Origin of the sequence: Enterococcus sp. AZ095a, assembly GCF_050546735.1 — a bacterium.
Taxonomy (GTDB): domain Bacteria; phylum Bacillota; class Bacilli; order Lactobacillales; family Enterococcaceae; genus Enterococcus_D; species Enterococcus_D entomosocium.
Genome location: NZ_CP172953.1, coordinates 2,053,701 through 2,111,371, shown reverse-complemented (window position 1 = coordinate 2,111,371; position 57,671 = coordinate 2,053,701). Strand labels below are relative to the sequence as shown.

Sequence of the window (57,671 nt, the reverse complement as noted above, 5' to 3'; positions counted from 1 at the left end):
ATCCATCCATGGCCAGGCGATAAACTCCATCGACATTGAATGGATCTCGCAAGATTCATAATTGGGAAAGAGAATTTCCGGTTCTTTGATCCAACGAGAGCGAAAGGCTTGAAAGGCGTGGCCAGCTTCGTGGGTCAAAACATCGACATCGCCCGAAGTACCGTTAAAGTTGGCAAAGATAAATGGCGCTTGATAGTCTTGGATAAAGGTACAGTAGCCGCCAGATTGTTTGCCTTTTTTGCTTAGTAGATCAAGTAGGTCATGCTCGACCATAAAATCAAAAAATTCGCCAGTTTCAGGGGATAGTTCCTGATACATCACACGGGCTTTTTCTACTAGTTCTTCAGGAGTTCCTTTAGGCTCTGCGTTACCACTAGGATAAACAAGTGGCAAGTCGGTAAAGGTTGCCTGAGTCAATTGATTACGCTGCGCCTGTCTTTGGTACAGCTTTTGGGTAATTGGGACGACTTTTTCTAAAATTTCCCGACGATAGGTCTCGATCATTGAACGATCATAGTCCCAACGATTCATTTGGGTATCCGCAAAGGCGACGTAATTTTCAAAGCCGAGCTTGTGGGCGATCTCGGTACGAACCTTGACCATCTCGTCATAAATTTGATCAAAACGGTCTTCATTTTCCGTGAAGAAAGCCGTTTGCTTTTCAAACGCTTCTTTACGAACGCTGCGATCTTTATTTTCGGTAAATGGTCGCAGTTGTGCGAGGGTATAGGTTTCTCCTTGGAAGTCGATTTGGGCAGAAGCGACCAATTTGCTGTAATCGGAAGCCAATTGGTTTTCTTTTTGAAACAATTCGATCAAGGCATCATCAAAAAGCTTCACGCGGCTTTCGGCAAACAAGAAAAGTGTTTCTGGATATTCGGCTTTTAATTCATCTAAGACCGGTGAAGCCAAGAGTGCTTGATAGAATTGAAAATCCAGAGCTTCAAAATGAGGCTGGTATTCATTCCAGAAAGTGTCTTCTGTTTCATAAAAGGCATCGTTGGTATCGATCGAATAACGGATCGAAGCCAAGTTCATTGCGGTATCGATCGTTCCTCTTAGTTCGTTCAAAGCATCAAGAGCTTGCTTCGCCTCCGAGAAGGTATCGGCTGACTGAAGGTTTGCTAATGCTTTTTTGAATGTTTCTTGATAGACTGGAAAATCAGGGCGTTGATACGTGTATGCTGAAAATTTCATTAAAAATCCCTCCTTAGTAAAATAATAACACAAACGAAAAAGAATGAGGACTTCTATTGGCGAAGGTAGTAACTTTACTGATAGAATGATAAAATAGAACCAGAGTGTCGTTTACAAGAAGCAGCGGCAAGAATCATTGAGAAAAGAGGGAAAACCTATGGCAGAAACCGTCAAAGTCAGCGAGCTGGCGGAGGCTTTAAATTTAGAGATAGTTGAAGGAACTGAAAACAGTTTAGAAAGAGAAATCATTACCGGCGATATTTCCCGACCTGGTTTGGAATTGACGGGTTATTTTAATTACTATTCCCATGATCGTCTGCAATTATTCGGCAGCAAAGAGATCACCTTTGCGGAACGAATGATGCCAGAAGAACGCTTGATGGTGATGCGCAAAATGTGTGCCGATGATACACCGGGATTTATTGTTTCTCGCGGCTTGGAAGTACCAGCAGAAATGCTTCAAGCCTGCAAAGAACATGAGATTACGATTCTACGTTCGCCCATCTCAACGTCACGTCTGCAAGGAGAGCTTTCTAGTTTTCTCGATGGGCGTTTAGCAACAAGAACCAGTGTCCATGGGGTATTAGTGGATGTCTATGGCTTGGGCGTTTTGATCCAAGGCGATAGCGGAATTGGTAAAAGCGAAACAGCATTAGAGTTGATCAAACGTGGGCATCGGTTGATCGCTGACGACCGTGTGGATGTGTATAAGCAAGATGAATTGACTTTGGTGGGGGAACCGCCGAAAATCTTGCAACACTTGATCGAGATCCGGGGAATCGGGATCATCGATGTCATGAATCTTTTTGGTGCCAGTGCCGTACGAGGGTATATGCAGGTTCAAGTAGCGGTGTATTTAGAAGCTTGGGCGAAAGACAAAAAGTATGATCGACTAGGAACCGATGATACGACGGTTGAAATTGGTGGCGTTGATGTACCACAAATCAAAATCCCCGTAAAAACTGGTCGAAATGTTGCGATCATTATCGAAGTTGCTGCCATGAATTTCCGGGCGAAAACGATGGGTTATGATGCAACGAAGACCTTTGAAAATCGATTGACGCAATTGATCGAAGAAAATTCTGGAAACTAGAGAGGATAAGATAGATGTTAGGTTTAGTAAATCGAGTCGCATTTGAACTATTTGGTTTGCCGATTTATTGGTATGCGATCATTATCGTATCAGGCGTGATCATTGCTATGTGGTTAAGCACGAGAGAGGCGGTTCGTGTCGGGCTCAAGCCAGATGATGTGACTGATTTTATGTTGATTGGATTGCCAGTATCGATCATTGGTGCACGGCTTTATTATATTCTATTTGACTTGCAATACTATATTGATGACCCAAGTCAAATTTTCAATATTCGGTCTGGTGGGATCGCTATCTATGGTGCATTGATCGCCGGGGGGATTTGGCTGTACTTTTTCTGCCAACGAAATTTTATTTCTCCCTGGACCTTTTTAGATATCGCCGCACCAAGTGTCCTATTGGCACAAGGCATCGGGCGTTGGGGCAACTTTATGAACCATGAAGCATTTGGAGCAGAAGTCAGCCGCTCCTTCTTAGAAAGTTTGTATATACCGAAATTTATTATCGATAATATGTATATCGACGAAGCGTATCGGCAGCCGACGTTTCTTTATGAATCGGTTTGGAATGTGATCGGATTTATCGTTTTGATTTTCTTGCGCAAGAAAACTGGGTTATTAAAAGAAGGCGAAGTTTTCTTGAGCTACTTAATTTGGTATGGGTTCGGACGCTTCTTTATTGAAGGAATGCGCACCGATAGTTTATACTTATTTGGGGATATCCGTGTGTCACAAGCACTTTCCGCTTTATTATTCTTTGGAGCGATTGGGCTATTGATCTGGCGTCGGAAAAACCAAACTTTAAAAGACTACAATCGCAGCTTTGGCAAAAACCAAACGATTATCTAAACAGTTATTTTATCGAAATTATGGTAAAATGATAAAGTGCATGAATTTGCGAAAAGGATAGAGGAGGTTTCCATAGTGAAACAGAAAATCGCCGTTTTAGGTCCCGGATCATGGGGGACTGCTTTGGCACAAGTCTTGTCTGAAAACGGACATGAAGTGACTATTTGGGGCAACAATCCCGCCCAAATCGATGAAATCAATACGTATCATACCAATCGGCATTATTTGCCTGATTTGAAATTACCTGAAAATATTTTAGGCTGCAAAAATCTAGAAGAGGCGATCCAAGGGGCAGATGCTGTCTTGTTTGTAGTACCAACCAAAGCGATTCGTGCCGTGGCACAAGAATTCACTAAGAAGACAACCGGTAAACCAGTCATCATCCATGCCTCAAAAGGATTAGAACAAGGCAGTCATAAACGAATCTCAGAAGTACTTGCCGAAGAGATCCCAGCCGATAAACGGCAAGAAATCGTTGTCCTGTCAGGACCATCACATGCCGAAGAAGTCGCTGTCCATGATATTACCACGATCACGGCAGCTTCAGAAAATGAATCGGCTGCTAAATATGTACAAGAGCTATTTATGAATGATTACTTTAGAATCTACACCAATAACGATGTGATCGGTGTCGAAACTGGCGCCGCGCTGAAAAACATCATCGCTATTGGTGCCGGAGCGATTGCTGGACTGGGCTTTGGGGATGATGCGAAGGCTGCGATCATGACCCGTGGGTTAGCAGAAATCAGTCGTCTCGGTGTGGCAATGGGTGCAAATCCATTAACCTTTATCGGATTGAGTGGTGTTGGCGATTTGATCGTCACGTGTACCAGTGTCCATTCGCGGAATTGGCGTGCCGGAAACCTATTAGGAAAAGGCCATAGCTTAGACGAAGTGTTAGACAATATGGGCATGATCGTTGAAGGAGTTTCAACCACCAAAGCTGCCCGCGAATTAGCAGAAGCTTTGTCAGTGGAAATGCCAATCACAGAAACGATTTATTCGGTCTTGTATGAAGGCAAAGACATCAAGCAAGCAGCTAAAGATATTATGCTGCGAGACGGCAAAGAAGAAAACGAATTTACGGTAGATCAATCATTATGATTAAAGGAGCGAGTCACATGAATGTCAAAAAAGCAGTTATCCCAGCAGCCGGTCTAGGTACCCGATTTTTACCAGCTACAAAGGCAATGGCAAAGGAAATGTTGCCGATCGTTGACAAACCAACGATCCAATTTATTGTGGAAGAAGCTTTACAATCAGGGATCGAAGATATTTTGATCGTAACAGGAAAAGCAAAGCGTCCGATCGAAGACCATTTCGATGCCAATTTAGAATTAGAGATGAATCTAAAAGAAAAAGGCAAGACAGAGCTTTTGAAATTAGTGGAAGAAACAACTGACGTAAATCTGCATTTCATTCGCCAATCTCATCCGAAAGGATTAGGCCATGCCGTATTACAGGCTCGGGCATTTGTCGGAAATGAACCGTTTGTAGTCATGCTAGGTGATGACTTGATGGAAGATCAAGTGCCATTGACGAAACAGCTGATCGATAATTATGAAAAAACGCATGCATCAACGATCGCTGTCATGGATGTTCCTCATGAAGATACATCAAAATACGGAATCATTGATCCTGGTATGGAAGTTGAAAAAGGTTTGTTCAATGTCAAAAACTTTGTTGAAAAACCAGCGCCAGAAAATGCGCCAAGTGATTTAGCAATTATTGGTCGCTACTTGCTGACCCCTGAAATTTTTGATATTTTAGCCAATCAGGAACCTGGTGCTGGCGGCGAGATCCAATTGACGGATGCCATCGACACATTAAACAAAACCCAACGCGTGTTTGCTCATCAATTTACCGGCAAGCGTTACGATGTAGGAGACAAATTTGGTTTCTTAAAAACAAGTATTGAGTATGGTTTAGTACACCCTGAAGTCAAGGACAACTTGAAAGAGTATTTGATCGAGTTAGGAAAAGAACTAGCTCCGGCTCAAAAAGAAGTCAAAGAAGCACCGAAAGAGTCAAAAAAATAACAAAAACTCCTAAACAAGGCAATTTCTGATGAAATTGCTTTGTTTTTTTATTATTTCCTGTTGAAAGCGGATAATTTTCTTAAAAATGCAGTCTTTTATTTGTAGAAAGTGCAGTGAAATGCTATTCTTAATATAAGTAAATGGGGAAAGGAGCCATTCTATGTCAGGAGGAGAACTAGCTGCATTGATTGCTGCGATCGCATTTGTCGTATTGGTCATTTTCGTCGTTCGTTTGTTGATGCAAGTCAGCAAGACAATGACCAAAGTAGACAAAACGGTCGAAGAAGCAAACACAACCATCCGTGTCATTACCAAAGACGTTGATATTCTTTCAAAAGAGGTTGAAGGTCTTTTGGTAAAAACGAATGAGCTTTTACAAGATGTGAACGGAAAAGTCGCAACCATCGATCCTTTGTTCACAGCAGTTGCAGATCTAAGTACCAGTGTTTCAGAACTAAATGTTTCTGGAAAAAATTTAATTACGCGCGTGGGTAGTCTTGGCCGGACCACTGCCAAAGCAACGGTAGCTGGAAAAGTCGGTCAAACAGCCATGAAATTTTTCAAAGACAAAAATAACCAAAAATAAAAGGAGGACTTTCAATGAGTAAAAAAGGCGGATTTTTATTAGGAGCAATCATCGGAGGAACAGCGGCAGCAGCAGCAGCACTTTTGTTGGCGCCAGAATCTGGTAAAACATTAAGAAATAAATTAGCAAAACAAGCAGACGATTTATTAGATAAAGCATCTGATTATGGTGATTTAGCCAAAGAAAGAAGTACGGATCTTGTCGATATCGCTAAAGATAAAGCAGCAAAATTAAGCGAGCAAGCATCTGACTTTACCGGTTCTTTAACAGCGAAAGTCGATGACTTAAAAGAAACAGCAGCTGGTTCATCAGAAGAAACCGTTGAAGAGTTAAAGAAACAAGCAGGTGACCTATCAGAACGCTTCAAAAAATCAGCAAGCGATGTGAAAGAAACAGCGAAAGATGCCAAAGAAGATGCAGATGATACAGTCCAAGATATCATCATTGATGCAAAATCTTCTGCAGCGGATATGAAACAAACCATCAAAGAAGGGGCACAAGAAGCAAAACCTGTAGTTGAAGAAGCCAAAAAAGACGGTCAAGCAGCCGCAGCTGATTTGAAAAAAGAAGCTGGAAAAGCAGCGGATGATGCAAAAAAAACAGCGAAAGCAGAAACAAAAGAAGCTAAAGCTGACTTGGAAGATGCCAAAGAAGAATTAAAAGATACATTAGAAAAAAACAATCCTGAAGCATAAGCAAGGGTACAAAATTTGATTGCTTTAAAAGATAAAAACGTTCGCCAGTTAAATCGGCGAACGTTTTTTGTGACTTCAGTAGCTATTCGTTTGATGCTTGGGTGATTTCCCAATCGCAAAGTTGATAGATCCAATCCCGCAGTTGACTGAATGGAAACCCAATTCCCTCAGCGAGAGCAACATTGATCGAATAAACAGGTGTACCATTGTAAGGGCCTTGATCACCTGTTTCTGAAAAGAGCGGGGAAAGACCGGTTTTTTCCGTTACGTATTGCAGCACTTCTTCTAAAGAAATCGTGCCTTTTGACGCACCGTTGATGGGTCCGGTGAAAGAGCTGGTACCTAAAAACGCTAAAAATTGGCCAGCTTCTTCAGCATCGACAAAGCCCATTTGATGCGTTAGATTATCGACAGCCATTGGCTTTTGCTTTATCAGATGGTCGATGTAAAAGGCAAAACGTTTTGTATAATCATCTGCACCGATCACGTAAGGAAAGCGGACAAAAACGGACGGAATCTGACTGTAGTTTTGGGTAAGAATCTCTTCAACGGTTCGTTTGCCTTCAGCATAATTGACTTCCTCAGAGTAGACAATTTTGACCGCTTCTTTGGCAGGGTCAAAATCCGTTTCTTTCAAATCGAAGTGCAGTTCATGATAGGCAGACATCGAACTAGTGACAATGTAGCGTTTGGGTGTGACATGACGCAGTAGAATCTCAATGTCGTTGGAAGTATAAGCAATATTGTCGTAAATAACATCATAGGTTTCTTGTGTCAACGTCGTTTTGATACTTTCTTCATCCGTGCGATCAAAGACAAGTCGGTTGACTTGATCGCCAAAAGAATCAGTCGTCTTCCCTCTGGTAGCGATCGTGACATCACAGCCTTGATCCACTAAAGATTGGACCAAATATTTACCGAAAAAACGCGTGCCGCCTAAAACTAACACTTTTTTACTCATAAGAACACTCCTTTTCATGTAATTCCAACATATTGCGCCGTTTCATTAAAAGAATCAAGATAAAATCAACAATTCTTTTGCAGTTTTGGTAAATGGTACACAGCCATCTGCAGTGACATAGATGCAATCTTCAATACGAACACCGACTTGATCTGGCAAATAAATCCCTGGTTCGATAGAGAAGCACATGCCTTCTTCAATCACTAAATCATTGCCAGTGATCAAAGAGGGGAACTCATGAACCGTGGTCCCGATGCCATGACCTAAACGATGGTTGAAGTAGTCGCCATAGCCATAACCCGTAATCACATCACGAGCGATCTTATCTAATTCTCCTGCAGTGATCCCAGGTTTAACTGCTGCTTGAGCGGCCAATTCCGCCTCTAAGACGATGTCATAAATTTTTCTTTGTAATGCAGTCGGTTCTTTATAGGCAACCGTTCTGGTTGCATCGCTGCAATACCCTTTCCAGATGACTCCTAAATCAAATAAGACGAGTTCATTAGCAGTCACTTTGCGATCCCCAGGTACGCCATGAGGACTTGCTGCATTGGCACCAGCTAATACGGTCGTATCGAAGGACATATGGGAAACCCCACGTTTTTTCAACTCGTACTCAATTTCTGCCACGATTTCCATTTCACTAACGCCTTCTTTGATGGCAGCAAACCCAACCTCAAAAGCAACATCTGCCCAGTTGCCGGCTTCTAGCAAGGTGTCAATCTCAGACGCGGTTTTTGTTAATTGCATTTTTTGAATCACCGGGGTCACATCTAAAGAAAAATCGGTTTTTGGCAAGAACCGTTTCAATGCTTCATAGCGCTCGACGGAAAGGTCATTTTTTTCTAGTGCCAAGGATGAAACCTCGTAACGAGAGTTCAATTCCTGACAGATTTTCGCCCAAGGGTCTTCACTATCGAGATAGCCGATAATGTCAAAGGGCCAACCGCTATTTTTTGCTTCTTCTACTTCCAGAGCTGGTGTGAAAAGAAAGGGATCTTTTCCAGGTGCGACAAACAAAGCAAGAACCCGTTCATGAGGTTCACTTTTAAAACCGGAAAAATAAGCGATCGTTGCTGGATTAGAAATATAGGCAACATCGGCGCCAGTGGTTTTCAGCCAGCCATTTAACTCATTGATTTTTTTATCATTCATTTGAAAAAACCTTCTTTCAAGTATTATTTTTCTATTTTATCATGCTTTCGAAGAGAATAGGGGTGGGGAAAGTAGGAAATTGCTAAGTTTTCATGAAAACAAAATTAAAACGGTTGCAAATACGGAAAAAATTTGCTATCCTAACAAAGAAATGTAAATAAGATTTTCTGAAAATAGAATAAGGGAGATATATCATGGAAAAACAAACAATTACGATTTATGATGTTGCACGGGAAGCGAATGTATCGATGGCAACTGTTTCACGGGTAGTCAACGGAAATCCAAATGTAAAACCAGCAACTCGTAAGAAAGTGCTGGAAGTGATCGACCGCTTGGATTATCGTCCAAACGCAGTTGCTCGAGGGTTGGCAAGTAAAAAGACCACAACTGTTGGTGTTATCATTCCTGATGTCAGCAATATGTTCTTCTCATCACTTGCTCGTGGGATCGATGATGTAGCGACCATGTATAAATACAATATCATCTTAGCCAACTCTGATGGCGATACGATGAAAGAAGTCAACGTATTGAACAACTTGTTAGCAAAACAAGTAGACGGCGTTATCTTCATGGGTCATCGCATCACGGATGAAATTCGCGGGGAATTCTCTCGCTCAAAAACTCCAGTCGTTTTAGCTGGTTCGATTGATCCTGATGAACAAGTAGGAAGTGTCAATATCGATTACACAGCAGCTGCCAAAGATGCTGTTTCGTTATTGGCGAAAAACAATCAAAAAATCGCTTTTGTCAGCGGTGCTTTGATCGATCCAATCAATGGCCAAAACCGCTTGAAAGGCTATAAAGAAGCCTTGAAAGAAAACAACCTTGACTATTCTGAAGGGTTGATCTTTGAATCACCATACAGCTTTAAAGAAGGCTTAGCATTAGTTGATCGCATCATCAACAGTGGTGCAACAGCAGCTTATGTTACAGACGATGAGTTAGCCATCGGCGTCTTAGATGGTTTGTTAGACAAAGGCGTTAAAGTTCCTGAGGATTTCGAGATCATCACCAGCAACAACTCATTATTGGCTGAAGCAGCTCGTCCACGCTTATCAAGTGTGACGCAGCCATTGTATGATATGGGTGCCGTTGCGATGCGTCTATTAACTAAAATGATGAACAAAGAAGATGTAGAACAAAAAACGATCGTCTTGCCTTACGGTATTTCAGAAAAAAGCTCTACGAAATAAGCAGCGATTTAATAAAAAGACTAGTGGAGCAACGCTTTGTTGTTCCACTTTTTGCTTCAACGATCGTTCGCGTGGGTAGAAAATCTATGGATTTTCTACCCACACTTTTTTTGTATAAAAAAACTGATCAGCACAAGGCTGATCAGTCATCATCATCATTTGTATTAGGTTGGTTATTTTCTTGCTCGTCATCGTCGTCATCATTTGCAGTAGGTGTAACATTGTTGGATGCGTTATTCGATGATGTATTCGACGAACGATTTGTTGAACGGCTAGAAGATGCTTTTTTCCAATAGTCAGCATAGTTTGCATCTGAACCACCGAGTCCAAATTTGAAATCGACCGTATCTGGTCCGCCAGTTGCCCAATAAGAAGTAACGGTACTACTTGGATTCGTATAGGTTCGATTATCGACTCGCACGGTTCCTCCTGGTTGGGTACCAGTAAACTTGGAAACTTGAGCTTTTTTGACATCACTAGAAAGTTCAAACTTCTGATTTACACCAAAGACTTCTTGGTTTGTTTGATAGATACGATTGATCAAGTAAGCCATGTAATTGGCTGTCCGAGTTCCTGCTGCACTATCGGTAGCTTTATTGTCATCCCGCCCTGACCAGCTGCTGATTGTGATCGATGGGGTGGAAACGACTAGCCAAGAGTCAGACCAATTATTGGTAGACCCAGTTTTACCGACCCAATCGGCATTCCCGAGGTTCCAATCTAATCCGCTGATAACCGATTTAAAGGAACTGGTTTTTTGCTCATCGATAACACTACGCATCATGTCGGTCATAATGGAAGCTGTCGCTTCAGAAAAGACTTGGACCGGTTTGGCTTCATGCTGATAAAGCACTTCGCCTTCATTATCCTTGATTGATTCGATGATGTAGCCTTGCTGATAGACACCGTTATTGGCAAATGTTTGGAAGCCATTTGTTTGATTCAACACTGTGACATCGGTAACCCCTAATGGCGCTGATTCATATGCCCAGCTGTTATCTTCAGGATAGCCCATTTTGCTCAAATAATTTGAATAGGCATAAAAATGATCGCCTTCTTTTTCCCACAGATCTTGGAAAATATTTGTCGCTGCGATATTACTGGAAACTTCCAATGATTCGCGAATCGACATAAAAGTATTGGTTCCACGATTTGTGGCATTGACGATCGGCTCACCGGCGTTTTCTCCTGTCCGCCATTTTGCGGCATAATCAGAAACCATTGATTCAGAGCCCATCAAGCCACTTTCGATCGCCGGTCCGTAAACCAGCATTGGTTTGATACTTGAACCTGCTTGGCGTTTAGCATCAAAGGCATGGTTGAATTGATTGTCAGCATAGTTACGACCACCAATAAAGCCTAATACTTTCCCGGTGGCATTGTCCATCATGACGTTGCCGACTTCGATGGTGGAGTCGCCCCAGTTGTCTAACATATAGCCGTATTTATCGACGGCATCTTGCATTGCATTATAAATATCTTTATCGATCGTTGATGTGACGGTATAGCCACCATTAACCAGTTTTTGCTGCGCCAATTCGAAGTATTTTTGGTAGGTTTCGTCTTTGGCATATTCTTCGTCACTGACATCATCTTCATCTGCCAGCTGTTTGGCAATAATGTCTTTTGCTTCATTTAACACAGTGTAATAAAGGAAGCTTTGATCCGTTTGTTCAATGGCTTCTTGTTTTTTGAAGTCTTGCTTCAAGTCATAATTAAGCGCCTCTTCGTATTCTTCTTTCGTAATATCGTGGTTACGATACATACTGAAGAGCACGAAGTCTTTCCGCTCTAAGCCAGCGGTCAAGTTTTCCTTGATCTCGCCCGTATTTGTATAAGGGCTGTAGACGATCGGGCTTTGTGGCAGACCCGCAATAAAGGCTGCTTGCGGTAAAGACAGGTCAGCTGCGTTAACGCCAAAAATTCCTTGCGCCGCTTCTTGCACACCTGCGATATTTTGCCCTTTATTGTTCCGGCCAAAAGGGGAGATGTTTAGATACATGGTGACGATCTCATCTTTATCGAAAAATTTCTCCACTTCCATGGCTAATAAAATCTCATTGGCTTTGCGTTTGAAGGTCGTTTCACTGGAAAGGATTTGTTGTTTCACCAGCTGCTGGGTCAAAGTGGAACCCCCGCTGCCGCCAAAGCCTGTCGCTTCGGATAATAACGCCCGCACGACTGCTTTTGGTACGACCCCATTATGAATATTAAAATATTCGTCCTCTGTTGCGATGATCGCTTTTTTCAAGTAGTCTGAAATTTGATCGGAATTAACCGACGTTCGCATCAGATCTGAGCGAATCGTTGCGATTTTACTGCCATCAGCGTATGCGAGTTGAGAAGTCTCTGTGATGTCGGTCAGTTCTTTCTGCAACTCATCTTTAGAAGGAGCTGCGGTATCTTCCACAAGAAAAGCAAAGTAGCCGGCACCGATCCCTAAAGCTAAAGAACCGCCTAGCACCAGTAAAGAAATAGCCACTAAGAACAAGGCATGTAAAACCCTAAGACTGATATTGAAATAGAACCAGCCTCTATTTTTGTTTTCTGTATTCTTTTGATTTTTCGTTTTCTGGGACAAAAAGAGTCACCTCAATAAATTAGAATAGATTCCGTGTAATTATAGCAAAAAACAAGGCGCTTGGGTAGCACCCTATCTGTTATCGAAAGAAGTGTGCGAGAAAATGCCAGTTGGTATTTGTATTGAACCAGCGATAATAAGGGAAAACGAACAGATTTGCCTAAAAGTTTCTTTTTTGGTAAAGGACTTTGAGAGAAAGACTTTTCATTGCCCTCTTTTTCAGTTAAGATGAACAATGAAGCAATTATTAGGAGGAGAAAGAATGAGTACAGACTTTTTTGAAGAACTAAAGCAACGCGGATTAGTTCATCAGACCACAGACGAAGCAGCCTTGACCAAACAATTAAATGAAGAGTCTGTGAAACTATATATCGGCTTTGATCCTACCGCAGATAGCCTGCATATTGGTCATTTATTGCCTATTTTGATGTTGCGCCGTTTCCAACAAAACGGACATGTGCCGATCGCATTAGTTGGTGGCGGTACAGGAATGATCGGTGACCCATCCTTTAAAGATCAAGAACGTCAATTAAACACATTAGATACCGTTTTGGAATGGTCACAAAGTATCAAAAGCCAATTATCTCGCTTTATTGATTTTGATGACCAAGAAAATCCTGCCATCATTGCCAATAACTATGAATGGTTAGGGGAATTGAAACTGATTGATTTCTTACGGGACACGGGGAAAAACTTTACCATCAACTACATGATGAGCAAAGAAAGTGTCAAACGTCGGATCGAAACAGGAATTTCCTACACGGAATTTGCATACCAGCTTTTACAAGCCTATGACTTTTTGAACCTTTACGACAACCACGGTTGCTTGTTGCAATTAGGTGGTAGCGATCAATGGGGGAATATCACTTCTGGAATCGAATTATTGCGTCGTGAGCGTGAAGTCCAAGGGTTCGGTTTGACTATGCCATTGATCACAAAAGCAGATGGAACGAAATTTGGGAAAACAGAAGGCAATGCGGTTTGGCTAGATGCCAAGAAAACAACGCCTTACGAGTTCTACCAATTCTGGATCAATACGGATGATCGTGATGCAGTCAAATTCTTGAAATATTTCACCTTCTTATCATTAGAAGAAATCGCTGCGATCGAAGCTGAATTTAACGCTGCACCAGAATCTCGAGCAGCACAAAAAGCTTTGGCAAAAGAAGTCACTACTTTGGTTCATGGGGCAGAGGCTTATGAACAAGCCGTACGCATCTCAGCAAGTTTATTCAGCGGCAATATCAAAGAATTGAACGCTGAAGAGATCGAACAAGGCTTTAAAGGGGTTCCTAGTCATCAGGTAACAGCGGATGATTCTTTGAACATCGTTGAAGTGTTGACGACTGCTAAAATCGAACCATCAAAACGTCAAGCAAGAGAAGACGTACAAAATGGGGCCATCTACATCAATGGGGAACGCGTCCAAGACCTAACGTACGAGATCCAAGCAAGTGATCGGATCGGTGGAAAATACGTCGTGATTCGTCGTGGCAAGAAAAAATATTTCTTATTAACATTTTAATCGCAAAAAGCGAACCGACCTGTTGGTTCGCTTTTTTTCAAATTTTTGTAGAGGAAGGGTCTTTGTTGGAATGGGAAATATAGTGTTGAATGCCGCCGGTTTATTTGCCATGATCTTCTTAGGGTATTTTCTTAAACGGCTAAATGTCCTTTCAAAAGCGGATGGCTCGATCTTATCCAAAATTATTTTGAATGTGACGTTACCGGCAGCAATCATTTTGAATTTAGCTTCAATGCAAGTACAAGTCAGTGCGCTTAGTTTGATTGTGATCGCTTTGATCATTACGATCGTCCAGATCCTCTTCGCATTTTTCTTGACAAAAAAAGAATCGAACACGCTGCAACAGTTTGCTATGTACTGCGGGTCAGGATTTAATATCGGCAATTTTGCAATTCCTTTTGCCCAAAGTTTTTATCCTTTAGGGATTCCACTGATTTCGCTGTTTGATATGGGGAACAGTATCATGTTGGCAGGGGGAACGACGATTTTCATCGAGTTCTTGATTGGAAAGCGGACGACGTTTGAACCAGGAAAAATCTTTTTGAATCTCCTGCGCTCGCCAACATTTACCATTTATCTAGTGATGCTGATTATCCGCAGTGCGGATTGGAGGATTCCCGAGTCAGCCTTGGCGCTCGTTCAGCCAATCGGGATCGCAAATACGTTTCTGTCCATGTTTATGATTGGCTTATTTTTGGATTTCCGCTTACCGAAGCACACTACGCCAACGGTAATCAAAATTTTAAGCTTACGCTACGGACTTGCTTTCGTGCTGTTCGCGGCTTTCTATGTTTTACCGATCCCAGTTTTATTAAAACCAGTACTTTGTTTGTTAGTGTTTGCTCCGATCCCTTTATTTGGGGTCATTAATTCCGTGATTGCTGGGATGGAGGAAGAGGCGGTGGGATTTGTTTCTTCCATTAGCTTTTTGATAAGTATGCCGCTAATGACGGGTGTCCTGATGTTATTTGGACTCGCTTGATAAAAAAATACGGCAATGAGCAAAATAATCGCTTTACAAGGTGATTTTATCGATAATAGAGAAGACTAGATTTAGGAGGAAAAGAAAAATGTTGATTGGTTCACACGTTTCAATGAGCGGCAAAAAAATGCTTTTAGGAGCAGCAGAAGAGGCGGCTAGCTATCAAGCTACTACGTTTATGATCTATACCGGAGCTCCGCAAAACACGCGGCGCAAACCGATCGAAGAGATGCAGATCGCAGCTGGACAAGATTTTATGACGGAAAAGGGAATTTCGAATATCGTTGTCCATGCCCCTTACATCATTAATTTAGGTAATACCATCAAACCAGAAAACTTTGGCTTTGCCGTTTCGTTCTTACAAGAAGAAATCCAACGAGCCCAAGCTTTAGGTGCAACTCAAATCACGTTGCACCCCGGTGCCCATGTCGGTGCAGGACCCGAAGCTGGGATCAAGCAGATCATTAAAGGCTTGAACGAGGTCCTTGAAAAAAATCAAACCGCCCAGATCGCATTAGAAACAATGGCAGGTAAAGGCACCGAGATTGGTCGCAGCTTTGAAGAATTGGCAGCAATTATCGATGGCGTTACCTTAAATGAAAAATTATCCGTTACACTAGATACTTGTCACACGAATGATGCTGGCTACAATGTCAAAGAAGACTTTGACGGCGTGTTAAACGAGTTTGACAAAATCATCGGGTTGGATCGCTTGAAGGTCATCCATGTCAATGATTCAAAAAATCCACAGGGCAGCCACAAAGACCGACATGCGAATATTGGTTTTGGCACGATCGGCTTTGAAGCCTTGAATAAGATCGTTCATCATGAGCAATTATCAGCGTTACCGAAAATTTTGGAAACACCCTATGTTGGCGAAGACAAAAAGAATAAAAAAGCCCCTTATGGCTATGAAATCGCGATGCTGCGGGAAAAGACCTTTGATCCTGAGCTATTGACGAAAATCATGGCGGGTGCTTAAACGGTTCATTTAACCATGAGCCAGCTTATTATTGGAGGAAGAAAAATGGACTTTCAGTTGCTGATCGATGCCGCGAAACAAAAACTGGGATTCAGACAGCTCTCTCAATTTGCAGAAGCAGGGAGTGTTGCGGCAGCTCTGACTACTGCAGATGGACAGATTTATACAGGGATCTGTATCGATACCAGCTGTTCTATGGGTTTTTGCGCCGAACAGGCTGCGGCTGCGCAAATGATCACCGATGGGCAGCAGCGGGTGTTACAGATGGTTGCAATCAATTCGGCAGGTGAGCCGATCCCACCTTGTGGTCGTTGCCGTGAATTCATCAGCCAGCTGGATCCTGCCAACCACAACACGCAGGTCATGATCGCAGCAGGAAAAATCATGACGATAGAAGAGCTGTTGCCTTTTGATTGGAAAGCATCAAAATAAAAAGAGATTTAGCCCCTTAGACCGCTCTGTTCTAAGGGGCATCTTTGTTTTATCGATCCAATGGACGATCAACATGTTTAGATAAAAAAACTCCTCAACCAGCAATAGTGCTTTGTTGAGGAGTTGATCGATAGCAATGATTAGAATTTTTTCGCAGCTGCTGCTACGCGTTCTAAACCTTCAGCAATGATTTCTGCTGTTTTAGAAGGATCTGCATTGTGACCTTCGATGATTACTTCTTCTGTGATGTTCATGCCGAACATACCACCGAAAACTTTTTCCATAAAGGTTACAGCGTTTTCCATTGCGCTCATTTCGCCTGAGTAAACACCACCACGGGCATTCAATAGAACGATTTCTTTGTCTTTCAACAATTGGTTCATTGAACCATCTTCGTTATAAGAGAAAGTAAAGCCAGCTTGGAAGATATAGTCGATGAATGTGTGCAAAGCTGCTGGGATCGTTAGGTTCCACATTGGGAAAGCGAAAACGATGGTATCTGCTGCTGCGAATTTGTTCATCACGTCTTGACGGACAGTCATCAATTCTTGTTCTTCTTGGTTTAATTCTTGTTCTTGTGAAAGTTTGCCAAATGCTTCAAATAACGTTTGACCGATATAAGGCATTGGTTGTGCGTACACATCAAAGGTTACAACGTCCACATTGTTCGTATCAAGATTTTCAACGAACGTATCAAACATTTTTGCAGATACTCCATCAGGACGGTTATTGGCTTTAACAACTAAAATATTTTTCATTTTTTTCCACCTTTACTTTAAGTAAGTTTTAATCACAAAACGTAGTATACTATAAAATAATTTTGCTTACAATAAATAAGTGTACTTTTTTTAAAAAAGCTGGAATTTTGCAGTATTTTTCACGTAGTTTTGGTAAACTTTAGAGAAAACAGGAGGGGTTCTATGAAAATATTCGTGGTCGAAGATGACAAATCGTTAGTCAAAATGATGGAAAATCAATTATCCCGCTATGCGTATCAAACCTTTGTTCCGGAAAATTTCGCTGCGGTTTTAGCTGAATTCTTGATGATCCAACCTGATTTGGTTTTGTTAGATGTCAATCTGCCTTATTATGATGGGTTTTATTGGTGCCAAAAAATCAGGGAACATTCATTGGTTCCAATTCTCTTCATCTCCGCACGTGACGGCAATATGGACCAAGTGATGGCATTAGAATACGGTGCTGATGATTATCTGGTCAAACCTTTTTCTTATGACTTGCTGCTGGCTAAAGTGAAGAGCCATATTCGCAGAGTCTATGGGGATTATGCACAGTCTGATCGGGCGAGAAGCTTGAAAGCTGGCGAATTGACCTATTATCCGGAAGCGTTGAAGATGGTCTATCGTGAAGCCAGTGAATGGCTGACTGTTCGAGAAGGAGAATTATTGACCCTTTTAATGTCAGCGCACCCAGAAATGGTCAAACGGGAACGGATTTTAAATCTATTATGGGATGATGAGCGTTTTGTTGATGACAATACGCTTTCTGTCAATGTTGGCCGTTTGCGAAAAAAATTGGCGGCAATGGGCATCAATGATCCGATCCAAACGATTCGCGGAAAGGGTTACGCCTTATCGGTAGTAGGTACAGAAGAATGAGAGCATATGTAAGTGTTCATTTACCTAAACTACTCGTTACCTTCCTAGCCATTTCATTGTTCGTTTTAGTGATTTGGTTGGATGGCTATCGAAATTACCTCGTGATTGGTTATGGTCTGCTTCTATTCGGGCTGTTCATTGTTCTTGTTTATTTGGCAGATTACCTTTCCAATACTACGTTTTATCATTATATCAAGCATGGAAGAGCGACACACCGAAGCAATGGCTACCTTTCCAGGCAATGGCGCAAGCAGTTCGATGCACAAGAGCAGCATGAGCAAGAGCGGCTGACAGAATTAGATCAGCACCATCAAAATCATATTCGTTTCATGAATATCTGGGTTCATCAAATGAAAACACCTGTCTCAGTTTTGGCGCTAATGGCTGAAAGTGAAGAAGTCGATAGCTATGATCTTTTGGCTGAAACAGATCGCTTAAAAAGTGGCTTGGCGACTGCGCTGAATTTTGTGCGCTTGGAAGATTTCACGGAGGACTTCGTTATCGAGTCAGCCTCACTGTTGGAATTGTTAAAACACAGTATCGGTGACCAGAAGCGGAATTTCATTCGCAGTGAAGTCTATCCGAAGCTGATGAGTGAAGCAGATATCACGGTGACAACAGACAAAAAATGGCTAGGTATTCTGATCTTTCAACTCATTAGCAATGCCATTAAGTACTCAACAGCAGAGAGCAAAGTCTATTTTGAAATTGATCCGTTTTCTAGAAGCTTGACGATCGCAGATGAAGGATGCGGGATTGCAGCAGCGGATCTCCCGCGGGTTTTTCGCCCCTTTTATACAGGTCAGAATGGTCGGCAAACAGGCGAGGCAACTGGAATCGGACTTTACTTAGTCGAAACGATCAGCAAGCAATTGGATATCGATATCGCTTTGGTCTCTAAGGAGAATCTAGGCACGACGGTTACATTAACGTTTCGGACGTAAAGACTTTCTTACAATTTTGTAAGCTTTCTATCATGAAATCGATAACTGATTGCGGTGCCGCCTGCTAAACTGGTAGCAAAGGAGTGAAGATGATGGCTTTACTAGAATTGAAAAATGTATCGAAAACCTATACAGGGGAAGTGTCTGTTGAGGTTTTACAGCAAATCGATCTCAAAGTGCCAGAAGGAGAATTTATCAGCATTATGGGTCCATCTGGCAGTGGCAAGACCACCATGCTGAATTTGGTGGCAACATTGGATAAACCGACTTCAGGTTCGGTGATCATCAAGGGCGAGCAGCCCCTAGAATTATCTAAGCAAAAACTCGCGGAGTTTCGTCGTCGGCAACTAGGTTTTGTTTTTCAAAACTACAATTTACTTTCGCCATTGAGCGTGCTTGAGAATGTGATTTTACCACTGACATTGGATCGGGTGCCGGTTCTTGAGATGAAAGAACGTTCGGAACAGCTATTACGTGAGCTTGGGATCTATGAGAAAAAAGACAAACGCATCTATCAGCTTTCCGGTGGAGAGCAGCAGAGAGTTGCGATTGCTAGAGCTTTGATCCATCAACCGGAATTGCTTTTAGCAGATGAACCGACGGGCAATCTTGATTCAAAGGCAGCACGAGATGTCATGGAAATACTAAGTCAGATGAACAAGCAACTTAAGGTCACCACCATGATGGTCACCCATGATCCTTATTCTGCCAGCTTTTCTGATCGGGTCGTTTTCATCAAAGATGGAAAGCTGTATAACGAAGTCTATCGCGGGGCTGATCAACAGCAATTTTATCAAAAAATTCTTGAAGTCCTAGCACATTTAGGAGGTCGCCGTCATGAATTTCAGACAGTTGATCATTCGTAATCTGCGGGGGAATTTTCGAACCTATGCGGCCTACTTCGTCAGTAGCGCCTTTGCGGCGATGGTGTTTTATATCTTTAGTCTTTTGCTCTTTCATCCGCAATTGGAAGAAAATTTGTCCAATAGCGGTACACTTTCAGAATTGGCGAAGGTCGGTCTATCCGTCGCACTTGTGGTGATCGCTTTACTGTCGCTGTTGTTTTTATGGTATACATTTGTGGTCTTTTTAAAACGACGCAAACGTGATCTGGCAATCTACTTGATTTTGGGGATCGAAGAAAAAGATCTGCGAAAGATTTTGTTTGTCGAAAATGCCCTTGTAGGAACCTGTGCCACAGTGACCGGTATTGGGTTAGGGATTTTATTGACGAAATTATTGCTGCTGATTGCGCAAAATGTCATGTATCTAACAGAAGGACTGAAATTTATGGTTCCTATGGAAGGTTTAGGATTGACCTTTGGGATCTATGTCTTTATTTTTCTCTTGATCTCCTTTTTCAGTACCCGCGCCTTGCAAGGAGAACAGATCATCTCATTGATCAAGGAAAATGAAAAGCCACGTCCTGAACCAAAAAGCCATTGGGCATTGGCTTTTTCAGGAATTGTGCTGTTACTAATTGGCTATGGATCGGTCTTTTATTTTAGCTACCAAACGTACTCGATGCTGCCGCTTATGCTAGGAGTCTTGTTGACTGTTGCGGGCACGATTTTGTCATTCCATCAGTTCAGCGTATTTCTATTGAAACGATTAAAGAAACGCCCGACCTTCTTACGAGGGACTCGGATGCTGACTATCAGCGAATGGATTTTTCGCATGCGAGACAATGCGGCGATGTATAGTCTGATTGCTATTAGTACCTCCGTGGCATTCGTTGGGATTTCCGTGATGCTGGCGATTGGCAGTTCTTCTTTTTCTTCGATCCAAGGAATTAGTGTAGCCTATGTATTTCCGTGGTCTGGGCCAGAAGACCTCGATCATACCGAGGGAAAAGTAAACGAAATTAAAACTGCTATAGAAGAAAAAGGGTATGCGCCTGTAACGGATAGTGTTTCCTTACTATGGGCATATGCGAATCTTGATGAATCTGCAGTTACGAATGATTCATTCTATACGACGAATGGCTTTTCAATTATGCGAGAAAGCGACTATCAGAAAATGATGAAACAAATTGGTGAGGAAGCTGATTCTGTTGCAGATAATCAAATAATGACACTTAGTGCTAATTATTCACGTCGAAAACAGCTTCTAGAAGTCCCTGAGAACGAACGTACAAGTATCTATCCAATCGAATTGGGATCAGAGACCGGTATAAAAAAAGATGTTACGATTGTCCACAGTCCCTCAATGCTTTCTCTGGATTACTTTGGACTGTCAGTTGTGACAGATAAAACCTTTGAGGAGTGGCAAGCCCTCTTGCAAAAATCCACCGACGATATGGAATCTGGTTTTATTTGGTTAGACTATCCAGAATGGGCTGAAACACCTGAATTGGTATCTGATTTCAATGGGGATTTAGATAAAGAAAATGCCTTGATCGATCAGCAATACGAAGAGCTCAGTCAGGAGTTTGAAGCCAAAGGTGACTATACGGATGAAGAGTGGGCAGAAGCAGCAAAAGACATTCCGATGCGTACGTCTTATACCTCGAAATACCAAGCTTTCCAAGAAAATCGTCAAGGAAATGGCATCATCTTAATGATCACGGTATTACTGGGTTCGGTTTTCTTTATTTTCTCCGCTTCAATTATCTATTTCCGTTTATTTGCAGATTTAGATAAAGATGGGGCGTACCACCGTTCCTTGCATATCTTAGGTGTGTCGCCGAAGGAGCGTCACAAAGTTCTGCGACGCCAACTGCAAGTGATGTACTTCTTGCCAACAGTCGTGGCAATGATCCATTTTGCGGTGGCAATGACCGCTTTGCGTATTTTAGTAGAATTGCCTGTATGGCAATACTATGGTGTGATTGTTAGTCTCTTTTTGATTTTCCAAATCGTTTTTTACTTTGTTTGTCAGTATCGGTACTTGCAGCAAATTGATAGGATCGCCGATCCTACAGAGTAATTTATTCTTCAAGCCAAATCTCTTTCAGTTTGTACTGATTGGGATTTGGCTTTTTATTAGCTAGTTTGTCTAAATTTCTATCCATGAAGCCTTTTAATTGTGCAAATCATTGAAAAGCAGATAAAATTAAGTAACGCTCATTTTGTCAAACAAACGAAGAGACACTGTTAGAACACGACAACTGTCAGATGCAAAATTCATTTCGAGTACAGTGAAGGCTGCGGTCGATGGATTTAGGGAAGCACTTATTTGAGGGAGGAGACCAATGATCACACGACTTGGAAAAGCATTTGCAGTCTTACTGTTGCTGATTCCTTTATTTGCTGGTATCCGGATTGTTTATGGAGAAACCGATGTGGGCGCCAAGCTGATCACAAATGTGTCGATCGTCAATAGCCACAATGAGGTCATTACAAGTATCGAAAAAGATGACTCGTTTAAAATAGATATGACGTGGAGTTTAGAAAATCTGGGTGACTTAAAAGCCGGTGACAAAGCAACAGTCACCTTGCCAGTTGAGATTGAAGGCGTCAATAATACGTATGCTTTATACGATGAAAATAACAACTTAGTGGTCAATGTTACCCAAGTTGGCAATCAGCTGACCTTTGTTTTCACGGAATTTGTCGAACAAAATACCAATGTACACGGGGACTTTTATTTTTGGACAAAGTTCAGCGATGAAGTGACAGAGAACCAAATCAACAACATCAACTTCGAAACAGTAAATGGAACGCAATCGGTGCCTATTTTTATTCAAGCAGTGGATGATACAGGGGAGGGAGCCTTACTCACCAAACAAGGACTGTATTTAGGTACGCAAGAACCCAAACGGATTATTGATTGGCGTGTGTATATCAACTCGTTTGATACAAATCAAGTGACGATCAAAGATGGAACGTTTATTGATATTTTAGGTCCCCATCAGACACTCATCAGTACGACTGCCCGAGTGGTTTACGGCCCCAGCGTTTCCAACCCAACGTATGTTGAGCAAGTACCGATCGTTTTAAATAGTGATGGCTCCTTTGAAATTCCTTTGCGGGATACGGAGGAACGGATCTACATTACCTATAAAACAGAAACTGATGGATCATTGGAACAATATACCAATCGGGGCATCCTTGATGCCGTGGTCAATGATGTGCCAAGAACAAGCAGTATTACTGGCTATACGCCACGCTATGGTGGCGGTGGTGGCGGAACCGGTGAACCAGGGGAGTCCAGCAGCACGGAACCAAGTAGTGGAAGCAGTACTAGTAGTACTACCGAACCAAGTAGTGAAAGCAGTACAAGTAGTAGCACGGAATCAAGTAGTGAAAGCAGCACCAGCAGTAGCACAGAACCAAGTAGTGGAAGCAGTACTAGTAGTACTACCGAACCAAGTAGTGAAAGCAGTACAAGTAGTAGCACGGAACCAAATAGTGAAAGCAGCACCAGCAGTAGCACAGAACCAAGTAGTGAAAGCAGCACTAGTAGTACTACCGAACCAAGTAGTGAAAGTAGTACTACTAGTAGCACAGAACCAAGTAGTGAAAGCAGTACAAGTAGTAACACGGAACCAAGTAGTGAAAGCAGCACCAGCAGTAGCACAGAACCAAGTAGTGAAAGCATCACTAGTAATAGCACGGAACCAAGTAGCGACAGTAGCATCAGTGAATCCACCGAATCAACTAACAGGAGTAGTTCTAGTAATACTGGGGCGGTGTCACCTGAAAATTCATCCTCTGGGATCAATAAGTCATCCAAAACAAATAATTTGCATAATCAATCAGAAAAACAGCACTTTCCTCAAACGAATGAAGTGTCTAATCATTTATGGATTGCAATAGGAATGGTTTTAACAGGATGCGCATTGAAGTTAGGTTGGAGTAAATTTATCAGGTAGATAGAAACTGAAATTTTGGAGGCAGTTTTATTACTTGGAAGAAAAATTAATAAAGACTTATTTAAAGGAAAGATGCCATTTTATGGCCACTTTCCTTTTTTTTTCGGCGCATGTTTTCTCTGAGATTTTATTATAATTTCTTTATCAAGTTATCTTGAAATATACATTTAGGAAGTGAGGAAATGAGAAAACTGGTTGGTGTATTAATCACAATACTGCTAATAGGGTTATTGATTCTTGTGTTTGGTTTCGATCATACTTCAGCAAAAGAACGTTCCAGAGGAAATCTGTCGTTTTCTGTACAAACGAACCGAGTGATTTATGACGAAGCCTTGAAAATGATCACGGTTCCGGTACGTCCGAACAAAACACTGACTTCACAAAAGGTTCGTGTCTTACTAACTTATGGTTGGGATGGGAACGGACACAGTGAAAAAGTGATCGGCGAAACAGTTTTAACGAAAGTCGATTGGTTTTCAGGTGTTGAAAACTACTTAAGGATCCATGCGGAGATGGCTATTGATGAGATAAAAAGTATGGATAAAGTTGATTTAGTTGTTATATATGATGGTGAAACAACAATAACTGAAAACCTGAAGCCCGGTCATTGGCAAGTAACCGCGCCGCCAAGCAGTAATGAGAGTACGACAGCTGAGACAAGTAAAAGCTCAAACGAAACGGTAGCAACAAGCGCTTCCTCTAGTAGTATCGAGCCGAAATTTAGCGAGTCTCAATCGACGAATCCAACGACTTCTGAGGCTGAAATTACCAGTGAAGACATCCAAAGCACACAAAGCACTATCGATATCAGTGATTCGGAAACCGTCAGCACCCAACCAGTCACTAAAAGCGAGCCAAGTCAGACAGAGAGCTGTCAAGAAAACGCAGCGACAGCCATAACGTCTACCGAGAAGGAATCTGCTTCGTCAAAGCATTCAGATTCACAAAAGAAAACCAAAGGATTGCCAGCCAATCAATCCCAGAAAAGTCAGGCGAGCGTTTCATCTAGTGTCCGTACAGAAGAGCACCAAGCGACAACATCTTCTCAAGACAAAAAGGAACAACTTCAACCCACGGAGATAAGCAGTGGCAAGGAGGTCAATGCAGCCGTACTACCGAAAACCGGCAGCAAAACTACCAATCTTCGCTATCTACTCTTTGGTCTAGTAGTGGTTCTGACTGTGTTTCTTTACTGGATGAAGCGAAAGTTATTTTATGATGAGAAGCTGTAACGAACATACCCAAAAATCATGAGAAAATTGATAACCCACGATTGGAAATTTCTTCCCCAGAATGCACAATCACGTGTTGTTTTGCCGTAATTCATAATTAGTCTGACGATCGTTTTGAGGCGTCAGACTTTTTTTATGAAAATATACAGATAACAAAAGGAAAATTTGTTAAAAGTAATTTGACAGAAAAGAGGGCACAGTGGTACGATCACCAAACATTCACAGCTTACAATTTTGTAAGGTGATAGATTCAAAGCAAAAAACAGCTTTGGCTGACCATACAAGCGAGGGAATTTTCATGTTACACGCACTTTTGGATACCACAGAAAAACAAATTTTTCAGTTTCTAAGTTATTGTTACGAAACGAACAAACCAAAATATACAATTAAAGAGCTTTCTGATGTTTTCAATAGGAGAACGAATAAAATGCAGTCGATCGTGCAACAAGTCGAATGGTTTTGTGCCCGCTATCCTCAGTTTACGTTGATTTATGATGAACAAGAAAAAGAAGTGGTGATTGCTTTTTCTCCACGATTTTTATTGAGTCAAGCATATAATGTATTGTTACAGGGAACCGTTGGGTTTATCTTACTCGATGCACTCTTTCATGGGGACTATCACTCCCTTGAACAACTCAGCCTCAAAACCTTCAGCAGTCTCCGAACGGTCCAACGAAAATTGAAAGAACTAAATCACATTTTAGCGAACTATCATTTGTCCTATAGTCTGAAGAAAGGAGATCCCTTGACAGGTGAGGAATACGCAATCCGCTATTTTTATCATTTAACCTATTGGCAGATTTTCGATGAGAAGCACTCACAGGTCGTGGCATCGATCAAGGATAAAGAAAGCGTTATGGCTTTGTTTGAAACTCATGCTTCTTATATGAGAAAAATCGATATCGATAAGTTTCTTAATCTATTCGCTATCTCCCTGCAAAGAATTCATCAAAAGCATCCAATCACTTTTTTACCAGAGGAAGTAAGTACCTTTGAACATCCACTGATTGAAAGGAATCAGTTTTTTGAGGTCTTTTTAAAGCCATTATTCAACGGCAATCACCTTTCTCTATCTGAAATCTCGGAGCCTGAATGCAGCTTCTTGTATTTTATGTTTGGCGTAATGAACACCTATCTTGAAGAGGATCTTTGCGAGGCGGAACTCTCGTGGTTGACCCAACCCAAGTATCAGCCAGAAGTATTACTTGTTGAACAACTAGCCCAGTGTTTTCGTCTGAGGTTTACCGATGCTGAAAAAAACTATTTACTAGTTAATTTCGTAATGATCCATTCTGCTTCCAACCTTTTTGGTACCCGACAAAAAAGTGATAGTTTTGGTAAACCGACCGACAAGCAAGAGCTACAAGCGGCTTTCCCAGTGCTTTATCCGACCGTGAAACGATTTTTTGAGGAAGCGACTGTTTCTTTACCAGCGTTGCGTAGATTACTGCAAATGAATGATCGCTTGATTTTCCAATACTGTATGTTACTGAGAGTTATTTTTATAAAATATGAACAGCCGGTCACGTTCTCGATCCATTCGAAATACGGAAAAACGCAAGAGCTTTGGATCAAGAACCGCTTAATGAATGCCACGCATCGAGCGATGGCCCATTATTCGCTGTCTCAAAAGCCAGATTTGGTGATCAGCGATTATCCGATCCATCAGGAATTTTCTGAGGAAGAACAGCCGTACCTCTTTTATTGGAATGGTCACCCAAGCGCAAAGGAGTGGAAACAGCTCAAGCAAGTGATCAAACAGATCAGAAGTGCCAAGAACAAGGCAGCGTTTGCCCAGCTGGCATTCACCCAAACGGAGTGATCCCGCTATAAGATCGATCAGATAGAACTTATAATTTTGCCAAGCTTTTGACCAGTAGCAATAGGTCAAACGTTAAAAGTAACAGTGTTAAACGAAGAGGTCAAGAAGCAAAAACAGGAACATCGTCGTTCCTTTTTCGCTTCTTGACTTTTTTTTACAGAGATGGCATGGTATACATATTATCATAACGTTTTTTATTTAAAATCGTTGCAGAAAAGGTGTTAGGAAGAAGGGGTAACTTTGACAGAAGTATTAGCACTACAAAATGTTTCCAAATTGATTGGAACCAAACGAATCATTGAGGATGTTTCCTTTGTGGTGGACCAAGGACAAGTCGTTGGTTTATTAGGGCCTAATGGGGCTGGGAAGACGACGATCATTCGGATGATTGTTGGGTTGATGAAGCACAACACAGGATCGATTGCCATTATGGGGAATTTACTGGATTCTTCTTTTAAAACCGCGATTGCCTCAGTCGGTGCGATCGTTGAAAATCCTGAGTTTTATAATTATATGACAGGCTATGAAAATTTGATGCAGTATCAGCGCATGGCGAAGAAAAAAAGTACGACAGCAGAATTAGAAGCTCTTATTCGTCAGGTACATTTAGAAGGACACATCCATCAAAAAGTCAAAACCTATTCATTAGGGATGCGTCAGCGTTTAGGTGTTGCCCAGGCATTGGTCCATCAACCAGACTTATTAGTTTTAGATGAACCGATGAATGGCCTGGATCCTAAAGGCATGCGGGAGTTTCGAGAAATGATTCTTTCTTTGAGAGAAAAAGGCGTTTCTGTCTTAGTTTCCAGTCATCAATTAAGCGATATCGAACAAATTGCCGATCATTTGATCGTGGTGCAAAAAGGAAAAGTCACTCATCAAGTAGCAATGGCAGAGTTGAAAGCAGAGAAAAATGTACTGATTATTAAAACTGATGATAATGCGGAAACAGAAGCACTGTTAAAAGCTTCCTTTGAGGTCGAGGTCTTGCAGGTTGCAGATGAATTGCAAGTCACGTTGCAAACCGATCAGCGTTCGGCAATCGCTGCAGCGATCGTGACGGCTGGGATCGGCTTGAAAGAACTACGGACAAAGCAATCTTCTCTAGAAGATACATTCTTGGCTTGGACCGAAGAAGGAGGTTTGTAAGCATGCTGACATTGATTAAAAATGAATGGATCAAATTAACCAAAAAACGTTCTACTTGGATCATGCTGCTTTTATTGGTTCTAATGACTTTTGGGTTGACCTATGTGGTTCGCTTAGGTAGTCCCGAGATTGGTGCCAATGATTTATTCGCTTCTTTGAGCGACATGACTTCCTTTTTAAACTTATTTGTGGTGATTGTGGCAGCTTCTTCAGTGGCGGAAGAGTTCAGTCGTGGAACAATCAAGTTCTTATTGATTCGGCCTTTTTCCAGAAGCCAAATCTTAGCAGCAAAAGCCATCAACACGTTTTTATTTGCGCTTTTAGGGACTGCTGTTTTACTAATCAGTAGTTTAGCAGCCGCCAATTTATTTTTAGCAGCTGAATCACCTTTTGCTGCTACTGGCTACAACGGGCTAGCGGCGATTCTCGTTGCCCTTGTTTTTGCGGGAACCAACTTGCTGTTGATTGTCTTTTATATTGCATTGACCATCTTTATCTCAGCCGTCATTCGCTCTCAAAGCCTGGCGGTTGGCTTAGGCTTGGGTATGTTGTTTGGAAGCAGCATCATCAACTCGATCATGCTTTTTGCTCAAGAAAAATACCCATGGCTGAAGTGGAACCCGTTTAATTTTATGAATATCAAAGAGCAGATACCGAGTTTATTAAATAGTCCTGACATGCAGATGACTGCCTTTGATCCGGGATTGGGCTATTGGGAAATGGCGATCGGGATCCTTGTTTATAGTGTTTTAATCTACCTTTTAACAAATTGGTTATTCAATAAAAGAGATGTCGCATTAAGTTGAGGAAACGAGTGAAAGTTTTTGGATAAATCCAGCTTTCACTCTTTCTTTTTGTGTTTTTTTCTAGTAAAATGATTCATTGAGAGTACAAGAGAAAGGAGAGTTTTCAAATGGTTAGTGTAGGAATCGTAATCGTGATCGCTGTTGTTGCAGCATTACTAGGCGCTGTCGGCGGCTTCTTTTTGGCGCGAAAATATATGCAAGATTATCTAAAGAAAAATCCTCCCGTTAATGAGGATATGCTTCGCTCGATGATGATGTCAATGGGTCAAAAACCTTCTGAGAAAAAGATTCGTCAGATGATGCAGCAAATGAAAAACCAAAAGTAGGTTTTTTTCTAAGAAGCGGGCTGATTTTATCAGCTCGCTTTTTATTGCGGCAAAATGTAGAAACTAATAAAAAAATGGCCGCATGCTGCTTTTGCTATTTACTTTCTGTGAATAGCGGGGTAGCAATCGAATCTGAATCTAATAAATATTCGGAAAAATCGCAAAATTTAAGCAACAGGTCACAAAGAAATGGAGAGTGTTATGTCAATATTTAGGAAGTTAGGTTGGTTTTTTAAACAAGAAAAGAAACATTATTTGTTAGGCGTAGGCTCTTTAGTCCTAGTCGCCTTGGTACAGTTGGCACCCCCAAAAGTTATTGGGATCATCATCGATGAGATTGCGGAAAAAGAGATCTCGATGCAGACGATCTTTTTTTGGGTCATGATCTTGATTGCTTCAGCTATCGCTCAATACGTGTTCCGTTTCGTCTGGCGGACGCATATCTGGGGCAGTGCTGCTCGGCTAGAAAAAACGTTACGCAGACAGCTATTTGCACATTTTACAAGGATGGATCAGTTGTTTTATCAAAAGCATCGGACAGGTGATTTGATGGCCCATGCCACCAATGACTTGAATGCCATCCAAAATGTGGCAGGGGCGGGGATCTTAACCTTTGCCGATTCCTTCATCTCGGGAGGGGCAACCATCATTGCGATGGTTCTCTTTATTGATTGGCGTTTAACGTTGATTGCTTTGTTGCCGCTACCATTCTTAGCAGTCATGGCACGAGTTCTTGGCAGCAAATTGCATGATGCGTTTCGTGACTCACAAGAAGCATTTTCTTCCATCAACGACAAAGCCCAAGAAAGTATTACTGGGATGAAAGTCATCAAAACCTTTGGACAGGAAAAAGAGGACATCGCTGATTTTCAAACCAAAATCGACCATGCCATCATCAAAAACCGCAAAGTCAATTTTCTGGATGCCTTGTTTGATCCGTTTATTACGATCATCATTGGAATCTCCTATGTGCTGACGATCATCGTTGGCGGCAATTATGTCATGGACGGTACCATCTCGATCGGTCAATTGGTATCTTTCATCAGTTATATCGGTATGTTAGTTTGGCCAATGTTTGCCATCGGACGCCTGTTCAATGTGCTGGAACGAGGCAATGCAAGTTATGATCGGGTTGCCGAATTATTGGCGGCAAAGACCCATATCATTGAAGCCAAAGATGCGGTCGATACCCCAGCCCAAGGAACGGTGAACGTTCAAATCAATGATTTTCACTATCAAGGAGATGATTTTGCCCTGCAAGACATCCACTTTACTTTGCCTGCCGGGCAAACACTTGGTGTGGTCGGGAAAACTGGTGCAGGAAAAACCTCTTTGATGAAGCTCTTGTTGCGAGAGTATGATTCATTTGATGGGGCGATCACCTTCGGGGGCATCGACAGCAAGCAATACTCTTTGAATGCTCTTTTGGGTTCGATCGGTTATGTTCCGCAAGATCATTTCTTATTTTCCATGACGATTCGAGACAATATCCGCTTCGCGCAACCACGGGCTTCTCAAACAGAAGTTGAAGCGGCTGCTGGATTGGCAGTGATCCACGAGGATATCAGTCAGTTTCCTGAAGGATACGAAACGATGGTGGGGGAACGTGGTGTTTCTCTTTCCGGCGGACAAAAACAGCGTTTATCCATTGCCCGTGCCTTGATCACTGACCCAGAATTATTGATTTTAGATGACGCCCTTTCAGCAGTAGATGCCAAAACGGAAGAAGCTATTTTACAACAATTACTGACATTCCGTCAGAATAAAACAACGATCATTGCTGCCCACCGCCTAAGCAGTGTCAAGCATGCAGAAGAAATTCTCGTGATCGACAATGGGAAAATCAGTGAACGTGGGACCCATGAACAATTATTGGCTGCAAATGGCTGGTATAAAAAAATGTGGGACAAGCAGCAACTAGAAGCCAAAATCGAAGGGAGTGAAGCCTAATGCAAGAATCAGAATGGAGCAAATCGATTCCCTTTAAAGAGCAAAAAAACATCATCAAACGAATGTTTCTTTTTGCCAAACCGTTTCGAAAAACCTTCTATGCAGCGATCTTTTTTGCTTTTGTGCTATCGATCATCAATATCTTGTTGCCTTTGATCATTCAAACCTTTATGGATAATTATTTGACCAATCAGACGGCGACCCAGCAAGTCATTTATTTCTTTGCTGCGTTGTATTTCTTTGGGGTGTTGGTAAAAGCCGTGATTTGGTTTTTCCAATGGTTCCTTTATTCAATGGGTTCTTTAAAAACCTATCAATATATTCGAGCAAAATTATTTGAAAAATTGCATAGTCTTGGGATGCGCTATTTCGATCAGACGCCAGCGGGTTCGATCGTTTCACGGGTCAGCAACGACACAGAAACATTGTATGAATTTTGGTATGTCTTCTTGATGGTATTGACAGGAATTTTTGCGGTGGTTTCTTCTTTTGCCGCCATGTTCCGCATCAACGTCAAAATTGCCTTACTAAACTTGATTTTTCTGCCAATCCTAATGGTAGTCATCTGGTATTATCAAAAATTCAGCTCTCGTATCTATCGTCAAATGCGGGAAAAACTGAGTCAGCTGAATACGAAATTGAATGAATCGATTTCTGGCATGCAGATCATTCAGCAATTCCGCCAAGAGGCGCGGCTGAATGAAGAATTCGAAGCGACCAACGATGATTATTTGAAAACTAGATACGCCATGATCCGCACGAATGCGCTGCTACTATCACCAATCATTAGTTTGTTGTATGCCTTAGCGATTGCCTTGTCATTGACGCTCTTTGGGTTTGATGCCTTAGAATCGCCCATTGAAGTTGGGTTGATTTTCGCCTTTACGACCTATATTCAAGGATTCTTTAATCCCATGACACAGATGATGGATTTTCTCAGCGTCTTTACTGATGGGATGGTAGCCGGCAGCCGGATTTTGAAGATTATGGATAACGAAGAATATACGCCGCAGCAAAACTCCGATGCCAGTCAAACCATCACCAAAGGAAAAATTGAATTTCGCGATGTCAGTTTTTCCTATGATGGAAAAAACAACGTATTGAATCATATTTCTTTCATCGCCTATCCAGGTGAGACCGTGGCTTTAGTCGGTCACACAGGAAGTGGCAAGAGCTCGATCATCAATGTGTTGATGCGTTTTTACGAATTTGGGGAAGGGCAAATTTTGATCGATGATCAAGATATCCGCGACTTCACGATGGAAGAGCTTCGGAAAAAAGTTGGACTCGTATTGCAAGATGCTTTCATGTTTTATGGGGACATCGCTGACAATATCCGCTTATTGAATCAGGACATTCGTGAAGAACAGATCGAAGCAGCAGCAAAATTTGTTCAAGCAGATGCCTTTATTCAAAAACTACCTGGTAAATACCACGCCAAAGTGATTGAACGGGGTGCCAGTTATTCAAGCGGGCAACGGCAATTGATTTCCTTTGCCCGAACGATGGTGACCGATCCGAAAGTGCTGGTCTTGGATGAGGCGACTGCCAATATCGATACTGAAACAGAAGGACTGATCCAAGAAGGCTTGGCAAATATGCGTCAAGGGCGAACCACGATCGCGATCGCCCATCGATTGTCTACCATTCGCGATGCTGAGTTGATTTTGGTGCTTGATAAAGGCTCGATCGTCGAACGAGGCACCCATGATGAACTTTTGGCTCAAAAAGGGTTGTATGCCGATATGTACCGTTTGCAGGCAAGTGAAGTTTAAACGGCCAATAGACCTTAAAATACCACGTAGGTATTTTAAGGTCTATTTTGTATAAATTGAACAAATGAAGCAAAAATTTCTATTTGTGATTGACAGCGTTTTCACCCTTTGCTATCATGTAGACATTAAAACAACTAGCACCTAGTCAAACAAATGATTAATCGGTTAGGATCCTTTTCGGTTTAGACTAGTAATTACGCTCGGTCAGGCGAGTGTCAGAGGAGCCTTATGTGAAATGTTGTGCAAACAAGAGGATCGAATCATAGAGGAGAAACAGGAGGGAAGCGGCTCTAATCAAAAGGCAAGCATCCTGAGCCTATCTTTTACGAAGAGCCCAACCGACGAGAGTGGAATATGGAGGTTGATTTGAATAGTGGCAGCTCCCCATCGAGAAGGGATCGAAGGAGAATCGAGTGGAAGCTTAAAGATAGTGGATAAACACGAGATATTATTCGTTGTTTTATTTTTTTAAAATTTTTGTTAACCGGTTAACTAAAACGGTTAACAAAAAAGAGGAGGGAAGCAAACGTGGGAAATGGTCACAAGTCTAGCCGATTATTTCATGATAAAGGTCGCATTCAGCGAGAATAGGGGAAGTAGCAAACGTAGAAACTTGCAACACGATGTATGAACAAAAAAAGTTCAAATGGAAAGATGAGGGAAAATTTATGGTAGAAATTATAATTGGTATTTTAATGATCGTTTCTTTCTTAGGAATGGTTTGGTACTGCGTCAAAGGGTTCAACCTGATGGTGGGTTTCTTCGTTATGGCAACACTTTGGACCGTTTTAGCTTTTATTGGCAATGCGTTGAGTCCGGATTTAACAGCTTTGAATTTTGTCGATACGATCACAAATATTTATCAAACAGGACCCGCCGGTTTTGCTAGTTCGATTCTGGTCAATATTTTCTTCGGTTCCTTCTTTGGTCGGATTTTGATGGATACAGGGATCGCAGCAACGCTGATTCGCAAGGTTGTTGAGCTTGGTGGGGATAAACCACGGATCACCATGACCCTTTTATGTACTGTTACTGCTTTATGTTTCACATCCATGACGGGCATTGGTCCTGTAATCTCTATCGCAGTGATCGTTATGCCAATTTTGCAAGCGTTGGGTATTCCAACAGCGATCGCTTTATTCGCTTTTATGGGTTCCATCATGGCGGGAATTTTTGCCAATGTAACAAATTTTGTGCAATACCAAGGTATTTTAGCGGCATTACAACCTGACGGAAGTCAATCCATGATGGAATATGGGTTTTCCGATTATTTCACATTCGGCATGATTGCACTAGTCGTTTCCTTACTTGTGACATTGGTTTTTGCCAATATTGCTTTAAGTCGTGCGAAATCATCAAAAGTCAAAGCGTGGGCTTCCACACCTGGCGCAACTTCAGGCGATGCTCCTTGGTATTCTTGGGTAGCTGTGATCGCACCAGTCTTACTCGTTGTGTTTGCTGAATTTCCTATTATTCCAGCATTTATTCTCGCAGCTTTGTACGCCTTACTGACTTGCGGAAAATTAAAAGGTGGTTTCGTGAATATTTGCCGCATGTTAGCTAAACAATTTGCAGATGGTGCTGTCGATGTTGCGCCCCTGGTAGGTTTCTTATTAGTACTGGCTATGTTTAATTCAGCTGCAAGTCTAGCGGTTCCTTTCTTTGAACCAATCGTTGGCGGTCTAGTTCCTCATAGTACCGTGGCTCTTGCGATCTTATTTGCCATCTTAGCGCCCCTTGGTTTCTTCCGCGGTCCTTTGAACTTAGTCGGATCAGGAGGCGCAGTAGCGGCAGTGATCTTAGCTGCCACAAATTGGGATCTGGCATTCATTTTTCCACTTTTCGCTGTGGTCACGATCGCTCCTCAGCATTTGGATATTACTCAGTCATGGGTAGCATGGGGTCTAGGACATCATAAAGTTGGTTCTAAAGATTTCATGAAGTTTTCGATACCAGCTGGGTGGCTTTCTAGTGCGATCCTGTGTATCATTGCGCTCATTTTGTTCGGTTTGAATAACTAGTCGATGAAAGAACGTAGCTAATCAATAAATCATGCAACTATGGATGTAGGAGGAAAGTGGAAATGAGTGAATTAAGAAAAGTTAGAATGGGGATCGATGTAGGCGGTACCCATACAAAAGCTGTCGCTATCGATAATCTGACTCACGAGATCATAGGAAAATCCAGCGTGAAGACCACTCATGATCATGAACGGGGGGTAGCTGCTGGCGTTGTCGAGAGTTTTCAAAATTGTATGAAAGAAAATGATATTGACCCAAAAAGTGTGATTTTTGTTGCTCATTCAACCACCCAAGCCACGAACGCTTTGATTGAAGGGGATGTGGCTGACATTGGTGTTTTCGGTATGGCTCGTGGTGGTTTCGAAGGATTTCTGGCAAAGCGTCAATTAAAAATTGCCGATATCGTTCTAGGGAATCAGCGATCCATTAAGATCATCAATGCCTTCTCAAAACTCAAAGGAATGAATAAAGCGAGTGTTGAAGAAATGATCGATGATCTAGTGAGGCAAGGATCAGAAGTGATCGTCGCTAGTATGGCTTTTGGTGTAGATAATAATGATGCTGAGAATCTAGTGATGGAAGTTTGTACAGAAAAAGGAATTCCATGTACTGTTGCTTCAGATATCACGAAACTTTACGGATTGACCAGAAGGACACGAACTGCCACTATCAATGCAAGTATTTTACCTAAAATGTTATCTGTCGCAAATTCCACGGAAGTCTCTGTGAAGGAGTCTGGTGTAGATGTACCCTTAATGATCATGAGAGGCGATGGTGGGGTTATGGAGATTGCTGAGATGAAAAAGCGGCCAGTTCTGACCATGCTCTCGGGTCCGGCAGCTTCAGTAATGGGTTCACTGATGTATTTACGAGCATCAAATGGCGTGTATTTTGAAGTAGGCGGCACAACCACCAATATCGGTGTCATTAAAAACGGACGGCCAGCGATCGACTATTCTGTCGTTGGCGGACATGAAACATACATTTCCAGTTTGGATGTACGAATCACGGGCTGTGCAGGGGGGGCCATGATTCGCGCAACTGCTAATGGAGTGGTAGATGTAGGACCTCGTTCTGCACATATTGCCGGTCTTGACTACGCAGTTTACTCTGATCCAATCAACTGGACAGGAGGAACGGTGGAATTCTTTAGTCCGAAAGAAGGCGATCCTGCAGATTATGTTGCAATCAAATTTGATAATGGTGATCGGGTAACCATCACCAACTCATGTGCAGCAAACGTGTTGGGCTTGATCAAACCGGAACATTTCTCTTATGGGAATATCGAAGCGGCTCGAAAAGCGATGGGCGTATTAGCGGATTATTGTGGCACGACGATCGAAGATATCGCGACTCAAATCATGGAGCGTTCTTACGCAAAATTAGAGCCAGTCATTTTGGCTTTAGCAGAAAAATACAAACTAGAAAAAAGCCAGATTTCATTAGTAGGAGTTGGCGGCGGCGCTTCGTCATTAATTATCTACTTGTCAGAAAAAATGGGCGTAAAATATTCGATTCCGGAGAATGCTGAAGTGATTTCCTCTATTGGCGTCGCCCTAGCGATGGTACGAGATGTCGTTGAACGGATTATTCCTTCACCTTCGAAAGAAGACTTGCGATCAATCAAAACAGAGGCTATCAATAAAGCCATTGAGAGTGGGGCTACCCCAGAAAGTGTGGAAGTCTTTATCGAAATCGATCCTCAAACGTCTAAAGTCACAGCCATTGCAACTGGTTCCACCGAAGTCAAGACGACGGATCTTTTAGCAGAGGCAACCGTCGAGGAAGCCCAAGAATTAGCAGCGGGCGATTTAGGGCTACCTACTAACGAAATTGATCTTTTAGAGAAAAGCTCGCATTTTTATGTGTTTGGAACCCGTGTTTCTACAGGAGACAATCCGGCAATTCGAATCCTTGATAAAAAAGGCTTTATTAAAGTACAACGAGCTTCAGGGAAGGTCATCAAAACCACCGCGGAGAATTATGTGCAAGCAGTCGAGCAACTATGGGATGATTTGGCGATCTATCAGACAGAAGTGATTTTGCGTCCAGATTTCTATATTTGTGCCGGACCTCGGGTGATGGATTTTTCAGTAAACGATTTGGAGGCATTGATGTTGTTGATCGATATCGAAATGTCGACTTTAGATTCTAATGAAGAAGTGATGATTCTGGCGGCGAACTCCCTATGATCAAGCAGAGGTTTTTCTTAAAACAGCAAAATACGGTTGATCTGGCATTATTAGAAAAGTGGTATGAACAGCTCATGCCCATCAGCGAATTCAGTTGGGGAGTATTTGAGTTTACCCGCGAGATGCTACGTAATAAAGTGAGGGAAGAGGAAAAAAACGAAATCATTGAAGAAGCCATCTTATGTGGTAGAACATGGGCGCAAAAAATGCTCGACCAGTTTGATTTGAAAAAACAGGAAAAGGCAGATCGTGCCTGGTACTTGGCGAATAAGCTTGGTTTATCAATTACGGAAAGATCTGGAAAACCGACGAAGTTTCGCATGGTCTTTGCGCAGTTTGTCATGGAGCGCTCCATTGAATTGATCACTGAACCCATTGCTGCCTACACTGTGCTGACTCAATCTTCGCAAATATTGCCTAAACCAGAAGTTGTCCGAGGGATCTTGATCGCCCATGAAATTTTTCACTATTTAGAAGAGCAACATGGTGCCACGATGTACCATATCACCAAAACGATCCCACTGTGGCGCTTTTTTTCCTACGAGCACCGGTCAACGGTTGGTTGTGCTTCGGAAATTGCTGCGATGGCTTTTGCAAAAGAACTGTGTGAGGCAGACTTTGTGCCTCAAATATTAGATATTTTGCTTTCCTATCCGTTGGAAGTGGACTTTTCAAAAAGTATATATGAAGTCGTGCAGCAAGAAATGCGCCACATTGAAGCAATGGGCTAGTTCTTTGAAAATAGCTCACTTAGCGGCTTCTTTACGATCTGTCACTATTGAGATAGGACAGTCCGTGTCGAACGAAATCGGTCCTTGTTCATTTTTCAAGGGTTCCATGATATAATTGACCAACAGCAAAAAGCAAGGCGTGGATTGAATGGCAAATGAGAAAATCACCATTAAGATGGTGTCAGAAAAAGCAAATGTTTCAAAAACCACCGTTTCTAGATATTTGAATGGCAAATATGAATTTATGTCAGCAGAGACAAAAAAGCGCATCGAAGAAGTGATCGCAGAGCTTGAATACCGTCCAAATGCGCTAGCACAGGGGTTGAAAAACAATAAAACGGGATTGATCGGCATCGTTGTCAGCAATATCATGATCCCGGAAGTAGCAGCTTTAGTTCGAGGCGTCAATGATTATTGTATACGAAAATCTTTTCAGGTGATTCTTGTTGAAACCGATCAAAAAAATATTTCTCAGCAGGATCAAATCCAAGCGTTGATCGACCGTCAAGTGGAAGGGCTTATTCTATCGTCGAATCAGGACGAAGCATTCGTGAAAAGCTTGACTGAGCAAAAGGTCAAAATCGTGCTGGCTGATTGCACGATCGAAGAATTGATGATTGATACAGTCATCGTTGATAATGAAAAAGCGACGGCCGAGATGATTCAACGTATTTATTCAGAAGGCTTTGATCGAGTCGCTTACTTTACACCACCGCTCACAACGCCTAGTCGGAAGAAAAAACTTGCTCTTTTTCTGGAAAGTTCTAAAATCGCAGTCAGAAATCCTGAGCAACTAGCATTTGAGATCGAAGAAACACAAGTGGCATTTGACGCGTGTAAGGAATCACTAAACGAATTGTTGAAAAAAAATCAAGGCTATCGTTTAGCAATATTAGCTGAAAACAGTGAGTTGATGTTTGCATTGATCCATGTGATCTATAGCTTGGGCTTGCGGATTCCAGAAGACGTTGCGATCGGGGGCTATGATGATTTAGGCTGGAACAAACTTTATCATCATGAAATGTCTGTGATTGAAAAACCGTCGTATGAAATTGGTTCGCAAGCTGCTGAACTTTTAGTCAAGCGGATCTCAAAAGGGAAAATGCAGTATAAACCAAAAGTGATCGAAGTACAGCCAAAAATCAAAATGAGTGGTTCGACACAAGTGAGTGACAATAGTTTTGATAAAATCGTTATCCGTATGAACCAAGAAAACCAGCCTTACATCAAAAAAAATTATCGTAAACAAGATGATTAGCTTTTTTTGAAAAAACAAGAAGCAAATGACATAATAGCCGACTCCCCATCATTAGACTGATCAGTCAAGTCTTTGGGGAGCGGTTTTTTATCGTTCGTTAAGGTTTTGTCTTTATCTAAGATAAGAACGAATAAAAATTGATCCCTCGTGTTTTCAACAAACGATCAATAGATTCGTATTAGGTGTCAGTAAAAATAACGAACAACGATTGACAGCGCTTTCTACCTTTGCTATGATAAAGATAATAGAACTGGTTCTAATGGATAGTGATTGTTGATTTTTAACAAGCTAAACCTGATGAAGCTGCGGTATTTGCGCTGCTTTCATGAGGTTTTTTCTGTGTTGACTGTTGGCTAAACAATAAAGACAAGCAATGAACCATATCCGCAATGATAAAGTAAGTGGGGGTAGGACATGAAAATCAGTAAAGTGTTAAACAATAATGTTGTGATCACTACCGATCAAAGTCAAAACGAGATTATTGTTATGGGGCGGGGGATTGCCTTTAAGAAAAAAGTGGGAGATGACATTTCTTCAGAAACGGTCGATAAAGTATATCGCTTAGAAAATCAGACGATCTTATCTCAATTTCAAGAGCTGCTTGCTGACTTACCACTGGAATATCTTGAATTATCCAATGAGATCATTGAGTATGCTCGGCGAGAATTGTCATCCCCCATCAATGATTCCATCTACATCTCGCTGACAGATCATATGCACTGTGCCATTGAACGATCGAAAAAAGGAATGACGGTCAAAAATGTCTTATTGTGGGATATCAAGCGTTTTTTCCCCGATGAGTACCAAATAGGCTGCAAAACAGTAGAAAAAATCAAAGAACATTACGGGATTCAGCTGCCAGATGATGAAGCTGGCTTTATTGCTCTGCATCTGGTCAATGCGCAAACCGAAAATGGTGACCAAGGCAATATTGCTGAGCTAACCCAAACGATGCAAGACATCATTAACATTGTTAAATATTTTTTCAAAACCACCTTTGATGAAGAGTCCGTTTATTTTTATCGCTTCACTACGCATTTGAAATTTTTTGTCTCAAGAATGCAAAACCATACCCCTCATACGGATGAAACCGATGAAGATCTTTTGGCTATGGTCAAAGTGAAGTACCGAAATGCGTATCAAAGCGTACAAAAAATCGCTGAACTATTAGAAAATCAATATCAGTATCAAATGTCCAGTGACGAAAGTTTGTATTTAACGATTCATATTGCCAGACTTGTGCAAAAAAATCGTTGATTGAAATAAAGAAGAAAGGAGAAGGAGTTTTACTCAGTGCAAGATATAGAAGAAAGAATAATTTTTTGGCAATGATTTTTATTAAAACGTATTTTTAGGACCGCTAGTTAAGAAGCAGCATATCAAAGACGAAACATTTTGGATAGTGACATTCAGTTGGCTAAACCTTCAATACAAAAAAATTGGAGGAATCAAAAATGGGTAAATATCGTGAATTAGCAGAAAAAATTGTCGCAAATGTCGGTGGGAAAGAGAACATCAATAGCTTGACGCATTGTATCACACGCCTGCGTTTTAAATTAAAGGATGAAGGCGTCGCAAATGATGAAGTCTTAAAGAACATGGAAGGTGTCGTGACGGTCATGAAGAGTGGCGGTCAATACCAGGTGGTTATCGGAAACCATGTGCCAGATGTCTATGCAGAAGTGATCGATGTTGCAGGAATCAGTGGTGATGCTGAAGAAACAGCCTCAGGTGGCAACTTGTTTGATCGTTTGATCGATATTTTGAGCGGCTGCTTCCAACCCTTCTTAGGTGCTTTGTGTGCGGCTGGGATGATCAAAGGACTAAACGCACTGTTGCTTTTTATTGGTACAACAGGTTTGATCGATTATACAACAACGACTGGTACCTATGTGATGTTCAATGCGATCGGTGATTCGATCTTCATGTTTATGCCGGTGATTTTAGGGTATACGTCAGCAAAAAAATTCCGCTTAAATCCAATGGTGGGAATCGTGATCGGGTCGGCGCTTTGCTATCCGACGATTCAAGGATCAGCCTTGCAAGCGGCATTTGTTGCCGGAGCTGGCGAGGGAGCTGCTGCACCTTATAGCTTATTAGGCTTGCCAGCGTATGAAACCTTCTTAGGGATTCCGTGGGTTGGTGCGACATATACTAGTAGTGTGGTTCCAGTAATCTTTATCATCGCATTCGCTGCACAAGTTCAAAAATTGGCGAAGAAAATCATTCCGTCTGTTGTCCAAACATTTTTAGTGCCTTTCTTGGTTTTATTGATTGCATTGCCAATTGGCTTTTTGGTGATTGGACCTGTGATCAGTATGTTGACGGATCTTTTAAGCTCAGGATTTGAAGCATTGATGGACTTCTCTCCAGCGATTTATGGTTTGTTATTAGGCTTCTTCTGGCAAGTCTTGGTTATTTTCGGCTTGCATTGGTCAGTTGTGCCACTACACATTATGCAAGTGACACAGCTCGGCTACAGTCAAATTTTGGTAGCATCATTTGGTGCCAGCTTTGCCCAAACAGCGGTAGTGATGGCTATGTACTTTAAACTTAAAGACAAAAAACTAAAAGCTCTATGTCCACCAGCCATTATCTCAGGACTTTTCGGTGTAACAGAACCAGCAATTTATGGGATCACGTTACCGAAAAAAATGCCGTTTTTCTTCTCAATGATTGGTGGGGCGGTCGCAGGTGCCTTCTTAATGATCAATGGCACAACGAGCTATACCTCTGGTGGTTTAGGCGTCTTTGGAATCTTTAACTATATCACTCCAGAAGGCGATGCCAGTGGCATGTGGTTCTCGGTCATCGGGATCTTGATCGCTGCAGCGATTGGTTTTGGTTTGACGATGGCTTTCTGGAAAGATGATGCGGTGGAAGAAGAAATCGCAGAAGGACAACCAGCGATGACTGTTCGGAAAGAAGTAATCACTTCCCCTGTTGAAGGAACGATCGCACCACTAAGCAGTGCAAAAGATGAAGCCTTCGCACAAGGGATTCTAGGAAAAGGCATCTTGATCCATCCCTCAAAAGGCGAAGTTGTGGCTCCTTTTGACGGAACAGTAATGACCTTGTTCCCAACCAAACATGCCATTGGGTTGATCTCTGAGAACGGCTTAGAGCTTTTGATCCATATTGGTTTAGATACTGTTCAATTAAACGGTGAATACTTTGAAGCCCATGTGAAGCAAGGAGACACGGTGACTCGCGGACAAAAATTGATCACCTTTGATAAGGATGCATTGATCAAAGCTGGATTTAATATTGAGACCCCAGTGTTAGTCACCAACTCCGCCGATTATTTGGATATCATCGAGTCAGACAAACGTGAGGTAGGCTGTTCCGATGATTTGATCACGGCTTTAGTTTAGCCAAAAACTTTCTAACAAGTTCTACGTAAGGTTAAAAGCGATCGCCCATGTGAAGCGATCGCTTTTTGTCAGTCATTTAATTGGGAAACAGTGAGTCTTTATAATGAAGATTTTTATCGTAGGTTGGCTCAGCGATTATCGTCGATGATGTAGGGCGCTTGTCATAAGCCATGCCAATATCGATCAAATGCTGCAAGTTTTTTTCATAATGCTCCGAAAAGACGACTGCGTACAACAAATCCAGCAAGTAGCAAACGGACGTATTGATCGTAAAGTTGGCGATCTTTGAGTAGAGCCGTTCTCTTGTCGTGATATTCAAAACACAATTACTTAATTTCGCCAAGGAGTTCTCCCCGATACTCGTCATGCCAATGATGGAAACCTGCCGCTCGGCAAGGATCTTACCGATTTCTTTGACCATTTTGTTTTCACCGGTGTAAGAAATCAAGATCGCGGTCGTATCGGAGGTACAGTTAGATGCCTCGTAAGCACTCTCGCCGAAGGTGTCGCAGACGTGAATGTTTTTTCCTAAACGCCGCATCTTCAAAACAAAGTCTTGAGAAATCAAGGTATTGGCATTACTGGCGAAGATCTTGATATGGTTGGCGTTGAGCAACGATTGTTTCGCTTTTTGTAATTCATCATGATGGATCAAGGAAAGCGTATCTTCAATCGTTGTTTGTTCAAGCTTTGCCAACTTTTTGGCGATGGTCATAATGCCGTCATGGGAGGAAAAAGGGAAGTTCGCATCTACATCAGTAAAATGGCTGCTCATATAAGTTTGCTCTTCCACAAAGGCCGTTTTTAAGTCGAGCCAACCATTGAAGCCTAATTTTTTGGCAATCCGAATAAAAGTAGAAGGATGAACGTAGGTCTTTTCTGACAATTCCTTAATGGTTTGATCCGCCATCGCAGTCGGGTTGGCTAATAAATAATCGATCAACGATCGTTCCGCTGGTGCTAGTTTGATTTGGCGCATTTTTTCTTGTAACAACATGGTATCTATGCTCCTTTTTACATTTTTTTATGATTATTTGTAAATGGTTTTTACAAAAATTCGTTTTTATTCAGTACCTAGCGAATCGTTTACATCCTAATTATTCCTTATTTGATGCTCTTTGTAAATCTTTTTTACAAAACATCTGCAAGAAGAAGCGAGATTTGCAAACGCTTTTTCTAAATATGCTATTTACATTGAATCAAATGTTTTTATGAATGATAATAAGAATGTAAATAAAATAGCAAAGGAGCAATACAATGACAAAAGGAATTAAAATTGCAACCATTGGTGGCGGCAGCAGCTATACCCCGGAGTTAATGGAAGGCTTTATCAAACGCTATGAAGAATTGCCGATTCGTGAGATTTGGCTAGTAGATATCGAAGCAGGAAAAGAAAAATTAGCAATCGTTGGTGCGATGGCACAACGGATGTGGGATGCGTCACCCTACGATGTAAAAATCCACATGACATTGGATCGAGAAGAAGCGCTAAAAGATGCTGATTTCGTTACGACCCAATTTCGAGTAGGGTTGCTGAATGCCCGCATTAAAGATGAACGAATTCCTGCTTATTATGGCATGATTGGTCAAGAAACCAACGGCCCTGGCGGAATGTTCAAAGCGTTTCGTACGGTTCCAATCATTCTTGAAATTGTTGAAGACATGAAACGTTTATGTCCGGATGCTTGGTTGATCAATTTTGCGAATCCAAGCGGCATGGTGACTGAAGCAATCGTGCGTTACGGAAAATGGGACAAAGTGATCGGGTTGTGTAATGTGCCAGTCATGGCAACCATGATTGAGCCAGCCTTGATCGGTAAAGAACCGGACGAATTGATCTACAAATTTGCAGGATTGAATCACTTCCATTGGCACAAAGTTGCTGATTCACACGGCAACGATGTAACGATGGATATTATTGATAAAATGTATGAAGAAGACAATGGCTTACCGAAGAATATCTTTGATATTCCATTTTACAAAGAACAGCTAGAACAAATGAAGATGATCCCTTGCGGTTATCATCGTTACTACTATCGTCAAGAAGAAATGCTGAATCATGCGATCGAAGAGTACAAGACTGTCGGTACACGCGCACAACAAGTGAAACAAACCGAAGCCGAATTGTTTGAGTTGTACAAAGATCCTGAATTGGATCATAAACCAGAACAGCTGCAAAAACGTGGTGGTGCTTACTACTCAGATGCAGCGTGTGAAACGATTGCTTCCATTTATGCTAATAAAAATACCCAAATCGTCGTTTCAACCAAAAATGAAGGCGCCGTTCCAGATCTTCCTGCCGATTGCGTAGTCGAAGTAACAGCTTACGTTGGCGGACAAGGGGCTAGAAATGTTGCCTTTGGTGAGTTACCGACAGCTGAAAAAGGTTGGTTACAGGTAATGAAAGCAATGGAATTATTAACGATCGAAGCAGCTGTGACGGGGGATTACAATATCGCATTACAAGCCTTCACCATCAACCCATTGGTTCCATCAGGTGATACGGCAAAACGTGTCATGGACGAACTGTTTATTGCCCACAAAGATCACTTGCCTAAATTTAAGGAAACGATCGCACGTCTTGAAAAAGAAGGCGTAGAAGTACAAGATGAAGTAGCCCGCGAACTTGATCGCGAACTAGTTAAATAAAGAGAAAGTAGGAAAGAAACATGGCATTTAGAAAAGACTTTTTATGGGGCGGCGCAACAGCTGCCAATCAATGTGAAGGAGGCTACCAAGAAGGCGGACGCGGCTTGGCAAACGTTGACGTGGTACCGATCGGCAAAGATCGTTTTCCAGTCATTACTGGTCAAATGAAAATGTTCGATTTTGATGACGAACATTTCTATCCAGCAAAAGAAGCGATCGATATGTATCATCGCTACAAAGAAGACATCGCGCTATTTGGCGAAATGGGCTTTAAAACCTACCGTTTGTCGATCGCTTGGAGTCGGATTTTCCCTAAAGGGGATGAAACAGAACCGAATGAAGACGGCTTGAAGTTCTATGAAGATCTTTTCAAAGAATGCCACAAATATGGGATCGAACCATTAGTAACGATCACTCACTTTGATTGCCCAATGCATTTAGTTGAAAAATACGGAGCATGGCGTTCTCGTGAATTAGTCGGATTCTATGAAAACTTGTGTAACGTGATTTTCAACCGCTACAAAGGATTAGTAAAATACTGGTTGACCTTCAACGAAATCAACATGATTCTACATGCGCCATTTATGGGAGCGGGACTTTATTTTGAAGAAGGCGATAACGTTGAGCAAGTGAAATATCAAGCGGCTCACCACGAGTTGTTGGCATCCGCAATCGCAACGAAAATCGCTCACGAAGTCGATCCTGAAAACAAAGTAGGTTGTATGCTGGCTGCTGGCGCGTACTATCCATATACAAGCAAACCAGAAGATGTCTGGGAATCACGCAAAGCAGATCGCGAAAACTATTTCTTTATTGATGTTCAATCACGTGGGGAATATCCACAATTTGCGCTGAAAGAAATGGAACGCAATGGGATCGAAATCAAAATGGAAGAAGGCGACCTTGAGCTGTTGAAAGCTCACACCGTAGACTTTATTTCTTTCTCTTACTATTCTTCACGCGTATCAACAACGGACGCTGAATTGTTAGAACAAACGGCTGGCAATATTTTTGCCTCTGTGAAAAACCCATACTTGGAAGCAAGTGAGTGGGGTTGGCAAATTGATCCACTTGGTTTGCGGATTACAATGAATGACATTTATGACCGTTACCAAAAACCATTGTTTATCGTTGAAAATGGTCTAGGCGCTGTGGATACACCAGATGCAGATGGCTATGTGGAAGATGATTACCGCATCCAATATTTGGCAGAGCATATCCAAGCAATGAAAGATGCGGTTGAACAAGATGGTGTCGACTTATTGGGTTACACGACTTGGGGTTGTATCGATTTAGTTTCAGCTGGAACAGGTGAAATGAAAAAACGCTATGGTTTCATTTATGTGGACCGTGACAATGAAGGAAACGGCACCTTGAAACGAACCAAGAAAAAATCATTTGATTGGTACAAACAAGTGATTGCTTCAAATGGTGAAGATTTATCGAATAACTAATCAAAAGAAGCTGCAGTTGATCCCGTTGAGAAATCAAAGGGGATCAACTGCAGTTTTTTTAAAGTCTTTTTGAAATCTTTGTAACGAATGGTTTCTTTAAGAAGAAATAGACATTCAGATATTTTGACAAGCGCCAATGTGATTGTTGTATAATGTTTATGTTGCAGCAATCACAAAAAGGTGACCTTAAGGATGACATGTTTTGTCCTCAAAATCGCCTTTCTCTGTTTTTTAAAGAACTTTTTCAATTTCTGGAATCATTTTTTGAGGATTTGTCTGGGGAGCAAAACGCTCAACGACTTTACCTTGGCGATCCACCAAGAATTTCGTGAAATTCCATTTAATGGCTTTTCCTAGCGTGCCAGGTGCTTCTTCTTCCAAATAGCGAAACAAGGGATCCGCGTCTTTTCCATTGATCACTGTTAACTTGTGCATCGGAAAGTCGACACCATAGGTGGTTCGGCAAGCGGCTGCGGCTTCTTCGGCTGACCCGACTTCTTGTTTGAACTGATCAGAAGGAAACCCTAAAACGACCAATCCTTGGTCTTTATAAGTTTCATAAAGACCTTGTAGTTCTTTGAACTGCGGGCTCAAACCACACTTCGTAGCTGTATTGACGATCACTAGCGGTTGACCTTCGTATTTTGCTAGCGAATAAGTTTCGCCATTTTCCAATGTTGCTTGGTAGTCATAGATTGACATAGCAAACGCTCCTTTTAATGTAAATCGTAGTCGATAGCTTCTGAGACAAGTATAGAGCAAAGTCTTCAAAAAAACCAAGCAAACTTCTTGGCGCATTTTATTTTTTATGGAAAACAAAAAAGTCCAGCAGTCACCGAGACCGCTGGACTTTAATTATGCTTCTGGCAATACTTCGGGTTCTGTTTCTTGTGGATGAACGACAGATTTAGTTTTCCATACACCGGAGTGCCAACGATAAATCATTAAGACGCTGCGCAATGCTTCGTCAATGGCATAAGCGATCCAAACGCCGATCAAGCCGAATTTAAAGACGATCGCCAGTGAATAGGAAAACGGTAAGCTGATGACCCATAGAACAACTAGACTACAGATCAATGGGAACTTCACATCGCCACTTGCATTTAAGGAACCCACAAGGATCATATTGACTGCACGCGCCGTTTCTAAAACGATCTCTACCAAAAAGACACCTTTGGCAATCTCGATCACTTCCGCGTTGGTGGTAAAGATTCCCATGATTGGCTCAATAAACAAGTAAGTCAATAAACAGATCGTTACCGAGGCAATGATCCCGATCACCATCGTGCGCATGCCTCGCTGATGCGCGCGATCGTATTCTCCAGCACCGACATTGCGGCCAATCATGATTTGATTCCCTTGACTCAATGCGGAGGCAATCAAATAAACAAATTGGGTGATAGCTGTTACGTAAGATTTTGCAATCAAGACGCTGGCACCAAGTTGAGCCACGATCATCGTCACTACGACTTGCGCTCCTTGATAGGAAAGAGACTCGCCAGAAGAAGGCAATCCGTAAGTCAAAATGTTTTTCATCACACCCCAAGAGACATTCGAGAAACGGGCAGATAAAACAGAAAAATTCACATGCTTCTTCAGCAACATTGCGGCAATTACTAAACCGATCGAATTACCAAAGACGCTAGAAAATGCCAATCCGGTCACACCGAAATTCGGTAAACCAAAGGGGCTATATAAGACAAAGTAATTCCCAATGACGGCTAGGATACTAGCAAACATCGGCACCAATAATGCAGGTTTTGTGAAACTGTGGCTACGCATGACAGCAATTATGACCGCCGTGATCGATGAAAGGAACAGACTTCCTCCATACACTTGTAAGTATCCATGACCTAAAGCAACTAATTCAGCATCCAATCCCATGAAACGAAGGAGATAGGTTGAGCCGAAAAGGAACATTAAGCTGATCAAAATACCGATGAACAATGAGCCAAAGAGAGCGGTATTGATGACTTTCGGTATCTGGTCGCGTTTTTTCGCACCAATCAGTTGTGCGATAATGATCTGAGTACCCACGGTGATGAAACCGTATATAAAGACCGTTAAATTCAATAGTTGATTGGCAGCACTGACGGCCGCTACTGCTGGCTCGGAGTAATGAGAAATCATCCAAACGTTGACATTCCCAATAACGACCCGCAAAAATAGCTCAACAAAAATCGGCCAGCTGAGGAAAAGCAGTTCACGGTCTGATTTTCCTAAAAGTTTTTTCTTATTCAATTGTAAGGACTCCTTATTTTCTATATAATAGACGTATCGTGAAAATTTTACAAAAATTGAAAAGAAAGTCAATGTAATTTTCAAAAGTAAAAGCAGGAATATCTTATTATTTTTTGTAAGCAGATGAGTTGAAAGAATTTGCTTTTGAAAGTAAAGTATGGGTAGTCCAAATTGGAGGGAAATATATGTATGATGTAATTATCATCGGCGCAGGCCCTGCGGGGATGACAGCAGCGCTTTATGCGTCAAGATCGAATTTATCAGTACTAATGATTGAACGAGGCGCACCTGGCGGTCAAATGAACAATACGGCTGAAGTTGAAAACTACCCAGGATACGAATCAATCTTAGGCCCTGAATTAGCATTTAAAATGTATGAAGGTGCCATTAAATTTGGTGTTGAAAATGCCTATGGGATCGTTCAGAGCATCACGGATCAAGGTGAATTCAAAGAAGTTGCCACCGAAGACAAAACCTATCAAGGGAAAACAATCATCATTGCCACAGGATGCGTACATAGAAAGTTAGGCGTCAAAGGCGAAGAAGAATTCGCGGGACGCGGTGTTTCATACTGTGCGGTTTGTGACGGTGCCTTTTTCCGTAACAAACGCTTGATTGTTGTTGGCGGAGGCGACTCGGCAGTCGAAGAAGCTATCTACTTAACACAATTTGCTTCCGAAGTAACGATCGTTCACCGTCGTGACGAATTACGAGCACAAAAAATCATTCAAGATCGCGCATTTGCCAACGAGAAAATCTCTTTTATTTGGGATTCTGTTGTTGAAGAAATCAAAGGCAATGAGATGGTCGTGACTGGCGTGCAAATCAGAAACGTAAAAACGGATGAAGTGACAGAAGAAGCTGCTGGCGGTGTCTTTATCTATGTTGGTTTAGATCCGTTGACAGAACCATTCAAAGCCAGCGGTATCACGAATGATGCTGGCTGGATTTTAACCAATGAGCAGATGGAAACTTCAATTCCTGGTGTTTACGCGGTTGGCGATGTTCGTGAAAAAGGCTTGCGTCAAATCACGACGGCAGTCGGCGATGGCAGTATTGCTGGTCAACAAGTGTTTGATTTTATTGAAACACAAAAGGATGCTCAATTAACGAAATAGTTTAATGGAATCAGCTGTTATTTTTAAAGTGTCAATCACTTTTGATAGCAGCTGTTTTTATTTTTCGTTTGGTTATTCTTTGAGAAATCTGTAAGTAGTGTTATACTAATTTTAGAGCATTTTAACGGAAAAAGGAGAGGTTATTTTATGGCATGGGAACAAACATTTAATCAATGGAAAAACAGTGAACACTTAGATCCACAATTAAAAGAACAATTGACCGCATTAGAAGCAGATCCTGCGATGTTAGAAGACGCTTTTTATATGCCTTTGGAATTTGGGACTGCCGGTATGCGAGGAATTTTAGGACCTGGTATCAATCGGATGAACATTTATACGATTCGTCAAGCAACCGAAGGATTGGCTCGCTTTATGGATACACAAGATCCTGAAACAAGACGTCGTGGCGTAGCGATCGCCTATGATTCCCGTCATTTTTCACCTGAGTTCGCGATGGAAGCGGCAAAAACATTGGCAAAACACGATATTCCAGCCTTCGTCTTTGAAAGCTTACGTCCGACGCCAGAATTATCTTTTGCTGTGCGTTACTTAAAAACCTTTACTGGAATCATGATCACAGCTTCTCACAATCCAGCCGAATACAATGGCTACAAAGTATATGGGGAAGATGGTGGACAAATGCCACCAGCAGATGCGGATGCATTGACAAAATTCGTTCGGGAAATTGAAAATCCGTTAGAGATCCCTGTTTTAAGTGAAGAAGAAGCCAAAAACAGCGGCTTGATCTCTATTATTGGCGAAGAAATCGATACTGCCTATCTGAAAGAGATCAAAGAAGTCACGATCGATCAAGAATTGATCGATACGGTGGGCAAAGATTTGAAACTTGTCTATACACCACTTCACGGAACAGGGCGGATGCTTGGGGAGAAAGCGTTGAAACAATCTGGTTTCCAACAATTCATTATTGAACCTTCTCAAGCGGTTGCTGATCCAAATTTCAGTACAGTAAAATCACCGAATCCAGAAGAGCACTCTGCCTTTGAATATGCGATTGCTTTAGGAGAAAAAGAAGGTGCTGACCTGTTGATCGCAACAGATCCAGATGCCGATCGCTTAGGAGCTGCAGTAAGAATGCCAGATGGCAATTACCAAGTGTTGACAGGTAACCAGTTAGGCGCATTGATGATCCGTTACATTTTAGAAGCCCATAAAACAGCTGGGACATTGCCAGAAAATGCAGCAGTCTTAAAATCGATCGTTTCTAGTGAATTGCCAACAGCGATCGCTAAATCCTACGATGTGGATATGATCAACGTATTGACCGGCTTTAAATTTATTGCCGAAAAAATCCAACAATTTGAAAAAGACCATTCTCAAACCTTTATGTTTGGCTTTGAAGAAAGCTATGGCTACTTAGTAAAACCATTCGTACGGGACAAGGACGCGATCCAAGCGCTCGTTTTATTAGCAGAAGTGGCTGCTTTTTACAAACAATCAAACAAAACATTGTATGACGGTCTGCAAGATATTTTTGAAGAGTACGGTTATTATGCAGAAAAAACGATTTCTGTAACGATGAGCGGCATGGAAGGGGCAACTAAGATTGCTGCCTTGATGAAGACTTTCCGTGAAAAAGCACCTTCTGTCTTCGCAGGAACCCCTGTCGTACAAACAGAAGACTTTAAACTGTTGACTCGTGTGGGCTTAGATGGTCACCAACAAAAAATGACCACACCGCCTTCTGATGTTTTGAAATACACCTTGGAAGATGAAAGCTGGATTGCGGTTCGTCCTTCTGGGACCGAACCGAAAATCAAGTTTTATATTGGTGTAAAAGGCGAAACGGCAGAAGCAGCAGAACAAAAAATTGCTGATCTGCAAGCAGCGATTGAAGAAATCACAGGTGAATAAAGTCATCTGCTGCCTTCATAATCAAAAAATTGCAATTTGACTGAATGATCCGAGTGGTAGAAAAAGAAGCATTTGTTTCCCTCAACGAACAGTTGTTGAGGGACCTAAGCTTCTAAAGGGAATTTTCTGACACTTGGATCTATTCTTGTCTTTTATTTAATTACTTCTCCTTGTTTGGCGGCCGCTGATTGACAAGCCGTCTATCAAGGGCTAAAATGCAAAAGGAAATAAGAGAGGATGTGGCGCGATGACTCCGCCTAAATTAGAGGAAATTCAGCAAGTAACGCAGATTTTTAAGATGCTTAGTGATCCGACCAGATTAAAAATTTTGTTGTCCCTTCAAGAGGGTGAACGCAATGTCACTTCAATCGCGGAACAAGTACATATGGAACAATCAGCAGTCTCTCATCAGTTGAAACTATTGAAAGATAATCGGATCGTAAAGTCGGAAAGACAAGGAAAAACCATCCTTTATAGTCTTGATGACAAACATGTTGTGGATATTTTGCAAAAAACATTCGAACATATCCATCACCGTTAAAACTAGGGCGAGAATTTCTCAAAAGTCCTAGTTTTTTCTTATTGTTTTTGGTATGCTAGTGGAAATATTAAAATTAGATGAACGGTTTTTAATAACGTTTTCAGTTAGGGGGCATTATGGGTAAGCAATTGAACATTGGATTATTAGGAATGGGTGTTGTCGGCAGCGGGGTATGCCAAGTGCTGGCAGAGCAAAAAGAAGCCATTCTAGCACGCACAGGAGTCAGTGTACAAATCACGAAAGCATTAGCTTCGCCTTATGAGGATAAGTCTGCGTTAGCAGCTAAGTATGGGTTTGCTTTGACGAATGAGGCAAATGAGTTGTTTGAAGATGAGACCATCGACGTAATTGTGGAATTGATCGGGAAGATCGATCCGGCAAAAGCGTTTATTTCAGCTGCTTTAGAAAATAAAAAGCATGTTGTGACGGCAAATAAAGATTTGATTGCCACCCATGGACCTGAACTGCTGGCAATTGCTGAAAAAGCCGGTGTTTCTCTTTATTATGAAGCCAGTGTGGGGGGAGGAATTCCGATTTTGCGCACATTGAGCACCCACTATCTACCTGATACCATCACAGGAATTTTTGGCATCGTCAATGGGACGACCAATTATATGCTGACGAAAATGACGGAAGATGGCCTGACCTATGAAGATGCGTTGTCACAAGCTCAAGTAAAAGGTTTTGCCGAATCAGATCCTACCAATGATGTTGACGGTATCGATGCGGCTTATAAAATGGTGATTCTGACCAAATTTGCTTTTGGGAAAACAATCGACGTTGCAGATGTTGCAACAAAAGGTATTCGCGGATTAGCTGTAGAAGATATTAAGCAGGCACAAGCTTTTGGCTATGAAGTGAAATTGATTGGCGCAGCTCAAAAGACTGATGACGGTTCCCTTACTGTATCGGTTGGGCCGGTGTTAGTGCCAAAAAACCACGCCTTGGCGACGATCCAAAATGAGTTCAATGGTATTTTTATCAAAAGCGACGGAATTGATCAGTCGATGGTTTATGGACCAGGGGCTGGATCGCGTCCGACAGCCACTAGTGTGGTTGCCGATTTGACGGTATTGGCTAAAAACAAAACATTCGGGATCGTTGAACCTTTTTTAACCTTTGAAAAAGAAACAGCATTGGCTTCGGTACAAGAAGTTCCTGTGCAACACTATGTTTCCTTTTCAAGTAAAGACCTTAATGCAGCTTCTTTCCCAGAATGGTTTGAATCAAAGCACACAGCATTTGATGAAGCAAGCCAACGAATAGCTGGAATCACGAAGCCAATCAGTGAAAAGGAACTAACAGTAGCACTCAAGGCATACGCGAATACGCAAAACGTGCAAATAATGAAAGTGATGGAGGAATAAACATGTATCAAGGATTATTGCATCAATACAAAGAATATCTCCCAGTTAATGAAAATACCCCAGCATTGTCGCTGGCTGAAGGAAATACACCTCTGATTCCATTACCAAGTCTTTCAAATGAATTAGGGATCCAATTGTATGGAAAATACGAAGGCCTGAATCCGACAGGCTCATTTAAAGACCGCGGCATGGTGATGGCGGTGGCAAAAGCGGTGGAAGAAGGCGCGAAAGCGATCGTTTGTGCCTCGACAGGAAATACTAGTGCAGCCGCAGCCGCTTATGCGACCAGAGCAGGAATCAAAGCTTATGTCGTCATTCCAGAAGGCAAGATCGCTATGGGGAAACTGGCGCAAGCGATCGTTTATGGAGCGGACATCATTTCGATTCCAGGAAACTTTGATGAAGCGTTAAAAGCAGTCCGGGATATTGCGAAAACAGAAGCTGTGGCATTAGTGAACTCTGTCAATCCTTATCGTTTAGAAGGACAAAAAACAGCTGCCTTTGAAGTATGCGAACAGCTAGGACAGGCGCCTGATGTTCTTGCAATTCCAGTTGGTAATGCTGGGAATATCTCGGCTTATTGGAAAGGATTCAAAGAATGGCATGAGAAAAAAGGCACCACGTTGCCAAGAATGCATGGGTTTGAGGCAGAAGGTGCGGCTGCCATCGTTCGTGGGGAAGTCATTGAACAGCCGGAAACCATCGCTACAGCGATTCGTATCGGCAATCCAGCCAGCTGGCAGTTGGCAGAAGCCGCTCGTGATGAATCAAAAGGATACATCGATGCAGTAACCGATGAGGAAATTTTGAATGCGTATCGTAAAATTGCTGCGCAAGATGGTGTGTTTATTGAACCAGGCTCTGCTGCCTCGCTTGCTGGTGTCATCCAGCACGTGAAAGCAGGGAAAATCAAACCAGGTGAGACTGTCGTTGCCGTCTTTACTGGAAATGGTCTGAAGGATCCTGATACAGCTATCAAAGCGACAGAAGTAACCATCAATAAAATGAGTGATTTAGAAGAAATGCGCCAGCATCTTCGTGAAGGAGTTGCCAAGTTATGAAGATCCGCGTTCCTGCAACCAGTGCGAATTTAGGGCCTGGCTTTGATTCCTGCGGGATTGCCCTGTCAAAGTATTTGTTCATCGAAGTTTTAAAAGAAAACGATACATGGGAGATCATCCATGAGCTAGGCTCAGAGATCCCAAACGATGAAACTAACTTACTTTTGCGTGTGGCACTAAAATTAGCACCAGACATGAAACCCCTGAAGATCCGTATGAGTTCGGATATTCCTTTGGCACGAGGCTTAGGCAGTAGTTCCTCGGTGATCGTCGCTGGTATTGAACTAGCCAACCGAATGGCCCACATGAATCTGAGTGCAGCACAAAAGCTTGAGATCGCAACTGCCATTGAAGGGCATCCTGACAATGTTGGACCAGCGATCTATGGAGATTTTGCAGTTGCTGCTTATGACCATCAGCACAAGCATACGTATTTAGTAAAGCATCATTTTCCAGAGTGCGAGATCATTGCCTATATTCCTCATGAAGAACTTTTGACTGAAGCAAGTCGTCAAGTCTTGCCGCAAACACTTTCTCACGAGCAAGCAGTTGAGGCCAGTGCGATCGCCAATGTTATGATCGCAGCGGTCATCAATGGCAATCTGCCTCTTGCAGGGAAATTGATGCAGCAGGATCGTTTTCATGAAGCCTATCGGGAAAAGCTTGTGCCACACTTGTCGACCATTCGCCAGATTTGCGAAGAAGAAGGCGGCTATGGCTGTTTCTTAAGCGGCGCTGGACCAACGGTCTTAGCGATCGTCCCAGAGGAACGGGCAGAACGAATCTCAAAACTTTTACATGCCTTGGAGAGCAATGCGTATATCGAACAACTACAAATCGATCGTGAAGGGCTGCAAGTTTTTTAAAAAACTTTGAAATGATAGATATCCTAAAAAAGATGAGCAGACGGCAGTCTGTTCATCTTTTTTTATTGCTTTATCGTTGTCAGTCTTTTGTCTCTGAAGTGTAATAGCTATGGTCTTCTAAATTTAATGCATTTAAAATCATTGAGGCGGTTTCTTCGATGGAAAGGGAAGCGACATTGATCACGACACAACCTAATTTCTCATAAAGATCATTAGCAAACGTCAGCTCTGCTTTGATTTTTTCAATATCGGAATATGCAGAATCAGGGTTCAGGCCATAAGAACGCATCCGTTCTTTGCGGATACTGTTTAACACATTCGGATCATTTGTTAACCCGACGATTTTTTTCGGATCGATTTCCCAGAGCTGTTTCGGGATGTGGGCTTGTGGAACCAAAGGCAAATTAGCGACTTTTAAGTTTTTGTTCGCTAAAAATAGACTCAACGGTGTTTTTGAGGTTCGAGAAACCCCTAGTAACACGACATCTGCTTCCAAGAAGCCACGAGGGTCTTTTCCGTCATCGTACATGACCGCAAATTCCATGGCTTTGATGCGTTTGAAATAATTTTCGTTCAGGTGGTGCAAAGCCCCTGGCTCTCGTGAAGGTGCTACTCCAGTGCGGCGTGCCACTTCACTGACAGGCGGTGTTAATACGTCGAAATGATAGAGATCCGCTTCTTCACAAAAATGATTCGTCAAATCCACGAGTTCTTCTTTGATCAAAGTGTGAAGGATAATGGCATTGTGTTTCTTAGCATCTGATAATGCTTTGATCAAGTGCTCTTTCGTGTGGATAAATGTGCGTCTAAAAAGGTTAAATTCGACGCTGGGGTACTGTGCCATTGTCGCTTGGGCAAGCTTCGATGCTGTTTCACCGGCAGAGTCCGACAAAACGAACATCGTCACTGCAGCACTGGTTTGCAATTTTTCTTGCAAGTCTAGTTGTTCTGGTTCATTTGGCTTCATAAGAAAAATCCTCTCTTGCTTTTTTATTGATTTCATTATACCATACTTAAGATTGATAGAATCGGAATGATTTTGATTTATCAGGAGGGTCTACGATGAAAAATCAAACGCTCATAGAGCATGCCATGACAACGTTGAAAGAAAATGGCTTTAAAAATACGAAAAAAAGAGAAGCGATCATTACCTATTTAGTGAAACGCAATCGCTATTTACCGGCAAAAGAAATTCACGAATACATGTCGGAAAAGTACCCTGGCTTGAGTTATGATACGATCTACCGGAATTTGCACGATTTTTCTGAGATTGGTATTTTAGAAGAAACAGAACTGAACGGTGAGATGAAGTTTCGCTATAACTGTTGTGCAGAATTAGAAGACCATCATCACCATCACTTTATTTGCACGGTTTGTGGCAAAACAAAAGAACTGCATATTTGCCCAATGGACTTCTTTCAAGAACAGCTTCCCGGTTGTTTGATCGAGGGTCATCGCTTCGAGATTTTGGGTCGTTGTGAAGAATGTCAATGAAAACCCAAACAAACTTGACAGTATCGAAGACTTTTTTAACAGAATGCCTTGACACTTTTTCAGGGGTTAGCTATAATTTTTAAAGGACAGTCGTGTTTTTTGGGATTTTATTTCAATAACAACTACGGTTACTTTTTAAGCTCGGAGGGAGGGAATTTACATGTCAAAAACAGTCGTTCGCAAAAACGAATCACTTGACGATGCTCTTCGTCGCTTCAAACGTTCCGTGTCAAAAGCGGGTACTTTACAGGAATCTCGTAAACGTGAATTTTACGAAAAACCTAGCGTAAAGCGTAAGAAAAAATCTGAAGCAGCTAGAAAACGCAAAAAATTCTAATTTTCTACTGTTTTGAGAATTGGAGCTGGTAGTGTGACACTACTAAGTACACTGAATGATGACATGAAGACAGCGATGAAAGCCAAAGACAAGGAAACCTTGCAGGTGATCCGCATGTTGAAAGCATCAATTCAAAATGAGCAGATCAAAAAAGGTTCTGACTTGAATGAAGAAGAAGAGTTGACCGTTTTATCTCGTGAGATGAAGCAACGTCGGGACTCTTTACATGAGTTTGAGAAAGCTGACCGAAATGATCTAGCTGAGAAAGTCAAAGTTGAAATTGCAGTTGTTGAAAAATATTTGCCAGCACAACTTGATGAAGCGGAAATCCGCCAAATCGTTGCTGGAGCGATTGAAAAGACTGGTGCTTCTTCTTCCAAAGAATTTGGA

49 protein-coding genes (2 of these 49 cut by a window edge) are annotated in these 57,671 nt (G+C 41.9%); 40 read left to right on the top strand and 9 right to left on the bottom strand.

The window, feature by feature from the left end:
• Positions 1–1,197, bottom strand: partial view of a M3 family oligoendopeptidase gene (locus tag IGJ26_RS09770; protein ID WP_194199653.1) — the 5' portion only. Its footprint begins 504 nt before the window's first position; only the first 1,197 of its 1,701 coding nucleotides appear in the window; it begins with the start codon at positions 1,195–1,197; the stop codon falls past the left edge of the window.
• 157 nt (positions 1,198–1,354) lie between these two features.
• Between IGJ26_RS09770 and hprK the strand changes: the two genes are divergently transcribed.
• The 6 genes from hprK (at position 1,355) to IGJ26_RS09740 (ending at position 6,455) form a co-directional block, all read left to right on the top strand.
• Positions 1,355–2,290 carry an HPr(Ser) kinase/phosphatase gene (hprK, locus tag IGJ26_RS09765; RefSeq protein ID WP_194199652.1) on the top strand — a complete coding sequence of 312 codons (936 nt, stop codon included), beginning with the start codon at positions 1,355–1,357 and terminating at the stop codon, positions 2,288–2,290.
• Positions 2,291–2,304: 14 nt separating this feature from the next.
• Positions 2,305–3,135 (top strand): prolipoprotein diacylglyceryl transferase, encoded by an 831-nt coding sequence (gene lgt / locus IGJ26_RS09760; protein ID WP_005235390.1) that lies wholly within the window; start codon positions 2,305–2,307, stop codon positions 3,133–3,135.
• Between the two features lie 75 nt (positions 3,136–3,210).
• Positions 3,211–4,239, top strand: coding sequence for an NAD(P)H-dependent glycerol-3-phosphate dehydrogenase (locus IGJ26_RS09755; protein WP_008378474.1), 1,029 nt, complete (start codon positions 3,211–3,213; stop codon positions 4,237–4,239).
• 17 nt (positions 4,240–4,256) lie between these two features.
• Positions 4,257–5,174, top strand: coding sequence for a UTP--glucose-1-phosphate uridylyltransferase GalU (galU, locus tag IGJ26_RS09750; protein WP_008378473.1), 918 nt, complete (start codon positions 4,257–4,259; stop codon positions 5,172–5,174).
• Between the two features lie 160 nt (positions 5,175–5,334).
• Positions 5,335–5,760 carry a DUF948 domain-containing protein gene (locus IGJ26_RS09745; RefSeq protein WP_005235398.1) on the top strand — a complete coding sequence of 142 codons (426 nt, stop codon included), beginning with the start codon at positions 5,335–5,337 and terminating at the stop codon, positions 5,758–5,760.
• Between the two features lie 14 nt (positions 5,761–5,774).
• Positions 5,775–6,455, top strand: coding sequence for a YtxH domain-containing protein (locus IGJ26_RS09740; RefSeq protein WP_194199651.1), 681 nt, complete (start codon positions 5,775–5,777; stop codon positions 6,453–6,455).
• Between the two features lie 82 nt (positions 6,456–6,537).
• Here the strand turns inward: IGJ26_RS09740 and IGJ26_RS09735 are convergent, their stop codons facing one another.
• On the bottom strand, positions 6,538–7,416 hold the full coding sequence (locus IGJ26_RS09735; protein ID WP_034878512.1) for an NAD-dependent epimerase/dehydratase family protein: 879 nt from the start codon (positions 7,414–7,416) through the stop codon (positions 6,538–6,540).
• A gap of 54 nt (positions 7,417–7,470) precedes the next feature.
• Positions 7,471–8,571: a M24 family metallopeptidase gene (locus IGJ26_RS09730; protein ID WP_061054258.1), complete on the bottom strand. Its 1,101-nt coding sequence runs from the start codon at positions 8,569–8,571 to the stop codon at positions 7,471–7,473.
• A 194-nt stretch (positions 8,572–8,765) separates the two neighbouring features.
• Between IGJ26_RS09730 and ccpA the strand changes: the two genes are divergently transcribed.
• Positions 8,766–9,764, top strand: coding sequence for a catabolite control protein A (gene ccpA, locus IGJ26_RS09725; RefSeq protein WP_008378470.1), 999 nt, complete (start codon positions 8,766–8,768; stop codon positions 9,762–9,764).
• Positions 9,765–9,906: 142 nt separating this feature from the next.
• Here ccpA and IGJ26_RS09720 read toward each other — a convergent pair whose 3' ends face one another.
• Positions 9,907–12,345 (bottom strand): transglycosylase domain-containing protein, encoded by a 2,439-nt coding sequence (locus IGJ26_RS09720; RefSeq protein ID WP_005235408.1) that lies wholly within the window; start codon positions 12,343–12,345, stop codon positions 9,907–9,909.
• A gap of 262 nt (positions 12,346–12,607) precedes the next feature.
• On the opposite strand from IGJ26_RS09720, the gene tyrS reads away from it, so the two are divergent.
• From tyrS to IGJ26_RS09700, 4 genes are all read left to right on the top strand, one after another.
• Positions 12,608–13,870 carry a tyrosine--tRNA ligase gene (gene tyrS / locus IGJ26_RS09715; RefSeq protein ID WP_008378466.1) on the top strand — a complete coding sequence of 421 codons (1,263 nt, stop codon included), beginning with the start codon at positions 12,608–12,610 and terminating at the stop codon, positions 13,868–13,870.
• 70 nt (positions 13,871–13,940) lie between these two features.
• Positions 13,941–14,852: an AEC family transporter gene (locus IGJ26_RS09710; RefSeq protein WP_016612232.1), complete on the top strand. Its 912-nt coding sequence runs from the start codon at positions 13,941–13,943 to the stop codon at positions 14,850–14,852.
• A gap of 88 nt (positions 14,853–14,940) precedes the next feature.
• Entirely contained in the window at positions 14,941–15,834 is an 894-nt protein-coding gene (locus IGJ26_RS09705; protein ID WP_005225802.1) for a deoxyribonuclease IV, read from the top strand.
• 45 nt (positions 15,835–15,879) lie between these two features.
• A complete protein-coding gene (locus tag IGJ26_RS09700) occupies positions 15,880–16,266 on the top strand; it encodes a cytidine deaminase family protein (RefSeq protein WP_086332454.1) in 387 nt (128 codons plus the stop codon).
• Between the two features lie 140 nt (positions 16,267–16,406).
• On the opposite strand, the gene IGJ26_RS09695 is transcribed toward IGJ26_RS09700, so the two are convergent.
• Positions 16,407–17,024, bottom strand: coding sequence for an FMN-dependent NADH-azoreductase (locus IGJ26_RS09695; protein ID WP_005225804.1), 618 nt, complete (start codon positions 17,022–17,024; stop codon positions 16,407–16,409).
• Between the two features lie 162 nt (positions 17,025–17,186).
• Between IGJ26_RS09695 and IGJ26_RS09690 the strand changes: the two genes are divergently transcribed.
• The 18 genes from IGJ26_RS09690 to IGJ26_RS09605 all read left to right on the top strand — a co-directional run bounded on the left by IGJ26_RS09690 (position 17,187) and on the right by IGJ26_RS09605 (position 42,278).
• Positions 17,187–17,882: a response regulator transcription factor gene (locus tag IGJ26_RS09690; protein ID WP_005235415.1), complete on the top strand. Its 696-nt coding sequence runs from the start codon at positions 17,187–17,189 to the stop codon at positions 17,880–17,882.
• Complete coding sequence (locus tag IGJ26_RS09685) at positions 17,879–18,826, top strand: sensor histidine kinase (protein WP_429976689.1); 948 nt, start codon at positions 17,879–17,881, stop codon at positions 18,824–18,826. Before IGJ26_RS09690 ends, IGJ26_RS09685 begins: the two co-directional genes overlap by 4 nt.
• Before the next feature lie 89 nt (positions 18,827–18,915).
• Positions 18,916–19,692, top strand: a complete 777-nt coding sequence (locus IGJ26_RS09680; RefSeq protein ID WP_008378452.1) for an ABC transporter ATP-binding protein — start codon at positions 18,916–18,918, stop codon at positions 19,690–19,692.
• Positions 19,664–21,754, top strand: a complete 2,091-nt coding sequence (locus tag IGJ26_RS09675) for an ABC transporter permease (protein ID WP_086299375.1) — start codon at positions 19,664–19,666, stop codon at positions 21,752–21,754. The genes IGJ26_RS09680 and IGJ26_RS09675 overlap by 29 nt, the downstream gene beginning before the upstream one ends.
• Positions 21,755–22,019: 265 nt before the next feature.
• Positions 22,020–23,642 carry an Ig-like domain-containing protein gene (locus tag IGJ26_RS09670; RefSeq protein ID WP_194199649.1) on the top strand — a complete coding sequence of 541 codons (1,623 nt, stop codon included), beginning with the start codon at positions 22,020–22,022 and terminating at the stop codon, positions 23,640–23,642.
• Positions 23,643–23,824: 182 nt separating this feature from the next.
• Positions 23,825–24,874 carry an LPXTG cell wall anchor domain-containing protein gene (locus tag IGJ26_RS09665; RefSeq protein WP_194199648.1) on the top strand — a complete coding sequence of 350 codons (1,050 nt, stop codon included), beginning with the start codon at positions 23,825–23,827 and terminating at the stop codon, positions 24,872–24,874.
• Positions 24,875–25,172: 298 nt separating this feature from the next.
• Positions 25,173–26,696 carry a helix-turn-helix domain-containing protein gene (locus IGJ26_RS09660; RefSeq protein ID WP_194199647.1) on the top strand — a complete coding sequence of 508 codons (1,524 nt, stop codon included), beginning with the start codon at positions 25,173–25,175 and terminating at the stop codon, positions 26,694–26,696.
• 240 nt (positions 26,697–26,936) lie between these two features.
• On the top strand, positions 26,937–27,845 hold the full coding sequence (locus IGJ26_RS09655) for an ABC transporter ATP-binding protein (RefSeq protein ID WP_194199646.1): 909 nt from the start codon (positions 26,937–26,939) through the stop codon (positions 27,843–27,845).
• A gap of 2 nt (positions 27,846–27,847) precedes the next feature.
• The gene (locus IGJ26_RS09650; RefSeq protein ID WP_010748033.1) at positions 27,848–28,651 is read left to right on the top strand and encodes an ABC transporter permease; all 804 of its coding nucleotides are present in this window, start codon (positions 27,848–27,850) and stop codon (positions 28,649–28,651) included.
• Positions 28,652–28,758: 107 nt separating this feature from the next.
• Complete coding sequence (locus IGJ26_RS09645) at positions 28,759–28,977, top strand: YneF family protein (RefSeq protein ID WP_005235432.1); 219 nt, start codon at positions 28,759–28,761, stop codon at positions 28,975–28,977.
• Positions 28,978–29,178: 201 nt separating this feature from the next.
• Complete coding sequence (locus IGJ26_RS09640) at positions 29,179–30,927, top strand: ABC transporter transmembrane domain-containing protein (protein WP_194199645.1); 1,749 nt, start codon at positions 29,179–29,181, stop codon at positions 30,925–30,927.
• Positions 30,927–32,702, top strand: a complete 1,776-nt coding sequence (locus tag IGJ26_RS09635) for an ABC transporter ATP-binding protein (RefSeq protein WP_005235438.1) — start codon at positions 30,927–30,929, stop codon at positions 32,700–32,702. Before IGJ26_RS09640 ends, IGJ26_RS09635 begins: the two co-directional genes overlap by 1 nt.
• A gap of 668 nt (positions 32,703–33,370) precedes the next feature.
• A complete protein-coding gene (locus IGJ26_RS09630; RefSeq protein WP_008378434.1) occupies positions 33,371–34,723 on the top strand; it encodes an SLC13 family permease in 1,353 nt (450 codons plus the stop codon).
• Positions 34,724–34,785: 62 nt separating this feature from the next.
• Complete coding sequence (locus tag IGJ26_RS09625; protein WP_430599574.1) at positions 34,786–36,915, top strand: hydantoinase/oxoprolinase family protein; 2,130 nt, start codon at positions 34,786–34,788, stop codon at positions 36,913–36,915.
• A complete protein-coding gene (locus tag IGJ26_RS09620) occupies positions 36,912–37,646 on the top strand; it encodes a hypothetical protein (protein ID WP_005235446.1) in 735 nt (244 codons plus the stop codon). The genes IGJ26_RS09625 and IGJ26_RS09620 overlap by 4 nt, the downstream gene beginning before the upstream one ends.
• Positions 37,647–37,794: 148 nt before the next feature.
• On the top strand, positions 37,795–38,904 hold the full coding sequence (locus tag IGJ26_RS09615) for a LacI family DNA-binding transcriptional regulator (protein ID WP_005235448.1): 1,110 nt from the start codon (positions 37,795–37,797) through the stop codon (positions 38,902–38,904).
• A 414-nt stretch (positions 38,905–39,318) separates the two neighbouring features.
• Positions 39,319–40,161: a BglG family transcription antiterminator LicT gene (gene licT / locus IGJ26_RS09610; RefSeq protein WP_430599572.1), complete on the top strand. Its 843-nt coding sequence runs from the start codon at positions 39,319–39,321 to the stop codon at positions 40,159–40,161.
• Positions 40,162–40,358: 197 nt separating this feature from the next.
• The gene (locus IGJ26_RS09605) at positions 40,359–42,278 is read left to right on the top strand and encodes a beta-glucoside-specific PTS transporter subunit IIABC (RefSeq protein WP_005235453.1); all 1,920 of its coding nucleotides are present in this window, start codon (positions 40,359–40,361) and stop codon (positions 42,276–42,278) included.
• 76 nt (positions 42,279–42,354) lie between these two features.
• Here the strand turns inward: IGJ26_RS09605 and IGJ26_RS09600 are convergent, their stop codons facing one another.
• Entirely contained in the window at positions 42,355–43,275 is a 921-nt protein-coding gene (locus IGJ26_RS09600) for a MurR/RpiR family transcriptional regulator (protein ID WP_005235454.1), read from the bottom strand.
• A 260-nt stretch (positions 43,276–43,535) separates the two neighbouring features.
• On the opposite strand from IGJ26_RS09600, the gene IGJ26_RS09595 reads away from it, so the two are divergent.
• Together IGJ26_RS09595 and IGJ26_RS09590 are read left to right on the top strand one after the other, a co-directional pair.
• Positions 43,536–44,927, top strand: coding sequence for a 6-phospho-beta-glucosidase (locus IGJ26_RS09595; protein ID WP_008378426.1), 1,392 nt, complete (start codon positions 43,536–43,538; stop codon positions 44,925–44,927).
• Positions 44,928–44,947: 20 nt separating this feature from the next.
• On the top strand, positions 44,948–46,381 hold the full coding sequence (locus IGJ26_RS09590) for a 6-phospho-beta-glucosidase (RefSeq protein WP_430599571.1): 1,434 nt from the start codon (positions 44,948–44,950) through the stop codon (positions 46,379–46,381).
• Positions 46,382–46,612: 231 nt separating this feature from the next.
• Here IGJ26_RS09590 and IGJ26_RS09585 read toward each other — a convergent pair whose 3' ends face one another.
• Together IGJ26_RS09585 and IGJ26_RS09580 are read right to left on the bottom strand one after the other, a co-directional pair.
• Positions 46,613–47,083, bottom strand: coding sequence for a glutathione peroxidase (locus tag IGJ26_RS09585; protein WP_005235460.1), 471 nt, complete (start codon positions 47,081–47,083; stop codon positions 46,613–46,615).
• Between the two features lie 153 nt (positions 47,084–47,236).
• A complete protein-coding gene (locus tag IGJ26_RS09580) occupies positions 47,237–48,622 on the bottom strand; it encodes an MATE family efflux transporter (RefSeq protein WP_034872560.1) in 1,386 nt (461 codons plus the stop codon).
• Positions 48,623–48,807: 185 nt separating this feature from the next.
• On the opposite strand from IGJ26_RS09580, the gene trxB reads away from it, so the two are divergent.
• The 6 genes from trxB (at position 48,808) to thrB (ending at position 55,450) form a co-directional block, all read left to right on the top strand.
• A complete protein-coding gene (gene trxB, locus IGJ26_RS09575; RefSeq protein WP_008378419.1) occupies positions 48,808–49,740 on the top strand; it encodes a thioredoxin-disulfide reductase in 933 nt (310 codons plus the stop codon).
• 147 nt (positions 49,741–49,887) lie between these two features.
• The gene (locus IGJ26_RS09570; protein WP_430599569.1) at positions 49,888–51,615 is read left to right on the top strand and encodes a phospho-sugar mutase; all 1,728 of its coding nucleotides are present in this window, start codon (positions 49,888–49,890) and stop codon (positions 51,613–51,615) included.
• A gap of 247 nt (positions 51,616–51,862) precedes the next feature.
• Positions 51,863–52,156 (top strand): ArsR/SmtB family transcription factor, encoded by a 294-nt coding sequence (locus IGJ26_RS09565; RefSeq protein ID WP_005235473.1) that lies wholly within the window; start codon positions 51,863–51,865, stop codon positions 52,154–52,156.
• Between the two features lie 116 nt (positions 52,157–52,272).
• Entirely contained in the window at positions 52,273–53,523 is a 1,251-nt protein-coding gene (locus tag IGJ26_RS09560; protein WP_430599568.1) for a homoserine dehydrogenase, read from the top strand.
• Between the two features lie 2 nt (positions 53,524–53,525).
• Positions 53,526–54,584: a threonine synthase gene (thrC, locus tag IGJ26_RS09555; RefSeq protein WP_016620425.1), complete on the top strand. Its 1,059-nt coding sequence runs from the start codon at positions 53,526–53,528 to the stop codon at positions 54,582–54,584.
• A complete protein-coding gene (gene thrB / locus IGJ26_RS09550; protein WP_008378411.1) occupies positions 54,581–55,450 on the top strand; it encodes a homoserine kinase in 870 nt (289 codons plus the stop codon). The genes thrC and thrB overlap by 4 nt, the downstream gene beginning before the upstream one ends.
• 79 nt (positions 55,451–55,529) lie before the next feature.
• Here the strand turns inward: thrB and IGJ26_RS09545 are convergent, their stop codons facing one another.
• On the bottom strand, positions 55,530–56,417 hold the full coding sequence (locus IGJ26_RS09545) for a pyruvate, water dikinase regulatory protein (RefSeq protein ID WP_008378409.1): 888 nt from the start codon (positions 56,415–56,417) through the stop codon (positions 55,530–55,532).
• Positions 56,418–56,512: 95 nt separating this feature from the next.
• On the opposite strand from IGJ26_RS09545, the gene IGJ26_RS09540 reads away from it, so the two are divergent.
• The 3 genes from IGJ26_RS09540 to IGJ26_RS09530 form a co-directional block, all read left to right on the top strand.
• Positions 56,513–56,944: a Fur family transcriptional regulator gene (locus IGJ26_RS09540; RefSeq protein WP_008378408.1), complete on the top strand. Its 432-nt coding sequence runs from the start codon at positions 56,513–56,515 to the stop codon at positions 56,942–56,944.
• 160 nt (positions 56,945–57,104) lie between these two features.
• Positions 57,105–57,281: a 30S ribosomal protein S21 gene (gene rpsU, locus IGJ26_RS09535; RefSeq protein WP_002356740.1), complete on the top strand. Its 177-nt coding sequence runs from the start codon at positions 57,105–57,107 to the stop codon at positions 57,279–57,281.
• A gap of 33 nt (positions 57,282–57,314) precedes the next feature.
• Positions 57,315–57,671, top strand: partial view of a GatB/YqeY domain-containing protein gene (locus IGJ26_RS09530; protein WP_005235483.1) — the 5' portion only. It continues 93 nt past the right edge of the window; 357 of the gene's 450 nt are visible here — the first part of the coding sequence; it begins with the start codon at positions 57,315–57,317; its stop codon lies off the right edge, out of view.

Excerpts from the sequence above, each read along its gene's own strand:
- rpsU (WP_002356740.1), top strand. The coding sequence starts at position 57,105 with ATGTCAAAAACAGTCGTTCGCAAAAACGAATCACTTGACGATGCTCTT.
- IGJ26_RS09570 (WP_430599569.1), top strand. The coding sequence starts at position 49,888 with ATGGCATGGGAACAAACATTTAATCAATGGAAAAACAGTGAACACTTA.
- IGJ26_RS09620 (WP_005235446.1), top strand. The coding sequence starts at position 36,912 with ATGATCAAGCAGAGGTTTTTCTTAAAACAGCAAAATACGGTTGATCTG.
- IGJ26_RS09745 (WP_005235398.1), top strand. The coding sequence starts at position 5,335 with ATGTCAGGAGGAGAACTAGCTGCATTGATTGCTGCGATCGCATTTGTC.
- hprK (WP_194199652.1), top strand. The coding sequence starts at position 1,355 with ATGGCAGAAACCGTCAAAGTCAGCGAGCTGGCGGAGGCTTTAAATTTA.
- IGJ26_RS09540 (WP_008378408.1), top strand. The coding sequence starts at position 56,513 with ATGAAAAATCAAACGCTCATAGAGCATGCCATGACAACGTTGAAAGAA.
- IGJ26_RS09670 (WP_194199649.1), top strand. The coding sequence starts at position 22,020 with ATGATCACACGACTTGGAAAAGCATTTGCAGTCTTACTGTTGCTGATT.
- IGJ26_RS09625 (WP_430599574.1), top strand. The coding sequence starts at position 34,786 with ATGAGTGAATTAAGAAAAGTTAGAATGGGGATCGATGTAGGCGGTACC.
- IGJ26_RS09695 (WP_005225804.1), bottom strand. The coding sequence starts at position 17,024 with ATGAAAAATATTTTAGTTGTTAAAGCCAATAACCGTCCTGATGGAGTA.
- IGJ26_RS09680 (WP_008378452.1), top strand. The coding sequence starts at position 18,916 with ATGATGGCTTTACTAGAATTGAAAAATGTATCGAAAACCTATACAGGG.
- IGJ26_RS09675 (WP_086299375.1), top strand. The coding sequence starts at position 19,664 with ATGAATTTCAGACAGTTGATCATTCGTAATCTGCGGGGGAATTTTCGA.
- IGJ26_RS09730 (WP_061054258.1), bottom strand. The coding sequence starts at position 8,571 with ATGAATGATAAAAAAATCAATGAGTTAAATGGCTGGCTGAAAACCACT.
- IGJ26_RS09735 (WP_034878512.1), bottom strand. The coding sequence starts at position 7,416 with ATGAGTAAAAAAGTGTTAGTTTTAGGCGGCACGCGTTTTTTCGGTAAA.
- IGJ26_RS09660 (WP_194199647.1), top strand. The coding sequence starts at position 25,173 with ATGTTACACGCACTTTTGGATACCACAGAAAAACAAATTTTTCAGTTT.
- tyrS (WP_008378466.1), top strand. The coding sequence starts at position 12,608 with ATGAGTACAGACTTTTTTGAAGAACTAAAGCAACGCGGATTAGTTCAT.
- IGJ26_RS09640 (WP_194199645.1), top strand. The coding sequence starts at position 29,179 with ATGTCAATATTTAGGAAGTTAGGTTGGTTTTTTAAACAAGAAAAGAAA.
- IGJ26_RS09545 (WP_008378409.1), bottom strand. The coding sequence starts at position 56,417 with ATGAAGCCAAATGAACCAGAACAACTAGACTTGCAAGAAAAATTGCAA.
- IGJ26_RS09600 (WP_005235454.1), bottom strand. The coding sequence starts at position 43,275 with ATGTTGTTACAAGAAAAAATGCGCCAAATCAAACTAGCACCAGCGGAA.
- IGJ26_RS09650 (WP_010748033.1), top strand. The coding sequence starts at position 27,848 with ATGCTGACATTGATTAAAAATGAATGGATCAAATTAACCAAAAAACGT.
- IGJ26_RS09690 (WP_005235415.1), top strand. The coding sequence starts at position 17,187 with ATGAAAATATTCGTGGTCGAAGATGACAAATCGTTAGTCAAAATGATG.
- IGJ26_RS09710 (WP_016612232.1), top strand. The coding sequence starts at position 13,941 with ATGGGAAATATAGTGTTGAATGCCGCCGGTTTATTTGCCATGATCTTC.
- IGJ26_RS09685 (WP_429976689.1), top strand. The coding sequence starts at position 17,879 with ATGAGAGCATATGTAAGTGTTCATTTACCTAAACTACTCGTTACCTTC.
- thrC (WP_016620425.1), top strand. The coding sequence starts at position 53,526 with ATGTATCAAGGATTATTGCATCAATACAAAGAATATCTCCCAGTTAAT.
- IGJ26_RS09700 (WP_086332454.1), top strand. The coding sequence starts at position 15,880 with ATGGACTTTCAGTTGCTGATCGATGCCGCGAAACAAAAACTGGGATTC.
- lgt (WP_005235390.1), top strand. The coding sequence starts at position 2,305 with ATGTTAGGTTTAGTAAATCGAGTCGCATTTGAACTATTTGGTTTGCCG.
- ccpA (WP_008378470.1), top strand. The coding sequence starts at position 8,766 with ATGGAAAAACAAACAATTACGATTTATGATGTTGCACGGGAAGCGAAT.
- IGJ26_RS09590 (WP_430599571.1), top strand. The coding sequence starts at position 44,948 with ATGGCATTTAGAAAAGACTTTTTATGGGGCGGCGCAACAGCTGCCAAT.
- IGJ26_RS09565 (WP_005235473.1), top strand. The coding sequence starts at position 51,863 with ATGACTCCGCCTAAATTAGAGGAAATTCAGCAAGTAACGCAGATTTTT.
- IGJ26_RS09645 (WP_005235432.1), top strand. The coding sequence starts at position 28,759 with ATGGTTAGTGTAGGAATCGTAATCGTGATCGCTGTTGTTGCAGCATTA.
- IGJ26_RS09740 (WP_194199651.1), top strand. The coding sequence starts at position 5,775 with ATGAGTAAAAAAGGCGGATTTTTATTAGGAGCAATCATCGGAGGAACA.
- IGJ26_RS09665 (WP_194199648.1), top strand. The coding sequence starts at position 23,825 with ATGAGAAAACTGGTTGGTGTATTAATCACAATACTGCTAATAGGGTTA.
- IGJ26_RS09630 (WP_008378434.1), top strand. The coding sequence starts at position 33,371 with ATGGTAGAAATTATAATTGGTATTTTAATGATCGTTTCTTTCTTAGGA.
- IGJ26_RS09705 (WP_005225802.1), top strand. The coding sequence starts at position 14,941 with ATGTTGATTGGTTCACACGTTTCAATGAGCGGCAAAAAAATGCTTTTA.
- licT (WP_430599572.1), top strand. The coding sequence starts at position 39,319 with ATGAAAATCAGTAAAGTGTTAAACAATAATGTTGTGATCACTACCGAT.
- IGJ26_RS09585 (WP_005235460.1), bottom strand. The coding sequence starts at position 47,083 with ATGTCAATCTATGACTACCAAGCAACATTGGAAAATGGCGAAACTTAT.
- galU (WP_008378473.1), top strand. The coding sequence starts at position 4,257 with ATGAATGTCAAAAAAGCAGTTATCCCAGCAGCCGGTCTAGGTACCCGA.
- IGJ26_RS09605 (WP_005235453.1), top strand. The coding sequence starts at position 40,359 with ATGGGTAAATATCGTGAATTAGCAGAAAAAATTGTCGCAAATGTCGGT.
- IGJ26_RS09635 (WP_005235438.1), top strand. The coding sequence starts at position 30,927 with ATGCAAGAATCAGAATGGAGCAAATCGATTCCCTTTAAAGAGCAAAAA.
- IGJ26_RS09560 (WP_430599568.1), top strand. The coding sequence starts at position 52,273 with ATGGGTAAGCAATTGAACATTGGATTATTAGGAATGGGTGTTGTCGGC.
- thrB (WP_008378411.1), top strand. The coding sequence starts at position 54,581 with ATGAAGATCCGCGTTCCTGCAACCAGTGCGAATTTAGGGCCTGGCTTT.
- trxB (WP_008378419.1), top strand. The coding sequence starts at position 48,808 with ATGTATGATGTAATTATCATCGGCGCAGGCCCTGCGGGGATGACAGCA.
- IGJ26_RS09595 (WP_008378426.1), top strand. The coding sequence starts at position 43,536 with ATGACAAAAGGAATTAAAATTGCAACCATTGGTGGCGGCAGCAGCTAT.
- IGJ26_RS09615 (WP_005235448.1), top strand. The coding sequence starts at position 37,795 with ATGGCAAATGAGAAAATCACCATTAAGATGGTGTCAGAAAAAGCAAAT.